This is a genomic window from Enterococcus salsurae (assembly GCF_054784955.1).
The window spans coordinates 691,276-748,946 of sequence record NZ_BAAHWY010000002.1; the positions used below are offsets into that span (position 1 = coordinate 691,276).

Here is a 57,671-nt window from a genome sequence, read left to right on the forward strand (position 1 = left end):
TTAAGATACGAATATTCACCATAGTACACCAACACAAAACGGAAACTCAATTTGATTTAGATGAAGTCTTTCACATTAATTTTTATTTTTTACTACGGTTCAACGCATTGACCAATGTATGAAACTGTCCTTTGAAAGACATCACTTGATCAAAGACATCTTCACCATCATTTAACATTTTGACTGTGACCCATCCCAATGCCTCAGTAATGCCAGTAGCGACCGTTGCATTGACAGCGGCGCCAGCGACAGTGCCGACAGCCGGTACAAACTTCAATACATTGCCGACAACACTTCGACCAAAAGTAACAACGACCAATTCTTTAGAAAAGCTTTTGGTCAACCCTTCTGTCCACGAACGGCCAAATAGTCGATATAAACGTGCCATCATCGTTAATTGTACCGGAACCAGCAAAAAGGCGTCTGAAAAAGGAATAGGCGAACAGCCAATGATCGCCGCCGTCAATGATGCCGCATGGATCGTGCGATGGGCTTTCTTTTGCGTGGCGTCATCGACACCCAATAAAAATTCATCAAACACACGGTCTGACTGGGCCTTTCCTTTTGCCATTACTTTTTCTGCTTGCTCTTTCGAACGTCCGTAGTTTTTGCGGATAATCGCTGCGGTTCTTTTCGGCATCTTTTCAAGAGCGGCGTTAAAAAAAGAAGCAAACTCTGCATCTTCATCACTGAATGGTTGATTGTCAAGAATCTGATTTTCTTCTTGATGATTTATCTGGTTCTCTGGTTCTTGTTTTTTTCTCCAACTTTTCACAAAAAAAACCTCCTATGTAGTTAAGATCCTCATGTATGAGCTACTATATATTCATTCTATCGTAGTATGCTTGTGAAATCTAAAGATACAACTTACTGATTCGCCGAATCATGACAATCATAAAAATATGTAAAAAAAAGACCTCGAATAATCGAGGTCTTACTTTTGATACGAGATTACATCATGCCGCCCATGCCCATAGATGGATCCATGGCTGGTGCTGCTGGCGCTGCTGGTTCTGGTTTGTCCGCAACAACCGCTTCTGTCGTTAGCAACAACGCTGCAACAGATGCTGCGTTTTGCAATGCTGAGCGGGTCACTTTAGTTGGGTCAACGATACCTGCTTCAAGCATGTTTACCCATTCGCCAGTCGCAGCGTTGAAACCAACACCTAGATCAGCATGTTTTAATTTATCGATGATCACTGAACCTTCGTAGCCGGCATTTTCAGCGATTTGGCGTACTGGTTCTTCTAATGCACGTAGAACGATTCTGACACCTGTAGCTGCATCGCCATCTGTTTCGATCGCTGCCACTTTGCTGATGACATTCACTAAGGCAGTTCCCCCACCAGAGACCATGCCTTCTTCAACAGCAGCACGAGTAGCGTTCAATGCGTCTTCGATACGTAATTTCAATTCTTTTAATTCTGTTTCTGTTGGCGCACCCACTTTGATCACTGCAACACCGCCAGCTAATTTAGCCAAACGTTCTTGTAATTTTTCACGGTCAAAGTCGGAAGTTGTATCTGCGATTTGGTTTTTGATCAATTGCACACGTGCGTCGATGCCGCCTTTATCGCCAGCACCTTCAACGATTGTCGTGTTGTCTTTATCAACAACGACTTTGCTTGCTTGACCTAAGTTGTCGATCGTCGCATCTTTTAGTTCAAGACCTAGATCTTCGGTGATGACTGTACCACCAGTTAAAACAGCAATATCTTCTAACATTGCTTTACGACGGTCACCAAATCCTGGTGCTTTCACAGCTACGACATTGAATGTACCACGGATTTTGTTCAAGACAAGTGTTGGTAAAGCTTCGCCATCTACATCGTCAGCGATGATCAACAATGGTTTAGATTGTTGTAAGATTTGTTCTAACAATGGCAAGATATCTTGGATGTTAGAAATTTTCTTGTCAGTGATCAAGATATATGGATTTTCTAAAGCTGCTTCCATTTTGTCATTGTCAGTGACCATGTATTGTGACAAGTAACCACGGTCGAATTGCATACCTTCAACAACATCCAATTCTGTTTCGATTCCTTTTGATTCTTCAATCGTGATCACACCATCATTGCCGACTTTTTCCATTGCATCAGCAATATATTGACCGACTTTCTCGCTGCCTGAAGAAACTGCACCGACTTGTGCGATGGCTTCTTTTGAATCAACGATCGATGAAATGCTGTGTAATTCTTCAACGGCTGCTTTTGTTGCCATTTCGATCCCGCGACGAATGCCTAAAGGATTTGCTCCTGCAGTCACGTTCTTCAACCCTTCACGGACGATGGCTTGTGTCAATAATGTAGCAGTGGTTGTACCATCACCAGCGATATCGTTGGTTTTTGATGCAACTTCTGCGACTAGTTTTGCGCCCATGTTTTCAAAATGATCTTCTAATTCGATTTCTTTTGCGATCGTTACGCCATCATTTGTGATCAATGGTGAGCCATAAGATTTTTCTAAAACAACGTTACGGCCTTTTGGTCCTAAGGTAACTTTCACTGTATCTGCTAATTTGTCTACACCGCGTAACATCGCTGCGCGTGCGTCTTCTGCAAATTTAATCTCTTTTGCCATGATTGATTCACCTCAAATTATTTTTTTATTATTCTACGACTGCGATAATATCTTTAGCAGCCACGATCAAATATTCTGTTCCTTCAAATTTCACTTCTGTGCCAGCGTATTTTTCGAACATGACTTGTTCGCCTACATTGACAGCAACAGGAGCTTGTTCACCGTTTTCAAGTGTGCGGCCTTCGCCAACTGCAATCACGGTACCTGTTTGTGGTTTTTCTTTTGCTGCTGAAGCAAGAACGATTCCGCCTATAGTTTTTTCTTCTTCTTTTGCGACTTCGATAATCACGCGATCACCTAATGGTCTTAACACGATAAATCCCTCCAATAAGTTATAGTCAATTTTTCGATTAGCACTCTCATCCAACGAGTGCTAACTCACAGTTTTAATATTACTCATTTTCCTTTGCTTTTGCAAGCCTTTTGATTATTTTTTTCGTTTTCTTTTTGAACATTCAGGCTTTATTTCTCTTGCTTCACTAGTTTATAATAAACCAAAGGAGTGTGATCCCTAGATCATGTCATTATCAAAATATTCATTTGCCACCATATTTACATACGGCATTGTGTTTTTCTTGCCTAGCGCTTTTGTTCACGCGGGCTTGGCCGTTCCTGCGACCACAATTGGCTACTTAGCTGGCGCCATGATCATGTTTGGTCTCTATTTTTTCCAGAGAGAACCTTTGGCTTTCGAACACAAACGCAGTAAACCATCCGCAATCGTTATTTATGGGTTATCGGGTATTATATTGGCTATCTTGTTGCAGAATGTTGCCGTCTATATTGAGTCCTTGTTTGGTGAAGTGACTGCTTCAGAAAATACCGCGAACATTATCCAAATCATTTTACAACAACCTTTATTTGCTTTGGCTGCGATGGTTGGAGGACCCATCATGGAAGAATTCGTTTTCCGACGTGCATTGGTGGGTATCATTGGCAAATACACCCATGTGTGGATTGGTGTTGTCGTGAGTGCCTTTGCTTTTGCTCTTGCCCATAATGATGGCCATATCCTGGTTTATCTTTTCTTAGGTTTATTTTTCTCAGGTCTTTATGCGTATACAGGTAGTATTTGGACCTCAATGATCACCCATGTTGGTATGAATACCTTAGTGATCATCATACAAGTCCTTGTCCAAAGCGGATATATTCAAGTCCCATAACCTGAAAAAAGAGAGAAGTGCGTAATCCATGCGCACTTCTCTCTTTTGATTAAAGAATCTCTCCATTACTTGTAATGACGTTTTGGTACCATGCGAAAGAATCTTTTTTGCTTCGTGCCAGTGTTCCCTGACCTTCATTGTCTTTATCCACATAAATCACACCATATCGCTTTTTCATCTCACCAGTGCCTGCCGATACAAGATCAATGATGCCCCAAGGGGTATAGCCTATTAGATCGACACCATCATAGAGGACAGCTTCTTTCATCGTTTCAATATGGTCCTTTAAGTAATCGATCCGATACCGGTCATGAATCTGTCCGTCTTCTAACTGGTCAACTGCACCAAAGCCGTTTTCAACAATAAATAGCGGCAGCTCATAGCGTTCATTGAACCAATTCATCGCATAGCGCAAGCCCATTGGATCAATTTGCCAGCCCCATTCTGAAGCATCGACGTACGGATTAGTCACTAAATCTTGACTTTCATCATAGTCGTACGTATGATCGTTTTCTTTCCCTTTCACTGCAAAAGACATATAGTAGCTAAAGCCAATATAATCGACGCAGCCTTCAGCCAAATCTTCTTTGTCCGCTTCAGTGATATCAAGATCAAACGCTTTTCGATCAAAGTATCGCAGTAAATATTTCGGATAATGGCCACGCACATGAACATCTGAGAACCAATATCGTCTTTGCATTGCCACTGTAGCCGCCATCATGTCTTTAGGGTCACAGGAGTATGGATAGATCGGACACATCGCAATCATCGATCCAATTTGAAAATCTGGATTGATTTGGTGACCAAGTTTTACAGCTTTAGCACTAGCAACCAATTCATAATGCGCTGCTTGATACATCACTTGTTCTCGGTCTTCGCCTTCAGAAAAACGCAAACCTGAGTTTGTGAATGGGGCAAAATCCTCTTTGAAGTTTGCTTGATTGTTGATTTCGTTGAACGTCATCCAATATTTCACTTTATCTTTATAGCGATGAAAACAGACTTCCGCAAAGCGAACAAACAACGCAATCAATTGGCGGTTTCGCCAGCCGCCGTATGCTGTCACCAGATGATACGGCATCTCAAAATGAGACAAGGTGATCACTGGTTCTATGCCATACTTCAAACATTCATCGAACAAATCATCATAGAATTGCAAACCGTCTTCATTTGGTTGGGCTTCATCCCCTTTTGGAAAAATCCGCGTCCAAGCGATCGACGTGCGAAAACACTTAAGGCCTAGGTCAGCAAACAATTTGATATCCTCTGGATAATGATGATAAAAATCGATGGCTTCATGATTCGGGTAGATTTCTCCTTCTACGATCCCATCTGTGATACGTCGTGGAATCCCATTGGCTCCCACCGTCATGACATCCGCCACACTGATACCTTTGCCGCCTTCTCGATAACCGCCTTCCAATTGATGCGCAGCTACAGCGCCGCCCCAAAGAAAATCTTCCCGTAATGTATTCATAGCACACATGCCTACCTTCTTGTTTAATTGACTGTTTCTGTCTCTTGTTTAAAGTTCAAACTATCAACTTTACGTACAAATGGATAATAGATAAAGAAGCCAATCGCTAAAACAACAAATTGTAGAATGGCTGTTCTAACACCGCCGACTAAAAATCCAGAAATGATTGGTGGTGTTGTCCATGGTACTTGTACCGCAGTAAAGAGTGGCACGAGACCTGTATACAATGAGAAGTACGTGATAATACCAGAAACCACTGGCGTTAGGATAAATGGAATCACCATGATTGGATTCATGACGATTGGTGTAGCAAAAATAATAGGTTCGTTAATATTAAAGAATGCAGGGATCATCGATAAGCGACCCAACTGTTTGAATTGCGCTGACTTGGCAAAAGCAACCATGTAAAGCACGATACCAATGGTCATCCCTGCACCGGTCACAGTCATGAATTGATCTAAAAACTGTTGTGTCACGATATGTCCGCCATTTGCGATCGTCAATTCTTTTCCTGATTCAAGAATCGCTGTATTGGCTAAAGAATTGGCTTGTAAAATGGGCCCCATGATCCCGCCAACGATCGTTGACCCGTGAACACCAAAGAACCACAGAAACGGTACAAGGAATCCTAACATCAACGCACCGCCAAGAGAGTCTGTTACCCCTTGCATTGGACTTTGAATCACTTCATAGATCCATTCAACGACTGTTGTATTGAATACTTTATCAAAGAATACATAAATCACTAGTGCAACAGTTGTTAAAACAGCTGCTGGTATAAGTGCAGTAAATGAATTTGCAACGTTCGTTGGTACTTGTTCTGGAAGTTTGATTCGGATGTCCCGTTTTAGGAACCACGTGTAGCCCCAACCAACAAATAAACCGACCAAAATAGCGCTGATCATTCCTTGGCCACCTGTCCAAGTCTTATCAATAATATTAGTGATCGTGACACCTGAATCAGCATCCGTCACACTTGATTCCATCGTCAATAAAAAGATAACCAATCCAATCATTCCCGCTGGAAGACCTTCGAATCCTTCTGCTTTTACATAGGAATAGGCAATCCCCATAACAGCAAAGAAAGCCATGATTGCGAATGAAGCTCCATACGCTTGATTGAAATAATCGCCTAATCCACTATTCGTGACCCAATCTGCAACCGATTGAACGGGGAAATTTGCCAATAGTAGGAAAATCGATCCTACGATTGAAAACGGCATGGTATAGAGCATACCATTACGTAATGCAGTAATTGCTTTTGTGTTTACAAATTTTAAAACAGGAGGTAAAACTTTATCATTAATCCATTCATTCATCAAAATCACTCCTATAAAATTAATATGCGCATCGGCCGATGAATTCGCTTACATATATAGCATAGCGTAACTTGCAAGACTTTGATACTAGCTAGCCGCTCTTAGAAACAAATTCCAACAAAAAAAACAGCCGCAGCTGTTTTTTGTCATGATGTTTGCAAAATTTGATACGCCTGATGGGCCAAAAGTTCAATCAATGCAATAACAGGTACTTGCGTAGTCAAATTCAAATACTCTTCTTCAGCCCCATTGACTACCGGCATATAGTAAGACAAATTATAATCAGCAATTTGCGCAATAGTAGATTGCTCATCATTCGTAATACTCAATACTTTGGCACCAAACCGTTTAAATTCTTCCGCTTGTTTGATCATTTGCGTCGTTTCTCCCGATACTGATAGGAGGATCGCTAAGGTATTTTCCATGCCTCGCGGCGGTACCGGTAAGAAAGGATCGACAATACTGTACGCATTGATCCCTACATTTGCAAAATACCGACTGCCGTAAGCCCCAAGCATCCCACTCGTACCTATACCTGAAAATGCCACATGTCTCGCTGCAACGATCAACGCTACAGCTGGTTCAATAAAGTCGCGATAGTTTTCGTTATTGACTTTTTTTAGAAACATATCAACTTGGATCGTTGCATCATAAAACAAATCTAAGTCATTTGTTTCGTGCTGTTTCTTCTGACGAATAGCATATTTGAGTTCTGAATATCCATCATAGCCAAGCTTGTTGATACATCTTAAAATAGTGGAAGTAGAAACATGACAGCCTTGTGACAAGCCGCGAATGGTTAAATAAGCAACTTCATCGAAATGCTGCACAATGTAGTTATACACACGCATCTCTAGTTCATTTAATGTTTTGACTTTCTCTGCATCAAACATGTATGGCTCCTCCAAAGTATCAACGGGCATAAAAACAGTTATATACCAAACAATTCCGTTGCAGTATCTGGATCTGTGTCATAGACTTCGAATGCTTCCCCGACACCTAGATCATGTTCTTTCATCGTGTTGACCATCGTTAAATGCGCCAACTCTTTCAAATTGTTTTCTTTACTTAAGTGGCCAAGATAGACCCGTTTTGTATTATCCGTCAAAATATCGGTCATCACCAAGGCACCATCTTCATTTGATAAATGGCCTCGATCACCTAAGATCCGTTGTTTCAAACTCCATGGGTACGCACCCATCCGCAACATTTCTAAGTCATGATTGCTTTCGACAAGATAGGCATCCGCACCTTTGATGATCCCACGTACATGGTCACTGCAATACCCTGTATCTGTCAACATCACAAAAGATTTGCCATCTTTGTAGAAGCGATAAAATTGAGGCGCAGCAGCATCATGAGAGACGCCAAAACTTTCAATGTCAAGATCCCCCATTGTCAGGACTTTGCCCATCTCAAAAATATGCTTTTGCTCAACTGCAACATTGCCAATCATCGGATCCATTGCTTGCCAGGTCTTCGTATTGGCATACACATCCAACTTATATTTTCTAGCAAGGACACCCACACCATGAATATGATCACGATGTTCGTGTGTCACAAGAATCGCATCTAAATCTTCCGGTTTGCGCCCAACTTCACCTAATAATGAAGTGATTTTTTTGCCACTCAAACCTGCGTCTACCAGAATACGCTTTTTACCGGTTTCGATATAAAGTGAATTACCTGAGCTTCCGCTGGCAAGAATACTCACTTGAAAGGCACTTTCTTCCTTCATCATGGATTACTTTACTTCCTCTCTGCTTGTTTCAACGTGTTTCATTATACCGATTTTTTTAAGGATTTTCTACTTTTTGTACTGCATTATTTGTAATGATCCGATTACTGAACGCATTAACGGTTTCTATTTGGACTGTATCATCATTGTCAGATTTGAAGGCTACGAACCAAGCCGGAATATAAACATTTTTGTCCCTGACTTTCAAAATCATCGTATACGCCAACTCAGTCCATAAAATCGTTGAATGGCTAGGTAATTTATTATTCAGATATAAAGTATTGACCGCTTCTTTTTCTGAGTATACCGTCATTCTTTCTCTTAATGGCGTAATCGATGAAATATGTGTTTGACTATATTTGGTGATTTGCAGTAAATCATCCGTATTCTCTAAGGTAATATCCATACGACTGGAACTATCATTGAATGGAATTCCTTCATAAGACTGTGCGGCAACGACTGTTGGATGGTCGCCCTCAAGTGAGGATAGATTACTGATGTATTGATACTCATTGCCATATAATACCTGATCTGCTCGTTCTAAATAACCATTGACCGTTTCTTCTGCTTGGGCATCATCACTAATATAAAACCCGCTAGATGACACGTGCGTCAATTGCTGTCCTTTAACGGTCGCTTCGCCGTTCAAGTTATCAGCCGCTTGGGCTTCTTTCAAAGCTGCTGCCATATCTGTCTGCTCGCCACTCAAATAATAGCCGCTCAACGATTCATCTGACAGTTCCCCTGAAAAACGAATGTCTTCTGTGTCTAAACGTTGCTCGATTGGAATCGTCTGATTAGATTGTGACACATTTTGCTGCTCACTGCGGGCTTCACTGTAAATGTTGAACAAAAATACATTCAAGCCTAAAAAAGCGAGGAAAAAAATCCATTCGATTCGTTTGAAATCCAATTAATTCTCCTCCCTTTCTGTCAGTTTATCCATCAAATTATCATAGCTGATCCACTGCGCATCATAATTGATATACCATTCAGGTGTCAAATTGACCAACGGTGCATCTTTGATTTCTCCCCACTGATAGCCGACAATGATTTGTCCTAACTGATCAGGCTCTGCACCAGCAGCCAATAGATTTTGCTTGATCGTCAAACTGGAAGGCAATTCAACTTCAGTTTCTGAAGGAATGGGTACTTGGATCGCATTTAGACTGGCAGAAATAGCCATTTCGCGACTCCCAGTTTGCCCACTATCAGAAAAAGTCACATTGATGACCCCTTGAGAGCCACTGCTGAACACTGGATAACCTTCAACAAAAACACGGTATTCCAAATGTTTGTCCTGCTGATCGAAATAACGGATCGTCCCGAAATTATTGCCTAGTCGCTTAATATAGTCCGCACTGAGCATCGCTAAATCCACGTCTTCCGACTCTGAAATCGTCGTTTCGAATTTGACCAACTGCTGATCTTGTAAGACCGTCATATTCTGACCGCCTTGATAATAATAGGTATCGACACTATCATCATTGATTTTGACATCTTTAGGAGAATTGAAGAAAGCTTCTCGAAATAGGCTCTGCGATTGTGTCGAAGAATAGTAACTATATTTCTTCAATTTGATTGTGTCTTTTGTATAAAACTGATTGCTGTTTTCGGTGTCATCTTGCTGCATTTCTGTCCATTCGCGGGGATTATCCGCCAACAAACTTTTCACTTGCGCTTCATCCCAATCAATCGACCCTTCAATAACCTGGTTCTTCTCTAAATCGATAAACTGGATCGTATGCGCATTTAAATCGAATTGGATTCGGCGAAAGGGCAAATGATCCTCTTCTCCTTTATCATTAAAAGATAAATCTAAGTCATAGGTTTCCTCGTAGTCTTCAAGATAAAAGGACGTATAATAGCTCAGTGAGATGCCTTGCGTCAATGCAGTTGCTTTAGCAAAATCTGCTTCATCTTCATAAGCCTTGACCGTCAAGTCACTGATTGAACTTTGATTGATCTCTTCCTGGATCGCACGGACCACCGTTTCAGAATTGGTTTCTTTGATCTCCCCATCCTCTTGCCATGAAAGATAAAGAGGCAAAAACAAATCACTCTTTTGTTTATATGTCTGTACAGAAGGATTAACTGTTGTATCTGTGTCCTCACTGCCACTGCTGTTGCCTGTGGGATTAAGCCAGATCATATAGGAGAAATAAAAACTCAAAGCAATCATCAAAATCAGGCCAACCCGGATGACTTTTTCCGAGATTCTCATACCCACCAATCCTCCTCATACGGTTCATATGGCAACATGATGTAGAAGGTCGATCCGCGATGCTCACGACTTTCAGCCCAAATCGCCCCACCGTGTGATTTGATGACTTCGCGAGAAATCGCCAACCCAAGCCCCGTTCCCCCTTGCTGCCTAGCCCGCGCCTTGTCTACACGGTAGAAACGATCAAAAATTTTGGTCAGATCTTTTTTCGGAATACCGAGTCCTTGGTCATTGATACTCAACACGATATTGTTGTGGGTTTCCATCAGTTTGACCGTAATAATTCCGCCATCAGGAGAATACTTGATCGCATTGTTCATAATATTATCGATCACTTGGATCATTTTATCGGTATCAACTTCGACCCACAACTCTCGTTTCGTAAATTCGCGGCGGATCAAATATTTCTTGCTTTCATTGGTGACCATCATATCAAAACGGTCCAACACAAAATTGACCAACTCATTGAAATTGATGTACTCAGATTGTAATTGTGCATTGCCACTGTCCATTCTGGAAAGACTAAGCAAGTCGTTGATCATGCGGATCATCCGATCGGTTTCGTCCAATGTCACTTTTAAGAAGTTCGGTGCAATTTCGGGATCTTTCCAAGCACCTTCACTTAATGCTTCAATGTAGCTGCGCATACTCGTTAAAGGTGTCCGTAATTCATGGGATACATTGGATACAAACTCGCGACGTTCCTGCTCATTTTGTTCTTGTTCCGTCACGTCGTGCATCACAGCTACCAATCCAGATATAAACCCAGATTCGCGGCGAATCATCGAAAAATCGATCCGCAATATCAAGTTGGCACCAGTTGCGTCGTTGCTCGGTCGCTCGATCAGCATTTCTTCCGGACTTTCCAATAGTTTGCGCAAGGTGTATTCTTCATCGATCTGCAACAAAGACAAAATCGATTGGCCGACTGCTTCTTCGGTTGTGACATTTAACAAAGACATCGCCATCTCGTTGATGGTGATGACTTTGCCTCGTCGGTCTGTCGCAACGACCCCATCGGTCATGTGAGACAACACGCTATCCAAACGATTGCGTTCCGATTCCATTGCTTCTTGGGTTTCTTCGATTCGTTCCCCTAGTTGGTTGAAGGTCTCAGCCAGTTGGCCCAATTCATCTTTCCCGTGGACCGCCACTTTACGGCTGTAATCTCCTTTGGCGATGCGAATCGCTTGCTCCCGCATTTCACCGATAGGTTGCGTGATCGAGCGAGAAACCAACAATGCCACGACGATGGAAATCACCGCAGCGATCAAAGAAGCCGTCACAAATATCAAGGCTGTCGTACTCACTTCACTATATTTGGCTTCTAAATTGCTACGTAAATAGAGCGTGCCTAAAACTGCATCGCCTGTTGGTGATTGGATCGATTCCACAATATTGAAGACCCGTTGACCACTTGACTCATCATAGAGGACTTCACTGCGGTTTGTATCATAATCCCGATAATCATTTTTTTCGCCAACCGACCCGCGGTCATTGATATTGGTCGTTGCCCGAATGATGCCTTGTTCATCCACTACCCGCATCTCTAAGATTTCTGAGGAATTCGTGCTCGTCAAGATCCGATTCAACGATGTATTCATCGTATCCCAATCTAGACCGTTTTCTGAGTCCATGCGGCTCAATTCAGAACCTAGTGTAACGACCAGCGTACTCGCTCGTGCCTCCATGTCGCGTTTGAAGGCATCGACGGTTGTCTTTTCTAGTTCACGAATAAAATACGCCCCGATAATCTGGATCGCAATCAAGAGGATCAAGATAAATGTCAGGGCGATTTTGAAGTTCACTGATTGAAAAAAGCGAACCTTATTTTTCATCTCTTATTCCTGTTCTGGATTTCGCAAATAATAGCCTACTCCGCGACGAGTCACTAAGTAATTTGGATGACTTGGGCTATCTTCGATTTTTTCCCGCAAACGACGGACCGTCACATCGACTGTACGGACATCACCGAAATAATCATAACCCCATACGGTTTGCAGCAAATGTTCTCGGGTCATGACTTGACCTAGATGTTTGGCTAAGTAATGCATCAACTCAAATTCCCGATGGGTCAATTCAATGGCACCGCCATTTTTGGTCACCATATATGCTTCTGGATGGATCGTTAAATCACCAATCGTTAATTCGGCATTTGGAGCATCTTCGACTTCTTTTGCAGAAGATGAACCGCGACGCAGATTGGCTTTTACCCGTGCAACCAATTCTCGGTTCGAGAATGGTTTTGTCACGTAATCATCAGCCCCTAATTCAAGGCCTAATACTTTGTCGATTTCAGAGTCCTTGGCTGTTACCATGATGATTGGCATATCGTGGGTCTTGCGAACTTCCCGCGCCACTTCTAAGCCATCCATTTTTGGCAGCATCAAATCTAAAATGATCAAATCTGGCTCGACTTCAGCAACTTGTTCCAGTGCTTCTTCGCCATCATACGCTGTATATACTTCATATCCTTCTTTAGTTAAGTTAAACTTGACGATATCTGAGATTGGTTTCTCATCGTCTACGACTAGGATCTTTTTCAAAAAATGTCACCTCAATTTTTTTTGGTTTCTTTTCTATTATACATGATTTGCTTATGCTTTTCATCTTTCCACAAATGTAACGGCTGTTTCTTAAGGAAAGCAAAATAAAAGAGAAAGACGAGGCCGTCCTTCTCTTTTCACTCATTCTTAGTCTTCTAATAGCTGAATCCCTATGCCTAACAACCCTGGTCCCGTATGCACGACCAGTGCAGGTGATATTTGGCCAAATAAAATTTCTTTGACTTTGGGAAATTCTTTCTCTAAGCGGACTTTCATTTCTTTGGCTTCTTGTAACGCATCCCCTTGCGCAACAGCTAAACGTACGTTGGGATGATCCCCAACGAATTGTTTGATCAAGTCAACCGTTTTGTCCAAACTCTTTTTTCGCCCGCGAGATTTGGCTACTGTATGATAAACGCCTTCTTCATTACAGGAAATGATTGGATTCAACTTCAAGGCATTCCCCAAGATCGAAGCAACCAAACCTATTCTGCCGCCTTTTTGCAAGTATTCTAACGTTGCGACATTAAATAAGACTTTGTTCTTTGGTACCTCATTGGTCAGCTGGTTTTTCAATTGCGGCCAATCTGTACCATTGCTTAGCAACTCGGCAGCCCGTATCGCTTGAAGACCCGCACCGATACCGATATTTTTCGTGTCTAGCACAAATACTTCCAAATCTGTTCTTTGCTCGCCGAGAAGGCGAACCACATTAAAGGTGCCACTTAGTCCGCTGGAAATCGTCACGGCAAAGACCTTTTCAAAGCCGTCAGCTTTGATTTGATCAAAAATCTTACCAATGGCTTCACCATCGGGCAAAGATGTGCTAGGAATTTCTTGCGGCAATCGGGCATAGATTTCTTCTGCTGTGATATCGATTTTGTCTGTATAGGTACGGTCTTTATAGATAATTTGTAATGGCAGCATATACATCCCATACTGTTCCATGATATCTGCGGGTACATCTGTTCCTGAGTCAACTAATAGGGCAACTTTATCTTTATTCATGCGCGTCTCCTTTGTGGGTTTCTAAATAGATTTGTTCTAAGGCAATCATTTTTTCTGCCAATAATTTATTTGCAAAAGACCGTGAAGCCCCTTTGATAGCAATCAACTCGATAGCAATCGGCCGGGTTTCTGTTTGTTCTGGCATTCCTGCTGCTTCTTGTCCGACGATGCGAATGGCTTTTTCTTGCTCTTCACAGAACAAATTATATGCATTGCGAATCCCGACTACTTTGCCTTGGAACAAGATCCCTGTTTTGATTTCCGGAATCGTTAATACTTGTTTCAACATCGTGATAGCGATCAAAAAAGCCAAATGCTTTTGATTGTAGCGTTTTTTCTCAGGCGCTGGAATCATCCCTTTTTTGACATAATTATTGACCATTGATGAGGTCAATAACGGATGCTTCTCCACTTGGATGACAGGTGAAAGATATTGATCGATCAAGGTAATCACTTGATCCATATATAATTCGAGGGTAGGTAGTTCATCCCAGCGCGGGAGGTGGAATGTTGCGATTGCTTCGCCCCATTTCTTGATCTCTAATTCTACATTTTCCATTGGTTCCTCCATCTTAAACAACAGAACTTAAAATCATCATAAACCAATCATCTAGTTTCGATAACTAGATTCAGTTTAGCATGGAATGATCGACATTAAAAGAGATTTAACTATGAATGTGCCATCTTTATCTCTTTTTTAACTGTTGTTATTCCCTATGGCTCATCATGTCTCATCAAAAAAACTACCCAGAAAAAATTGGGTAGTAATTAATGAATATCTTTCAGCAGCTTACAAATAGATAGGTTTGGGCTAGTTGCTCTAAAGCAGCTTTCCGATTGGTTGCGGATTGAACCGATCAAAAACAACCTATATTTTCTGTTGCCAAGCTATCGAAATAGTGATACTATATCAAAGTAATAATTTGGGCCGTTAGCTCAGTTGGTAGAGCAGCTGACTCTTAATCAGCGGGTCGCGGGTTCGAGCCCCTCACGGCCCATTGGGTGCCAAACCCACGCCACATCAATGCTTTTGGCGTCTTCGGACGTTTCGAAAAAGGCATTGGATGTGGCATTTTTTATGCCGCGGGTAGGATTTGTGGGTATATATTTAACGCAGCTGTTGCAATTTTGGCAGAATGAGAACAATTATTTGATAAACGTAAAAAAGCCGTCTTAATCGAATCTGAATAAGACGGTTTTTGCTATTTCTCAGTTAGGACTGATTCAATTAAATTTTTAAAAAAGCCATTATTCTATTAAAAAAATATTTATACTCACTTTCGTTTTCAAGAATATGTTCTAAAAGTCCCATTACTAAAAGACTAAAACCTTCGAATACCAAAATAAGCAAAAAAATGAGACTAAATAAAATACTATTCGAATCCAAGTCTAATTTTGAAAATTCGCTAATAATATTCTGTTTGATTTCAGTTTCAATAACTATATTCATAGCAGATATTATTGGCACAACAAAACTAAGTAAGCTAACTGGGAACATAGTAACTTTAATGAACTGTCTATGCGCTCTTATAGTTTTTTTTATCTGTTTTTTTTTCATTGGAAAAGGAAAAGACAGTATAAACACTTATCCAAAATACTACTATCAACAAAGCGAACGTGACAAAAACAACGTTATCTTCAAGCCGAAAATTATTGAGTAAGTAATCATTTATAAACGAGGAAACAAGAAGTGCTAAAAATGGTAATGAAAAATAAAATAATAGTGGGGTCCTAAACAAACTATAGTATCTCTCTATCCTAATTTTTTGGGGGTTTCTGCTGACTAAAAATTGAAAAAAGGATACTCTACAGAGTAATCTGCCCATTATGATCAGAATCAATCGAACATAGTACCACACTAAACAAACCAAAAACCACAACGACCAAATGATCGTTGTGGTAAAAATTACATATAATAGTGCTAACCAAATTAAGCTCATATTTTCACACTTCTTTATAAAAGGACAGCTCAATCCTTCCTGAAGACAGATTGCTGAATCCTTTTTTTTAATTTTTTTTACTTTTAGTCTTCAATTGACTCTTGTCCTTCTTGAGCTATCGAAACAGTTATTCTTGTTCTTGATCATCAATCACGGATTGGTTAAAGACTGCATGCCTCGGCACATGAGACGATGAAGCTTTTTTACATTTCATACTAAAATTAGCTAGTATGGTGTTCTTTCAAAATTTTTCATTCCAACTCAATTCTCTAATCTTTGATACTCCATATCATCAATCATAATCTTTTTATCAGATAATTGATGGAGTTGTCTTTGCAAATCATCAAATAGATGTGTTACGTTTACTTTAGTCTCTTCCACTTCGAACAAGACTTCCCTTGCTTTGTCTTGTATGGCTTCAATTCGTATATCAGTAGACCGAATAACACGTTCTGCTTCCATTTTTGCTTCCTCGACCGTTCTCTTTGCCTTTCTCCTTGCAAAGACCAATACTTCACCGATTTCTGACTGAAACTCATCATTTTCTTTTTTTAATGCTTCATTTTCTGCTTGTAAAGCAGAACAGCGTTTTTCCAAATCATTTTCTTTTTGCGTTTGGTCTAAGTATGTTCCCTTATCACTTTGTTTTAGTTGTTTCATTGATTTTTTTAATTGATCATTTTCTTTTGTTTGCATCATAATTTCTTGTGTCAAATGAGTAATTTGATTTTTCAATTCTTTGATCATTATATTCTGACTTTCAATCACTTTTTGTTGCTTCTCCGCACTTACTGGTCCATCAAAATCAAGAATCACTTGACCTTGTTCTGACGAAATTTCTCCTTCTATCTCTTTTTCGATTTTTTTCATCACTTGATCAACTACATCCGATCTCGAATCATCAGAAACGATTTTTTTTCCATTCTCTGCATCAATTACGCATTGTTCTAGTACTGTTTGTTCTTCAGAATCTTTCTCGATTTCACTCACATTCTCTCCACCTTTTTGTTTTTCTACTTCTTTTAATTGAATCTATTGAGAACCTATCAATGACAGCGCTCCAGATTCTTCTTTTATATATGTCTGATTAAACAGATATTGATTCGTATCGATATCTAGGATTTGGATAGAAACTTGTCCTAGTTCTTCAATTTCAGAAAGTTCTTTGGCTAATTGCGCGCTATTAATTTCAAGTAAATCATTCGCCTCCATCGCAGCAATTTCTGTATGAATTGCAAGACTTAAATTGTTTTGTGATACATTATTCGAAATAATTACAGTAGCTCTTCCCAAAATAGGTGTCAATGATCGCGCTATTTCCACTTCCGTTTCAAATCGCTTTTCGTAATTTTCCTCAGTGACAAAAAAAGGCCAATCAATTGAGGTCAATCCCAGACCCAATTCTGGGTATTGAAATATTGGTAGAGATAAAAGATCAGATTGCCTTTTCACGACTATATGAAGTGTCTCTTCTACTTCTTCTAAAGCAAATTGGGTTTTAATTTGTACATTTCGTTGATAAAAAAGCATCCCTGTCAAACTGAGGAGTATTAATACGATGCTCCCCGTAATCCACAGAATTGTATGAACATTAATGAATAGGTCTTTATGTTTAATGACCATAATTTTATGAAAAAAAGTTTGATTACTATTAACCTGCTTCTCAATTTTGTTGATTTGAATGATTCTAAACAGACGCCGTATATTCAGTATAAGTATGAATACCGAGAATAAAGCTATACTAATCGTAAATATAATCATTTTCATACCTTTCTAAAAGAATAATATTAATGGCAAAAATCAGCTTTAACTTTTTCACATTCTTTTCAAAAAATGACTATCGTTAGCAGTCCATAGATTTCATTTTCTGATACCAGTCCGATATACCGACTATCATTAGAATTTGTAACATTATCACCCATCACAAAATAATATCCCGATGGAATTTGTTCAAATTTATTTAGCATATTTGCCACTTCGGAAGTAACTTCTAGTGTGTATGTAACATTGAAATTAGATTCTGCAATTTCTACCATGATTCGATTGTCACTTTTAATAACACGATCTCCCGGCATGCCAATTATTCTCTTAATCAAGAGTTGATCGTCTTTCTCAAATGTTACAATATCATACCTATTTGGTAATTTTTGTTTATTAATGAGCACTAGTTGACGATTTTCTAGAGCTGGAAACATAGATTCTCCCTTAATAAAAGATAGTTGAAACCTAAAAGATAGGATAGAAAAAGTTATGACGAATAGGATAATACTCAATACACGCCCATTATATTTAAGAATACGATGAATGCTATTTTTTACGAGCGCTTTCAGACTATTGACAATACGCATTTTCACCTGTACCCTTCTATGCCTATCTTTGATTGCTGATTTAATTTTTACGCTTGGCTTTATCTTATTTTGGCGTGATATAAGAAACTGTTAGAGACTTGGCTAAATCATTGTTGATGACCCGATAAGAAATCGTGTCTTTGCCGTATACATTCCCCTCCGAAATCAAGATACCATTTGGTCCGACCGCTTCAACAAAGGCAACATGTCCATATCTAGGATCGGATCCGGCAACCCCATGGGAAAAAGAAATCACGGTTCCTACTCTAGGTGTTTGCGTCACGTGATACCCTAAACGTCTGCCGGTCGCACCCCAATCTCCGCCATTCCCCATATAGTCATCGACACGACCGCCTAATTGAGCAACTCTATTAAACACATACCATGTACATTGGCCTATTGGATATGAGCCAGATAGATTGTAGTCACGGCCATCGTAAACTGGAAGTGACATTAATTGACGATATTCACTTGGAACTTTATCAAGGTTTTCAATAAATAGTCCTAATTCGGAAACCGGTGCCTGATCATAACGAGTCAAATCATAAGCTGCAATAAGAGAATTTAATTTTTTATGATAATCTACATCGGTGGCATAGGAGCCTGTAAGTTCTTCTGTTGCACGGATATAATTTTTGGCATTCGAACGCCAAACGCCTTCATAATATTCAGGATCCCAAGTTAATCCTCCGCGAATTAATTGAACATAATCAGCTAAAGAATCATTGTAAGAAGGATAGCTTCGAAACGCTGCTGGAATCTGGTATAATTCGCCATTTCCCCTATCTTCATTTGTATTCATGACCACTGACTGGTTACCATAACTTCCCTTGATTCCAAATAAGTTGTAGTAAGGTGCTCTTGATAGTCCACTTGTTCCGCTTCCACTCTCTAAAATTGCCTGAGCTATCGTAACAGAAGCAAACACATCGTATGTTAGGCCTATTTCCTGTGCATCTTCTGCGATAATATCGATAAATGCTTGGGTTTCTTCATTGGGTTGAAATTCAAATGGCGCAGGATACTGTGTATAGAGATTTTCCCCAACTTCAGTTAATTCTTTTGCATCCACTCTTTTTACAAAAAATGATTCTTGTTCTTGTTCAGCTATCGTTGAAAGATAGGTAAGCACTACGCCAAATTCAGGTTCATCTTCACTTTCTTCGACATGATCGAGTTCCATGATTGTTACACTGTGTTCATCGCTTAATTGAATGGCTAGTGGTTTCCAGCTAACGCCTGTATCTTGATAAATGATATCTCCCGGTTGCAAATCAGTATAATCCTTTTTAATAAGTTCAATTTCATCAATGTTAGTTTCCGTCACTTCTTCAAAAATTTCATTTATCCAATTTTCAATTGGTTCGGTCTCGTCTACCACTAAACCTACTTGTTGAATAATCTTATAAACAAGTGCCGCTTGCCATGTTTTTTCAAAACTGCTTCGCAAAGGCAATGTATAGCCAGCCAAATTAGATGGCATGATCCCTGCTGTTTCGAATTCTTCAGGAATAGATACAGAATCATTGCTAAAAATAGATTTGCTCCAGGTTTCCGTTAGTGATTGGCTAATTGCATCTTTAGGAGATGAAGGGTTGACTTGTTGCGCAGGTTTCGCAGGTTTTTTATTTCCCGTTTCAAGTTCATTATTAGCCACTTCTTCTTGTTCAGGTGTCTCTTCTTTTATTTCTGGTTCTTTTATTTCTGGAGCAGGTGGGGCTTCCTCATATGATTCGTCTTCCTTATCTGAAACTATTGGCTCACTCTCAGTTATATCAGCATCTTCAGCTTCATCATCTTGAGTATCATCGTTCGTACTTTCCTTATCTTTTTCATGCGCTTCGATGTCGAGATCATTCGATCCTTCAAAATCTGCTGATGCAGGAATTTCGTTGCGTTCATCTGTTATTTCATCCTGAATAACTGATTCCTGAGGTAAGGAATCTACAGTAAGATCCAGATTTTCGGTATCAACAACTAGCTGATTAGCCATTCGACTACCAGATTCCTTTGTACCTTCTATTTCGATTTCATCTTCATAATCAATGGTATCTGAGGTAATTGATTTAGGTTCCTCAATTGACGCTTGTATTTCCTCTATCTCTGTAACTTCATTATTTTCAGTATATTGTGTCACCATTTTATTATTTTCTTGTGCCATTAATGCCGGGGCATTTAGTGCAGAGAGCAATAATACACCCGCACTCATACGTACAATTCCTTTTCTTTTCACATAAAAGCTCCTTCCGTCATTTCTCACTTAAATAGATCATACTCCATGTAATTGATGCGTTTTTCCTTTGACCGGTCATCTCACGATAAAAACACGTGCTATCTTCTTCTACCATTTGAATCAATTCTTTCTCACTTAACTCCATGTCCGAACTTTCTATATGTTCAATCATCATCAGCAAAATTTGAAATTTTGCCTCAATCAAAAACACTTCCTTCAATCGAACAAAAAATGGATCATCAGATTCGCTGATTTCTAAAAATTCGTGATGCAACCGTTGGTAATATTCTAATAACTCAGGATACTCGTTAATGTGCAGTTTATTAAGCTTTTGGGTAAAATACACTAAGTAGTCGGTTGCAGAAGCTACACTGTTCAATTTCATCTTTTCCCCTCCAATATTTCTTATTTACTCTATATAAATAAGCAATTTTTGTTTATATCACCTTTAACACGAAAGAAATCAAACCGTTTATGCTTGTATCAGTGTATTACTTTCATTTTTCTTATTATTAAGGTACATGAAAAATATGTTAGAATAAAATCATTATCTTCACCTATGTATGAACTAGTTGATTATTTCTCTATTCATCAGCTAGTTTCAGAAAAACATCTATATCCTTAGAAAAGAACACAAGTAATCACTCATGCTCTTCTTTACTATCAAGGAATCTAGTTTAGTCGCCATCTTCAATAGCGGCGAGCTCCCTTTTCTTTTTTACTATTAAACCTACTACTACAATCATTAATAAGACAATTGCAACAATGGATGATATCATCCACCAATTGATTGATGTATCAATAGTTACATCAGATCGGTTCAAAGCCCGTGCGCGCTCCGTATCTACAGTAAATTCCATTTCCCATGACCATTCATCATTTTCTGACTGAGCCATTAGGTTTAGAATATATGAACCACTGCGAAAACGGTCCCCTTCCAATGAAATAGGAAAATTGAAATGAGAATTAGGCGCCATCTGCATATCTGATTGATTGGCTTCATACAAAACTTCTGATGATCCAACTTCACGAATCGTTGCTTCGACGGTCAATTTGTTGACAAATGTTGATGCAAAATTTTGAATTGTAGCACTAAAGACGTTGCGGTAATTTAGTTGATCTGCAAAAACATCTAACAATTCTAAATCTGGATCCTGAGAAGTTCGGTTATTACTAATGACAACACCAATGACATAGGAAAAAGCATTCGTAATCGCCACACCGTCATTTTCACTTTCAGATTCACTTGGTGTACGAACCTCTTCCATACGAATACCACCAGCTAGCACACCTTCAAACTTTTCCTCAGGCATATGTACAGGAATCTCTATAATACGCTTCTCATTGGCTTCTAACCTGACTGCTCCTGGCGCTTTTAACACTGAATCTACTGAAGCCGGTAATGTAGCATCTGGTTGCTCTGCATCTTTACCATATTCGACAATTCCATTGACATTCGTGAATGCCGTATGAACTGTCGTTTCGACGATAATTTCTTTGTTCGAGCTATTTACAACCTGTAATTGAAGGACATCTGTCTTTCCAGGTGCCAAGTTCAAATCAAAATAATTACTTGCACCCGTTTCAAGTTGACTCTCTGGAAGTATTGGTTGAATATAAAAATTTAATTCTGATTCCTCTGCATGCACTTTTTGCATTGGAAATACAAAATTTAAAAGCATAAAAGTTAAGACTATAAGCATGTTCAGTCGATATGTTTCTTTTTTTTCCATGTAATAGCTCCTTTAAAATAGGCAGAGCATGATGGCTCTGCCTAACTAATTCTTTATTAACTAATCCATACTCACTTACTCTCCGACTGTCTCACCATTATCAGATACAATGGATGATAATGTCCATGTAAGCTGCGCTTGATATGCTCTAGCTGATTGACTTGTTGTGCCAGGAACATGCAGTCGAATGTTTTCATTCATCCCAGTTTCCGCAAGATCCTCATCACCCCAAAACACACTTGTACGTCCTGCTCCTTGACCATCTTCTGCAGATAAAATCATACGCGTATCGCCACCTGCGTTTACCATAACACCTCCTGCTGGTGTACTTGGTGTACTATTAGGCAAGTTACTTTCATAATCCACTTCCCCATTGATGAATTCAATGGCTGCACCTGTTAAAGTATCTTGATCTGATTGGAAATCTGATAAATCAACAGACAGAGTCCACCCTTCATGGCTTCCTCGTGTATCAACAACCTGTGCAAAAGAATCATGAGGAATGACACCTTGACCTTCGTTTACCGAATACAGTTCCGCTACCATTGCGTAAGAACGATCAGAAACAGAGATTGTTTGCGTATCAAAATCAAATGTTTGAGGTACGTATAAAAGTCTCAGTGGTCCTGATCCCCCCTGATCTGGATCAATTGGATCAATTGGATCGATTGGCTCTGGCGCTTCTGGTCCAGGAACGATTATATCGATATCTTCGTCTCCATCTTCATCTGCAATAAAACTAACCGTATTGTCTGTAGTACCACGTCCAACTTCTTCTGCAAAAGCTTGGACACCTCCAGTTAAAATTGTAGCAGTCAATGCTGCAACAGTTGCTAAACGAATCATTTTCATCTTTACTTTTCCTACTTTCTGATTGACTTTCCAAGAATTTCTTCGTGCTGAAAAGATTAAACAATCTATTTGGTTTACATATTTTCTCCGATAGAACCTGGCGTTTGTATTAATTCCCATGAAAGGGAAGCTTTATATTCAACTGCATCTTTTGCTGTTGAACCTGGTATGTGTAATCTGATTGCCTCATTTCGAATGATTGCATCTTCACTTTCATCGATAGCTGCTTGATCGCCCCAGATGACGCTAGATGTTCCACTCCCTTTTGATTGATCGGCTGAAATCAAAGAAACCGCAGATCCACCAGCCATAATTTTCAAGCCATCTTGATGGATAACTGGTTCATTTCCTTCATTTCCAACATATGCTAACCGTGGTGCTAATAATTCTATTTCAACGCCATGAAGCGTATTATTCTGGGCACTTTCGTTTACAAATTCAGATAATGTCACCCGTAAATCCCAGCCTTCATTCGTTCCTCGAGTATCTTGCACCTGTGCAAAAGAAATGTATGGGACTTCCTCGCCTGTCTCACGTAGTGGTTGAGTTTCGGCAATCATCGCATATTCTTCATCTTGGTTAGAAATAAGCTGCTTTCCAAAATCCATCGTTGGTACATAAGCAATTGTCAATGGTCCTGTATTTGGTTCTCCATCTGGTCCAGGAAGTGGTTCGATTTCAACATCTGGTCCCTCTTCTGGATTGATCACTTCAGTATCAACCCCATTTCCATCCTCATCAACAGCAGAGAAAATAACATTTGCATCCGTGTCATTCCTTTGAATGCCACCTACTTCTTGTGCCATCACAGTTGTTCCACTTGATAAAACAGTCACTGATAGAGCTGTAACTGTCGCTAACCTTAAAAATTTCATTGTTGTCTCTCCTTTTCATTTTTTCAAATCAATTCTCGTACTATCGGACACATAACCATAGAGGGCAATTCCTTGTTTGATAGTCACTTTAAATAAGTTTTTGTCGACACTTTTCTTTCCTGTTAATAAAATAACATTCCGACTTATCTCCTCCTATTTCCTTCTTTCAACTCACATACTTATCTGTTCATCAACAACTGTCTTATCACAAGCAAAAGATAGTGAATGCTATATACGGTATTATTAAAATAAAGTGAGTGATTATCTGTGAAAAAGTAACAAATATTCCTCTTTCCTCTATAAATTAACAGAATTTAAGAAAATATAGAATTCAATATTTTCACCAATAAGTGAAGCCATCTTTCATGCACATCTTATCAACTTTTTAGCTATGATTTTTTATCTAATCACATCGGCTTCAACGATTGCATGTTGGTCTTTGCAAAATAAAAAAGAACCATAAATCGGTTCTTTTAAAAACAATATATATCTAACTGCGCTCTTTTTATTTCGCTTTTTCCAGAATCCGTTGCCAGTCTTCTTTGTCTGGAACCGAATTGATCAAAAGATAGTCTGTTGACAAAATATAGTCAGAAATATAAGGGGGGTAATTCGTTACAATCAAATCAACTTGTTTTTCATTTAACATTTCTGTAGTCAGATTTTGAAGAGGGATAAAAATCAGGTGATGTTTTTGCCCTAGTAATTGCTCAGCATTGAACCTGATATTTTGACAGATAAAATGATCTCCTTCTAGCAAAAATATAATTTTCTTCATAGGTGTGTAATAAGCAAGTAAACTATCATAAAATAGGGTTAAACTCACAGCAATGTCTTCCAAATGATTCTTCGAAAAAGCAAGGAATGTTTGATTTTCCAATAAGAACCGATAATTGTGCTTATATGATTCTAAGTGATTGGTCTTAATATACAAAGTAATCTCTGACATTAATTTATTTAATGCAGGTGAAACGCTATCATTTATTTTTCGCGAAAGAAAAAAAGAGTTTAAGAACGCTCGTTTTGCTCTACCTTCGGTTTCATTTTCTCCTTGCTCCTGTATATAAAGTAGCGATAATGTTGAAATATTCGGCCACAAATTAAATCGCTCAAAGAATAAAAGTTCATGTCTGATGGGACTAATTGGTCGTTTACATATGGTAACTAAGTAAATCCAAGCATATTCTTCATCAGTCATTTGGACACCAAAGTATTTCTTGATTGCATCAGTTAAGTACGTCAATAGTAGATAGTCTTTTTCATGATAAATGATTTCCCGAAGGTTTTTTGGTAAGCTTATCTTATTTCCTTGACGGGAACGCTCAATTGCAATATAAAGCGTATAATAAAACGATGCTGGTGTTGTTCCCGTACTGATCTCATAATTGCCCATTTTTCCTGAAAGAGTGGTAAGCACTAATTCATGCAATTCTTTAGGTGGTGTCAGTGTATGGGGAATTTGTTCACCTTCATAATAGAAATCTTTAAAAAATTTGCGTAAATTCCCCTCATCACCAGTGAAGTTCACAGGGTTAAGTACCAACTCCAAATCGTATTCAGCAAGTACAGGTTTAATTTGCACTAATAATCGTCTCAACGTGCTCTCAGAATAATTATATAAAAAAGCTAACTCTTCGATCGTTTCTAACTCACCATAGAAGATATTGCCAACAATCTCAAATAAAACTTCATTACTTAATAACTGTTTCTTTTGTTCTTTATATATTTCTGGATTCGTTTCTTTGAACTGATATCCCCTTCTACCAGATGAAAACTCAGCACTACCTTGAAAATAATCCTTTAAATAATTTAGGTCTTTAATAATCGTACGTTGGGTTACATTTGTGAGCGCTGTTAAACTACCAACTGTAAAGGTGCGTTCTCTTTCAATATAGTTTAATAGCTGGAATAAGCGGATCAAAGATGGGTCACCAATAAACTTTAGTTGCAATTCCCGCATAAAAATCTCCCTTCTTATCAAGCACCAGTATTTATAACTATCATAGTACATTTACGGAAAAAAACCTATTAACTACTTTAATGAAGCGACCACAAAAAGTTAGACTAAAAATCTAACTTTTTGTGGTCGCTGCTTTTCTGACAAAATACAGTTTTGAATGCAAAAGGATCTTCCTTCATTTTGATTAATAAAAATGGTTCTTATTGATTGAACACTATAAAACCAAGGTCTATCATGTGCTTTTAATCATGCTTAAGCAACTTATCGTTATAGAACCGATGTCAAATCTAGTCGTTCAATGGAACGGCACTTAACTCCCATGTAAGGGTTGATGAATAGTTTGTTGCTTTAGGATTTGCACCTTTGGGTACCTCTAAATGTACACTTGTACTCGCACTATCTTGATCACCAAAACGATAGATCCAAGTCTCTTGTCCTTCTGTACCCGTCTTCGCTATTAACAATTGCTTCGCACCTGGCACAATCGTTATAGGGTCTAAATGTCGCAGCGAATCGGCTGCGTTTCTTTTGATCAATTGTTGATTCGTCAAAGCAAGCCGCGCTCCATTCAACTCTTGCTTATTCTCGTCAGCAAACTGTTTTTTCTGTGTGACAGATAGTTGCCAACTATTGGTCTTGCTTTCAGGACGACGATCACTGATCTGTATATAATTGGGTCTACTTTGCGTGTCGATAACGTTCCCTGCTTCATTCAGCAGCCTTTGCGGTTGGGCATAGTACACTGTATCGTTGATAGAGATCCTCTGTGTGCCAAATTGAAATTGAGAAACAAAGTCAATACTCAATATCCCTTGCTCCTCTAAATCTGGCTTATTTTCTGGATCGACTGTCGCATCTGGATCTAAAGGGTCTACTGGCAAAACTGGCCCAACCACCTTGATAATTGGTGCAGCTGGAAAGGTCGTATCACGAAACGTCAACTGTGTCGCAGGATTGATATTCCCTTGTTTATTATTGGTTGCTGGTGGATTGCTGACATTTGCTTCTTGTGCCGAACCGTTATTGTCTTGTAAAAATACTTGGATTTCATCGTCCTCCGCAAGTGATAGGTGACTAAGATCAATGGTAAAACGACCGTCAGGATCAATCTCAACGTCTTTCATGTCAAGCCATTCTCCATTGATGGTAGCTAAGACAGCAACATCTTTATTTTCACTCACTCCTTCGAGTGTTTGGCTATGATTGAGAATGAATGCTGACGCAAATTCAGCTGGTATTGGCGGTACGATAGGAAAAGTCTCCACCGTATCGGTCAAAATTTGATGATCATATCCTTCCGTCAACGCACCGTTTGTCAATTCTACTCTGGTAATACGGACAGTGTCTCCTGCTTGCAGGTGCTGCTTCAGATTGATTTCAAATAAGCCGCCTCGGGGTTCTTCGCCGTAAATACTGATTCCTGGTGAGCCTTCTGTATGCCCAACACTCTTAGCAACGTGCGTTTCCATCTCACCGGTTATCCGCTTGACTTCCACTTCGACTTCGACTTCGTTATCTCTAGCAGATCGCGTACTATCTAGTCCGTTGGGTACACTTAAGTGACCGTAAATTTTTTTATCAGCATCCGTTGGCACATACAATTCATCTGCAATACCCCAATCAGTATTATCTATCACAATGCGAGAATAATTACCCAAAGATCCAACCAGACTGCTATTCAATTTTTCTTCGTCACTTGTGTACGTCAAATTCATAGTTAATCCGGATACGGAATTCGTCGTACTTGAAAAAGCAAAGTCTAATTTTTCAATCTCCAGCCAAGGATCTGCCTGATGATCGTCTCTGATTCGCCATAAAGTCAGTGGACTATTGATGCCAGAAAAAACAGTACTACCATCTGCAAATAAAAAATGAAAAACCGGATTTCGACCATTGTTGTTCGTCAACTCTATATATAACGGATTGTTCACATGAAAATCGACACCTCCTGCATAAACGACACCTGAGCCTGCAGTTACTGGGTTCGCAATAGCCTTAAAAGAAGCAAGATTCTCTACTACAATCTGCCCATAATGTCTAATTAAGTTGTTATTTGCCATATTAACAGCAGGTCCAAATGGCGTTTCAATTTCAACAGATGCCCAATCTTTAATAAAAAGATTATTATTATCTGTAGTGTTAGTTGAAGCAGTAAAAAATTTTATCCCAAAATTGGCAAAGGCATTTGCTGATGAACTTCCCTCCGCTTTGATTTTTAAAGAAGCTGAATTTTGAACTTTAATTGTCGAATTGCCTTCCATCATACTAAGTCCACCGATTCGCGTACCTGTTGCCTCAAGGATGTTCACCGTTGCATTATCTATCAAAAAAATACTTTCTTCTCCTGCTGACCTTCGGAAAGTGAATACACCAGCATCATTACTAGTATTCACTACAAAATTGGTATTGGCATCTACAACAAATGTGGCCTTATCGGTAACAGAAAAATAATTTCCTCGAAAATAAACCCCGTTGTTGATATATATATCAGCATGATTTTTTATCTCAGCTTCTGCTCTTATACCTTCCATATATATACCGGTTGCTTGATTAATCAGTAGTGTCAGTTGACTGTTATCTACATGAAATAGAGCTTCCATACCACTAAAATAAATACCTCGCCTTCTTCCCGAACTTACAGTCATATTTAGCTCAGAATCCCCGGTCAATTCAATAACAGGAAAATCGCCTCGAACATTTAATACATTATTATTTGAAATACTTGGATCTGCTTGTGAACTAGCTGTATTTACATCAATCATTGAATTTTTGGTGATTCTGAGCTTCGGACGCGGATGGTTGTTTCCAATAATCATATTTTGATTTGCACCTGTTCCTTCGGATTTGATCTCAAATAAACTTTCTTCTTCGAGCAATAGCAACGCATCAGCCCCGTCTAAAGTTACGGCATTTGACGCACCATCATCATTGACCTGCAAGATACTCTTTGTCATGCTCATCTCTGGTTGCATGCCTTGCACCAAAATACCTTGCCCAATGGTTCCTTCTAGTGTGACAGACTGCGCATCTTGCAATTGTAAAACAGCCAGATCACCGATCAAACCGATACGTCGGCCAGTTGTTGATATGACAGACAATTCGGTTTGCTCAATCTTCAACTGCGGTGCAGTACCCGATAAAGTCAGCGTGTCACCACTTGTTGAACGCAGTGAAGCACTGGCATTGCGCAATGCAAGCACAGGATTGTCTCCTGCTAATAATGTGTTGCTATTTGATACAGATGATGTGGTATACGTAGACTGATCAATAGTGATTTCTGGGTTTCTGCCATTTAAATAAATAGCACGCTTGGCATTGGCCAACACGTCAACTTGTAAGAGCGACTGATTTGACACTGTAAGTGTCGGATGCGTCCCACTCATGATCAAAGCATTATTGGTGGTGTCCGTAGGTGCTGTTGTTGAACCACCAGTTTGGATTTTAAGCGAAGCACCGTCAGCAATCTGAACTTGCCCATCGTTCCCACGCAGATCGATTGTATTGGCATTTCCGTTCGCAGTGGCGATCGACACTTCGGCTCCTTCATGAATCATCATTGTTGGCGAAACACTCTCGGCTGATGCCAACAAAATTGTCGCATCTCCACGTTCAATGTTTAGCACCGATTGTCCTCTCACTTCGAAATCTTTTACTTGGAACAAAGTCCGATCATTGCGTTGATCCAGCGTATTCGTCCCACCTGTAAAAATGACCTTTCCGTGTGCTAATGTGATGATACCTGATTGGTTGTCTGACCATTCTTGGATATTTTCCATTTCTACTGACCATTGGGCGCTTACATCTGGTGTTGCGTAAACGAGTGCATCATGTGCGTTCGCAGATCCGAGTACAATATTTTCAAGTCTTAACGTACTAGCATGTTCAACAGTGCCCAAATCAAATCGATCTGGACCTGTATTTAATTGATAGCCATGTCCAACAATCGTTACAGCACGATCGAACATCGCTAACGAAGCAGCTGTCGTATGAATGATGTTTGTTCCCAAATGGATTCGCGCAATAGCTGGATCTGATGCGGCTTGGCAGAATGCCTCCCACGACTGTACAGTTGTTTCAGCAGAAGAAACTGCTGCTTCACTCGAGGTTTCGACTGAATCATCGAAAATCACCTCGGATTTCTCTATTTCTTCAACTATTCCGTCTAATTGTTCTGGAATGGTTTCTTCAATGATCGGCATTTCTGATTCTGCCTGCGGATATTTTTCCTTGTCTATGATTGCCTCTACTTGATAATTATCTTCATCGCTCAATGATTCAATGGGCGGGTCTATGGGCTGTTCTTTTTGAAAAGAGATTGGCTGACTTGATAATACATCCGCTTCGCTAAAGTTAACTATTTCATTGGCGTTATTAACAACCAACGCATTGATTGTTTCCGTATGTCCAATAGGTATTGACAATAACAATTGTAATCCTATATTGTACAGAACTATGCGATGAATGATATGTTTCAGGAACATACATACTCATCCCCTTTATTTTATTTTTCTCTTTTAAACAATTTTTATATTACAAGAGAAGCAAAAGAACAGAAAATCATAAATTTCACTAATAAGTGAAGTCTATAAACAGGAGAAAACAATTTTGAGAAAAGTGTAAACAAAAAATCCGGATCAGAATGAGGTCATTTTGATCCAGATTTGATTTTTCAACACTCATCAATCCCTGTGGAATAAGAGCAAGAAATATTTTAATAGCAAAACAGAAATTTACTAAATCCCATTATTCACATCTTCAAAGAATATCTTCTTATCTGACAATTGATTTATTTGATCATTTAAACCATCAAATAAATCATCTACATTCCCTCTCACTTCCTTTAATTCGGAAACGATTTGCTTGGCCCGCTCTTGGATGGTTTCAATGCGTGCTTCCGCTGCACGTAATATACGTTCAGACTCGATCTTAGCTCCTTCAAGGGTTCGATTTGCTTTCCTTCTAGCGAAAATCAATACTTCACTGATTTCTTCTTGTAACTCAGCATTTTCTTTACGCAAATCCGAGATGATAGCAAGCAAATCATGCTGTTCCTCTGTGGATTCTCTTGGCTGCGGATCGTTCTGATCCAATTGACTCGTTTGGTCCAATAAGGATTTCTTTAGCGCATCTATTTCCAAGTTATTCTTTTTCAATTGTTCTTGTTGCTCTGCTTGATATTGCTGGGACTCTCGTCTTTCATGAATCCACGCTTCTTCTTTTTGCTGATGAATTTGGGTTGATTCTTTAATTTTAGACGCCAATGTTTGAATCGTTTGTTGCGCAATCTCTAAAACAGATTGAATTTCATTTAAATCATTCTGATTTTCAGCTATAGTTACTTGATTTTCTTCAAAAAAGAGTTTGTACGCCAATAATTTTTCGTTTTCATCAATCAAGCTTTTCATCGCCATGGTCAGTTTTTGTAATGACGCTTCTTGCGCCTTATTTTCTTCGTTCTTCGTCTCATATAAACTATTTTCTACTTCTCTTTCACGCGCTAGTTTGATTGGTTTTTTTACGATTTCTATCTCTTTTTCTTCTGAAAAGGAATCATTTATTCCCTCAACACCTATATTTACTGACTCATTATTGTCAATTATTTCATTAGTCAATTCGACTTGTTCTTCCTTTTCTGTTTGACTTGGAAGAATGTCATCTACTAGTATGCTTTCTGCCATGCGATGACCTTCCATGGACTCATAGTTTTGCAGGTCTTCTATAGAGACATTGTTAATTTCATCGATTAGATTTTCTGATGAAAGCCAGTGTTTCTTTTTTTTCATTTATTCTTCCACTTCCTCAATTGATTTCACTTTCCCTGTACTATTATCTATCCAAAAATTCCCAATTATCATTCCAGTACGCGCGTACTAACTGGTTGTTTCTATCTCGGTACTCAATTGAAATTTTATTTCGAATTTCATTCACTGGTATATCTAGTACAATTGATTCAACAGTTGGTCTATTAGCTACTGAATACGTTTCATAGATCTCTCCATCTATATAGATCGTGAAATTGTTGACATTTGCATAATAAATGTTCAACCGACTATTGACGACATTCAAATAAATATCCCCAGTTGGGTTATTATTTCGTTCATATTCAAAAGTAACTGTTTGTTTCTCTTCTGTGATGGTCCCTGTTATATTTTCAGGGATATCTTTCAATAGCCACCCAATGATCTCTCTTTGTCTTGCCGTATAAGAATCACCATAATTCCCTTTGATCACTTCACTAGGCAATAAATGGTTTTTATCTTTATCTATATAGATTACAGTTACCTCTGCTGGCTCAAGTTTACGATATTTAGCCTGAAGCATAATATCCCCGGATGTATCATTGTGAATCAGACCTGCAACTAATTGTGCATGGGGATTTTTCAAATCATTCACATCGATTTCGGCATAGTTTCCTCCTTCAACCAATACCCATTCCACGAATTCATAGCCAGGATTGACATCAGCATCTAACTGAATCACAGTTTTATCATCAAAAGACGATTGGGTCGCTTTCGGATTTCCAGCTTCTTTGGGCTCTGCAGACACTGACAACTGATAACTTTTACGTTCATACACAGCCTCAATGATTTCATCTCCTGTCCCCATTTTGACTGTAGTGGTTGGATTTGTTCGATCATTGATTTGTGCACCATTATGTGAAGCAACACTCGTACGTCCAAAAAATGATTGCGTATAATTAAAAGTATCAGAGGATACATCCATTTCTTCACTTGAAAAAATAGTTGCTATCGTATTTGTCTGCAAAGTATCGCGAAGAGAAACAAAGTCCCAACGAAGGAATGTATACCAACTATTTGGTCTAGCTTGAATCGTTGCAATTTCACCCTCCGCTAATTTTGTTTGGCTTGCAGTTGGGGCTCCTCCGATATTGGGGTTTCCTTGCAACCTTAATGTATGGATAACTGGTGGTGGCGGTTCTTCTTCAAAGACTGCACGTACAACCGCATCACTTGATCCCATAGTAAATGTAGTTTCCTGTACCATTGCATTGGCAATACTGCTTCCAGAGCCGGAAACAATTTCCCATTTGACGAACTGGTATCCCTTATTTGGCCTGGCGGTAATGGTCGCTTTACCGCCGGTCTCAAGCTTCTCTCTATTTGTTGTTGGCTGACCACCTGCTTCGGGAAACGCTACTATTTTCAAGGAATACTCTATAGCTGATGGAACAAATCCTTCAGCCGCTGTTGCTTCAGTATGCAATGACTGATAGCCTGCTAACCTATGATTTGCTAAATATCGACTACCAAAATCATCTGGAGAACTTATTGCTGTAATCATTTCTTCATTAAATATTTGTGCATCAACATGATTCCAAGATTGATTAAAATTACTCAATGGCCTAAATGTATAATTTCCTCCACTCATCAAGACATTGCCAGCACCTGCCATCATCACATTGTTCGCTTTGATAATAACCCTTGCATCATAATTTACTGCCCCAAACCTAGTGCTATTTGCGCCATTTGATATGATTGATCCTTTACTTTCCATTATAATACGCGAAGTTCGATCTACTGCCACAGCATTCCCATTTGTGGAAATAATTCTTCTTGGCTTATCCCCTTTACCAAAGTCCAAGGTAGAGGAGCCATTCAAACTAACTGCTGTTGCAGTGAGACTTGGCATAATATGCCCCCCATCTTCTAGAATCACAGTTGACCCTGTGGCGTCTATAAACACCCCACTATAAACACCTACACCTGGATAGACGTTACTAGTTAGTGTGACATTTATTCTAAATGTTACTCCATCCAATAAGACAAAGTTGTGCGGGCCTGTACTGACTGAAAGATTGGGTGATTCAGAGGTGAGATACACGGAAGATCTTCGTTGATTTAACGAATCACCCAAAATACTTGGTGAATATGTGATTGAATTATAGCCAATATTGATTACACTCACTGAACTATTCCATGCACTTCTAAACTGACGCCAATTTGTGATCGAGGAGGTGGATCTTGATGCATCTAAAGTTTGATCGAGGATGCGTGCTTCTTCAATGGTAATCAACTCTTCTGGAATCTCTAAGTCACTGTCTTCTTTCACCTCTATTGGCAGATTCGTTCTATCCACACGTTCAGTGATTTCAAAATACATATGATTGCTGTCGTCATCCACGGAGATAAAATATTCGCCTGTCTTGGTAAAAATTACAGGTAATAAAATCATTTCCTTCTCAGCATTTGTATAGAGACGCCAATACTCCCCATCTTCATGCTCGATCGTAAAATCGTTCTCAAGGTGATTCTTATCAACTTCAGCTTCTTCAGGTAATCTGATCGTAAAAGAATCTACAGGCTTAGATTTTTGAATCTCCAAGAACATGGTCTGATCGGTTTGTCCTTTATACGTATCTGTACTGAAAGTGATCTCTTGGAAGTCATCATCTTTTTCGTCTATGACCGCGGTGCCTTCTTTGGCAAATGCACCTTGCGTGTTTACCGCCAACAAATCTTTTATATTGCTTGTATTATTCTGATTTTCCATTAATGATTGGGCCTGTCCAGGATTCATCGTTATCACCTGAATAGGCAATATAATTATTGCAAGCAGGACTTTGATTATTTTTTTCACCAAATGATGTTTCATTGCAACCGCCCCTTTTCTTGATTGATTTTGTTTTAAGCTGTTGTTCTTCAACCGGGTGTCATTCAATCGGTTTTCCTGTTTCAAATGTGGACACGTATGGCATTTCTATCGTAATCGTGGCCGAATATGAATAATCAGACGTATTTCGTAGTGTATTTGCTCGGTAACTGTATTCTCTCACCTTCGCAAAACGCGAAGATTCTTCGATACGTTGGACAAACGCCAACAAGTCTTCGGCTGTGTCACCAACATAATCTATACTCAACAACGCCTTGCGAACTTGTCTTTCAGCACTCATCATTTCTGGATAAAGTTGTTGAAATTCATATTGGATAGAGACAAACTCAATAGCCAGTGTTTGATCGATCGTTTTCAATTCTTGAAAATATTCTTCAAAATCAACACCATTAGCAATTTGCGGTATTTCTGTTATCACACCAGATTCAAGCAGCGTATCATTCTCCTTCAAAACGGCTATTTCATTTTGCAATCCCTTGACGATCACTTGAGAACGTTCTAAGTCTGCTTGTGCCTCTTGTACTTTATTTAAATTGGGTTGAACTGCAAAAGTCCAAGCAAAAAAAATAATCAACAAACAAAAAACACTTACCGTTCCCGCGAAAATCATGTGTTTTTTTGTAAATACTAGCTGGTTCAACTTTCATCACTCATCTCATATTCTAACTTTCTTAATCTGATCAAAAATTCAGATTCAACACCATCCGTGTTGACAACATTTTTTACTGGATGCACATCATAAACCAGAGCCATTTTTTCTAATTCTGTTTTGAAGCGTGGCATACTATCAAAAAGATCACCTTGAACGACCATCGAAATAGGCGTATACAAAAGCTCTCCCGTCTGACTAACCATACTAAGATCTTGTTGATCAGCAATCATTACCTGATAACTGTTGATCGTTAAATCCAAAAGATTTGCTGTTTCTTCAAAAGATGTGATAATTGGATGGACCAGAACATTTTCTTCTTTGTAATCAATCAAATAGGATTGAATATCTGCTGATTGTTCTAACTCTAATTCCATCACCTGATTACGTAAAATCGTTTCTTCCATCTGTATCTGTTGATTTGCAAAACTTAATTGTGTCAATTGTCGATTTGACAAAAAGATCATACCAGCCAATAAAGCTGCCATCAGCATCAAACTGCCACCAGCAACCAAAACGATCAAAGATGTTGCTTGATTGATGTAAAACTTCTGTGGGAGCAAATTAATATTCATTTTTTACTCTCCTTTCAGTGCGAGACTAGCAGCTAATAAGTAATGATGCGGCATTCTTGTGTCCGCATCTTGCAAAAATGGGACTTGCGGCACGCTTGTAGGTAAGTCAGTTTGCACGAGAATCATCGCATATACATCTTCAATAAGTTTTGGATGGCTGCCTACTACATAGACATGTGCAACTTTGCTCTTTTTTGATACTTCAGTTTCAAAGTATGTAATCACATTTTTGATAAGTACACCAAACTCTTTCAGCGCTGATTGCTCATCTAAAGACCCAATTTCAATTTCTCCGTCCACTTCTTTAAAATGCCAGTTACCAGGATTGTATACTTCATACTGCATATAGACTGGGACAAGCGCTTCAAAAATGGTAATTGTTGCTTCGCCGTAATTGACTTCGACTAAAACAAAGCATTCTCCTAGGTTGATGCCATGATGTAATACTTTTGTATAAGCCAATGCACTAAAATCAACTCCCGTAAGATGTCCCCCACTTATGTTTACTGATTCACCGACTTGCTCTAATAATTTTTCTGATGTAACGATGATCGGAACATTTCCATTGACAGCAAAGCGATTGCGCTCAATCGTCCGTATATTTTTAGTGGGTGCGGAACTCGTCTTTCCTTTTGCCCGCTTATTTTTTACTTTGCTCTTTTTCGGCGGATTCAAAATCAACAAGTCAAAAATAGGGTCTTCAAATGGCAGAGGGATCGAAGCGCCTAACTCAAAGAAAAGAAATTCTCGGATCTCTTTTTCTGTTTCCATCTCCTTTAGTGGGACTTGACGGATCAATAACTTTGAATTTAGTGCCGCTAAAACCACTCTAGGATTTTTCACTTGTAATTCTTGAAAAATATCAAATAATAGTTCTTCTAAGGCTCTTTTGTTCACCAATTGATTTTCTCTTAAAAAGGTTGTCTTTGTGAGCTTTTCCCCAAACAACCAGCGACCATTGCGCACCATACAATAACGCAAAATATTTTTTTGAATATCTATGCCTATTTGTTCTTTTTTTCGTAACATTCATTCTCTCCCTCTTCAGTCATACCAACAATTAGCCAAAGTGTTTCTTCCTACTTTAGTTAATTCTTGGTGTTTACCCATTGATCAAATATGTCATAAATGCCCATTGCCCAGATGTAATGAAATAAACGATATAAGAACCAATTGCTATAAATGGACCAAAGGCAATATACTTGTCCTTATTCTTCTTGAGGAAGTACATCGATACATACCAAATTAATGCAAGACAAGAAGCGAGTACGATCGACATCAATAATCCGATCGGTCCAACAAATAAACCAATCACTGCGAATAATTTGATGTCCCCACCTCCAATCGCATCATTTCTGATCATTCGAATCATAAATAGCGGTACAAAGCCCAATAAAAGCCCTGCTACCGGATACCACCAATAAGTAGTTTGCGGAATAAAGACCCGTTCGATCATGCCAATGATCAGGAAACATACAAGGACCTTATTCGGTATAATACGATATAGCGCATCCGAAATACTGATCGTAAACAAGAGACTGACTAAAGTGAGCCCAACAATTGTCTCTGTTGACAGTTGTAAAAAAAAGGCTGTACTGCAAAATAATATGCCCATCAAACATTCTAAGATTGGGTGGACCCACCCAATCTTAGCGTGACAATAATAGCACTTACCTTTTAGAAAAAGAAAGGAAATCACCGGTATTAATTGCCATCCTCGCAATCTTTCACCACAATGGTTGCAACAAGAATTTCCCATCAATGTTTCTTTCTTAGGCACTCGATAACCTACAACTTGAAAAAAAGACCCCATACACGTTCCTAATAGGAAGAAAAAAATATAACCAATACTTTTGTAGTCTTGCAACTGACTGATTTCCATCATAAAACTCCTTTTTTCTGTAAGTAATCATCTATTTAATACTAAAAGTGCCTAATCATTCCATAGTGCGTCGCGGTCTAAATCAAGAACTTGTTGTTGGTCACCTGAGAATGGTTTGTTGTCTTTTGCTCCTGCGGTCAAAGATCCAGCCGGAACAGTGACAATTAACCCACCATTAGATTGTGCTTCAAATGTGACAGTATCTAAATCTTTCCACGTGTTTGAAGCTGTACTTAAATAACCTTGACCTACAACTGTACCTAAATTGAACGTTCCGCTGTCCCCACCACTGGTTTCAGTTGATGCATATAACTGAGCAGCGTTCATCGCTTGTTGAATATCAGCGATCCCAGCATCTTCACGGGCATTTTGAATCACTTGTCCGATCGCTACTACACTGATTGCCGAAATGATCGCCAAGATCACAACTGCTGCTAATAATTCGACCAATGTAAAGCCACTCTCATCTTGTAAAAACTCTTTCATTTTGCTTTCCTTTTGCAATACCAATTCGTTCATAACTTACTCCTTTGTTTTCATCATTTTATTTTTTATATTAAATCGTCTGTAGGGGTAGACGATATAATAACACTAGAAAAAGTTGCTAATGACTGTCTTGTCTCATCTTCAATTTATGAAATGAACGCATGCCTCACACACGGTTAAAGCAGTCATTGGTACCTATTATTTGGTGAGGATTTAGAATGTAACAAACCTATTTACTATCCTTGGATCGATGTATATACGGACAACATTGGCAGCATGATCGCTGCCACAATGAACCCAACGATAACGGCAATGATAACCATTACCAATGGTTCCATCACAGTTTTTACTCGCTTTGATACCTCATCGACTTCACGTTCGAAAATAATGCTGAGTTTTGATAACATACTGTCTAAAGCACCTGTTCTCTCCCCTATTTGGACCATCTGAGAGAGAATCGGCGGTGTCACATGAGATGCTAGGAAAACTTGACTTAACTTCCCGCCTTGAGCGATTTCAAGTTCACACTTTGCGATCACTTCTTTAATATACAAATTACTAACACTTTCTTTACTCATTTTGAGTGCTTGTACCATCGGCACCGAACTACTCAATAAAGTAGACAAAGTCATCAAAAATACTGAAAAATCATTTTTTTGAATCAATTCTCCAACAAAAGGCAGTTTTAGTTTGTATGTATCTGCTTTAAAAGCCAATCCTGGATGGTACTTGATTGAAAATGAACCAATAACACATGCAAGTACAATCCCAATAATAAGGATATATTGGTTTTTCAAAAAATCACTAATTGCAATCGTGACGATCGTAATTGGCGGCAGTGGTGCATCGAAGCTTTTAAACATCTGTATAAACATCGGTACGATCGAAACCATTAAGAAAATCGCTACACCTACAGAAGCAACCAACATCAATATGGGGTAAACCATGGCAGTGATCAAGCTGCTGCGATTGACCAAGCGTTTTTCATAATAACCAGCGATTTGCTGAAGATTGATCTCCAACGAACCCGACATTTCTGCTACTGCAATGACGTTCACCAACAGTCCTGGAAAAGCATTGGGATGTTTCTTATAACATGCTGACAGCTGTTCCCCATTCTCCAAATCCTTACGTACTTCAGTCAACACTTTATGGAATAGTTTTTCCTTGACTTGATTTTCTAACATCGTGGATGCATCTAATACACTGATACCTGCATTGATCAACGTCGACATTTGCTGCAAATAAAAAGACAACTGTTTTAATGGGACACGATCAAAGAGTTTGATTTCCTTTGTTGCTAAATTTTCTTCTCTGCGAAGGATGACCTTTGCTTTGATTTTCTTCTTGCGTAGTTGGTTATAGACGTCGCTTTCTATGGTTGCATGAATATTCCCTTGCACCTTTTCTCCAGTAACAGTCATTCCTTCGTAACGAAACATAGCCATTACTGATCACTCCCTTCTTCCAGATAGAGAGATGCGATTTCTGGGCTTACACGGTGTTCTCGCACCAATCGTTCGATACTACTTTGCATAGTATGCATCCCCTCTCCACGGGACATTTGCAGCATATTCGCAATTTGATGGGTTTTCCCCGAACGTATGATATTGGCGATCCCTTTTGAATTGACCATCATTTCGGTAGCTACTACGCGCCCATTGCCATCTGCTGTGGGCAACAAACATTGCGCCAACACACCAATCAATGAGCTAGCCAATTGAGAACGGATTTGGCTTTGCTGAATACCTGGAAAGACATCCACTACCCTTTCGATAGTGGCAGGGGCACTGGAGGTATGCAACGTACCAAAAACAATATGACCTGTTTCTGCTGCCGTGAGTGCAATCTGAATCGTTTCGAAATCACGCATTTCTCCGACTAGGATCACATCTGGATCTTGCCTCAAAGCGGCTTTCAATGCATTAGCAAATGAGTCCGTATCACGACCGATTTCTCGTTGAGATATAATTGATTTCTTATGGCGATGGACGAACTCAACTGGGTCTTCCAAAGTTAAGATATGACACCGCTTGTTTTCGTTCAAGAAGTTGATCATGGCAGCCAATGTCGTAGATTTACCAGAGCCTGTTGGGCCAGTCACCAAGAATAATCCTTGTTTGCGATAGGTGAGATTTTTCAATATTTCAGGGACACCCAAACTAGACAATTCGGGAATATCTGTGGGAATCAAACGAAAAGCAATCGATGTGGTTTTCATTTGCCGAAAGATGTTGACGCGAAAACGGCCAACTTGGTCAATCATATACGCACAATCCACTTCACCATTTGCCAAATATTTTTGCCATTGTTTTTCTGTACAAATAAATTGTGCCATCTCAGTTATTTGTGCGTCGCTCATTTTTTCTTCTTCTGGAATTGGCAATAAATCTCCATGGATACGATAGATTGGTGGTGAATTCTCAATTAAATGAAGATCGGATGCATCATTGCTGTTCATATTGCTTAACCACTGATTTAGAAGAATATGCCCATTCTTTTTAGATACTAATTGAGACTTTCTTTCTACTAAGGGGACTTGTTTGCTCTTATTGGAAAATTCTACTGATTTTTCTTCAGGAATAGCGATGAATTCGTTTGCCTCACTTTGCTGTTTCAGCCAATTTTGAAACGAATCATTATCGACAAGTTCCTTCTGTTCTTTTTCCATCACTCGTTTACTAAGCTCCCTTCTGTTGCAATGATTTTCATTCCTTCCTCAATGGTTGTAAACCCTGCAATTACTTTGTCGATTGCATCATCTGCCAAGAAGGGCATCCCTTTTTGTTTTAAGTACCGGATCATTTCATCGCTGTTCACATTTTCTGTAATCATTTTGCGCATGGCAGCTGTGACGATCAGTAACTCTTGTATCGCAATTCGCCCTGCATAACCTGTATAGGCGCACTTCACACACCCTTGTCCTCTATAGAGCTGTTCGCTTGTTCGTCCATATCTATTGAGAATCACTTTTTCTTCCTCAGAAATTGGATAGGCTGTTTTGCAATTTTGGCACACTGTGCGGACCAATCGCTGTGATAAGATGCCCGTCAATGAATTTGCTACGAGGAAAGGCGGGATCTCCATGTCAATAAGACGACTAATGGTAGTCACAGAATTATTGGTGTGAATCGTTGATAATACCAAATGGCCAGTCATGGAAGCGCGAATAGCAATTTCTGCCGTCTCACTATCTCGTATCTCTCCAACCATGATGATGTCAGGATCCTGACGCAACATAGCGCGCAATGTACTGGAAAATGTCATTCCGATACTCGCATTGACGGCAACTTGATTGATTCCTCCTAGTTGATATTCAACAGGGTCCTCAACAGTGATCAAATTCCTTTTGGGGTCATTCAATTCATTCAGAGCTGCATACAATGTAGAAGACTTGCCTGATCCAGTTGGCCCCGTAACCAAAATAATGCCATGGGGTTGTGCCAACAATTGACGAAAGAGAACCAATCTTTCGTTTTTGAAATTGAAATCTTCGAGATTTCGAATACCGATGGATCGATCCATGATACGGATAACAACTTTTTCTCCATGAATCGTTGGCAATATAGATAGTCTAAGATCGATGATTCTCTTACCAGTTTTCATTTGCGCACTGCCATCTTGAGGAACCCGGTTCTCTGTAATATCTAAATCGGATATGATTTTCAGCCTTGAATTCACAGATGGTTGAATATTCTTAGGAAGTTTCTCTATTTCCCTTAAAACGCCATCAACGCGCATCCGCACCGAAACAAATTTTTCATGTGGATCAAAATGAATATCGCTGGCTTGGTGATTGATTGCTTCCTGAATCAAACTATTGACTAATTTGATAATCGGCGTATCTTCTTGTTCTTCATTTGTCTCTGCCTCTATTTCTCCATCACCAAATTCATTTATATTGATCTCAGAAGGATACTCTCTGATAATCGCTTGATGGATGTCTGCTTCATTGGCTTTTTGAGGGATAATCAACATGCCGGTTTTCAGGCGCAGGTCATTCAACGCCGAAAAATTGAAAGGATTATTGATCGCCACGTGCAGCTGATTATTACTGTCTCGTCTGATTGGGATGACAGTATGTTCTAAAGCAAATGATCTCGGAATCAAGTCAAGCAATTCTTTTGCTATTTTCTCATTGAGCCATTCGTTTGGTTGACGGTCGTTTTCCACTACTTTCACTCCTATAAAGTTTCCTCTTATCATTGATATTTTCATAACTCGAGATATGAAAAAGTTCTTGATATCACTTGTGTAGCTGTTGTATTGATATTAGAATGTCCTACTATGATCGTTACCTCACCATTTGATGCACTTCCTACCGTCTCTTTCACACTATTAGGAATACTCATCTCATCGAATATGGCTTTCAAATGATTCATATCTGCTTGGCTATTTACCTCGACAACAACTTTTCCTTCTAAGGTTCCTTGTACCAAAGCTGTTGTGAGGAATGTCGGATCAAAAAATATCAAATTTGGCAGTAAATTGAATTTAAATAAGCTATCTTGTTCAAGTGATAGATGAAATGGTTCAATTCCCGTATACCCCATAACCATCGATGCGCCATTTTTCAATTCAATACGATTCCAATATTCTGAATCGTTGTACAAAACCGACTGCTGAAGCGCTGCATCTTCGAATGGTGATGCTTGTCGATTGACTTTTGGTGCATCTATGAAGCTAACACCTTTGATCTGCATATTTGTATTGGGGCCATCTAGTATAATAGAAGCAGCTGGGTATGGCGTTAGTGTATGTTCATCTTGACCTTGGAAATAGGAAAACCCTCCAACATTATCTTGCCAACTAGCATTTGTTAAAAGAAAATTACCGTCAATATCAATGGTTCGTACTTCCTGTTGCCCATTAGTTGCTTCACCTGATATTGTCGATGGTCCCGCATAAAGCTCAGAACTAGAGATCAACAGCGATCCTTTAATAAATTCTCGCCAAGACCAGTCTTGTGGAGAGCGATTGGTTGCTTCACTTGTATAACTTCCAAATGAAAAAGTTTTTGCGCTCTCTATGGTATCGATCGTCAGCCCACCACTGTTCAGTATTAATCCAGCTTTCTGATCATATTGACTCGTTTGCGTATTCGTCAAAAGAAGTCCACTAGTATGAAAATCCGTTTGCCCGCTCATCGATAATGATGCATCATTGTGCGCGAAATTGATGTAGGCGCCATTCCCTGCTTCAATCGTCAAATCTCTAATAAAGTGCTCCTTGTGCCCCCCATCTTTGATTGCAAGCAAGTTTTCTACCACCAAGGCAGCGTTTGTACCACCACCTGCTAACTGCACACCCTGTTCAAAGAAAAATGAACCATCAAAACGGAGCAGATTTCTTAACGTCTTTGCTCCTGAAAAATCAAGTCGTACGCCGTCTGTATAGTCTATGAGTCGACCTCTTTGATACCCTTGCGTAGTCACGGTGAAGGGATCAAATCCTGCAAAGTCAAAAGTTGTCAAACTTTTACTAAATTGATAATTATCAACCATCTTCTTGCCCCACTCATCTGCGGATAGATAGCTTGCGCCGTTTGGTAGATAATGAGAATATCCAATATTGCGCCATACATCCAACTCGATGCCATCGATTGACGCATCGATATCATTCCACTGAACCTCAAAGATATACGTGCTCGATGCTGACTCTTTTTTTACTTCAGTAGGTGTTTTTTCTTCGACTGATGCTTGAATAGAGAAATTAAGCGCAACATTGGTCGCATTTGTTTGGTCGACTGTTGAAGTGTCTTCTACCCATCCGAATCGCCCATCGTCCATACCCAAAATATATGGGTTAATCTGATTCGCATGGATTGATTCAATTTCTACTTCAAAAGAATATTGTCCCTTGCTGCCGATATTATTTTCTGTTACCAAGAAATCACTGAATAATTTTTCTATTTCTTGACTGAGTTTATTTGAATCATTACCGAAGCTAATCGTTGATAATCCTCGAAGGTACTCATCGATTTGTTTTTGGATCTGTGTGGCTCCTTCTTGAATAGCATATTCTTGAATATCTTGGATTCGTTTGTACGTTTCAACTTTCGTTATTTGGGCATATACGATCCGCGATACAGCAAAAATCCCACCAATCATTGCCGCACATAAAATCAATAATCCAAGAGAAAAAATCAAAATACTTCCAGATTCATTTTTACCACTTGCCACTACCTGGAACATCCCCTCTCGCTTTCGAGTTATCTCGATATGTAAACGTTGTTTTTCTCGCATATAAGACATTTTCTAAAGTACTTAGATCATTGAAATTCCAAAGACCTGTATGTGTATTGTAGTATTGACTAAACGCAATTTGACCTTGATAAAATATAATTAATGCTGTCGTTTGTATTGAAAAAGAGTCACGGTAATTAGGTAAGGAATAAATTGTTTTTGTAACGTCATGCTCATTCTTATTTTGAAAAATTTTTATTTTTATTGTGTCATCTTTTATGCCAAAATACGTTATCGTTTGGTTCAAATTATCATTGATATGTGTAAGTCCAATTTGATGCGCACCTTCAGCCATCTTATCAATTTCTTCTAACTCACTAGCTGTATTTAAAACCTTGATAATATGCGCGTCATTCCAAGGAACCCCTACATACTTCCCTAGATAACCAGCCTGTTCATACAATCCATCTATTTGACTGATTTTTTCCATCTCAAGAACAATATTATTACTGATTTGTTGAAATTCGATTTTTTTACTTTGGAGTGTCGAAATACTCATGATTTGTAAACAAATACCTATAATCCCTCCACCCAGAATCCCTAAAATCACTAAAGCACTTAATGTTTCGACCAAAGTGAATCCATTCTCATTTTTGTAGAGTTTACGCATGATTCCCCTCTTCCTAATACTCTGCTATCCAATTCAAAAAACCTTCACTCAACAATTGTCCATTTTTTTTACTATAAATTTTTATGTTTAATTCGACTCCATCTTTTCTTGGTTCATATTCATCTAGATTTTTCTGTCTCACAACAACTTCTACTAACAATTTGGCGTCCTGTTTCGAATTGTCAACATACTCACCTATATAATACTTATTGTAATCATCCGACTTTAATGGTTCTGGTAAATGGTCACCTGAAAAATCATATAGAACTTTGACAAACGATTCTCCACGATCCACTGTCTTATCTTGCGGGATCTCACCATAAATATTCTCTCCATAAACTGTTTTTTGAATGCCAGATTCATCAAGAATAAAGTGATTACGCCTTCTTTTTTCTGCTTCAGTCAATGAGGGATTCATTTGATGCTCCTTGACGAGAGTAAATTGATTCAAGTTTGCTATATCTTGATTTGTTGCCCGATATGTTAGCCACTCTTTGATATCCTCTTGTGCAAATAAAGAAGCTTCTTTTAATTGATTTATTTGAATACTTGAATAATTTTGGTTCATTAGGACAGCCATACTCAATAATGTAAGACCTAAAATGATGATCGAAGCCAGAATTTCAACAAGCGTTCCCCCTGTTTCTTCTTGATATATTCTTTTTAGGCATTTCATAGCTGCGTATCTACTCCCTCTGCCTTATCCTGCAAAAATCGTGTTAAACCTATTTATTAGAACTAAAGAAACTCAATCTCATTCAAGCTACGTACTGAAACCTTCTCTTATGGAGACAAGAAGATCTTGCGCTTGTTTTTTCACCTTAGCCATATTTTCACTTAGTTCATTTAAGCTATTGGCTTCCTGATTGAATATCACATCAGTCAAGTGTCCATGCACCGGTTCATTTGATATCTGTTTTTTTGCCATTAGCATGGTTAGGACATCTTGATGTTGTTTTTGTTCCTCTTTCATTAAGGTACACTCTTGTTGCAAAACACTTATCTGGTTTTCTTGTTTGCTAATATCTGTATGAAGCTGATTCTTTTCTATAACCAATTGGTTATTCACTTCCTTTATCAAGGAGAGTTCAGATTCCAAGTCTTCTATTGCAGATTTATACTGTTCTAATTCCTGTTTTGCTTTTTTCAGTTCACGCTCATCGCCATAAACATTTTGAAGAAAAGCTTGTTTTGCTTTCTCATCAAATTTTTCTTGTTCAATATTTACTTCTTCATAATCATAGGCATAAAGCATGTCTTTTTTCTTTTTGTCTTTTTTTCCAATCAATCTCTATCAACCTTTCTTTCAGTAAACTGCTTATATGTTTTTGCTTGAACGATGTCTAATTTTTCTGTTGTGCTAGGTTCCGATGATGCATGCTAAACCTTCAACAAAGCAAAAACTTTCTCCGTCTTTGTTTATACTTAAAAACAGCGAAACTTTTGTCATATTTGATTATTACATTAATTAATTTCAAAGAAAATTCTAAAAATTCACCTCTTCGTGAATAATCTGAAAATAAATAAAAAATGATTTTAGACAGAACAATTTGGTCTATCAAAAACCATTTCAACGAAAAAAGCGTCTATATCCAACCCTATTCACACTATCGAAGTTTCTAAAACTATATAGCGCGCATTTCTCACACTGAACAGGCTATCTTTTGAATAAAAACAAAACCAGTTAAACAGTACGCCTAGCTGGTTTTGTCTCCATTCCTAATTGTTTTTTTCTAAAGAACACTGTATTTTGATTCAAAAATTTTCTTGTACTTTTTGATACCGTTTATTGATTTTCTTTCACGATTACCGATTTTCTACAGGGACAGCCGGAACCATACTCAGTTCCCAAACAAGTGTTGATGCATAGGTGGTTGCTTTAGGCATAGTTTTGGCTGGGATCACTAGTCTTACACTGTTTTCTGCCGTATCCTCATCTCCAAACCGATATATCCAAGTTCCTTTTCCTTGTCCTTTTTGTGCAGAAACTAACGTTTGCTTCACACCTGGAACCAGTTCGAGATCTTCTTCTTCAAGAATTGTTGGCGCAAGGTTGTTTGTCGCAGTATCCAACTGTTGATTACTTAGAATCAAACGAGCCCCTAACAATTCTTGTCCGTAAACGTTTTGAAATTGCTCCTTTTGGACCACCGAAAGTGACCAACCAACATCTGAATCGTCTTGAACTCGACGATCACTGATTTGAACATAGTTTGGCCGAATCTCTTCTCTTATATTTCCATCCTCATTTAATAATTTTTGAGAATGTGCATAATAAATCGCATCATCAACTGAGATTTTTTGTTCACTAAAGCGAAATTGTGATACGAAATCTATACTTAGTAAGCCTTGGTTTTCTGTAATTATTGGTTTATCGTTAGGATCGACTTCTTCCTCTGGTTTAACTGGATCAACTGGCGTTACTTTCTCTGTATCATAGATATAATTAACTGTCTGATTGTTTTCTGTGAATATGCCATTGGCATTTTCGGGGGTTTCGACTAGTAAATAACCTTCGATATCCTTTGGTTCAGTTTCATAGTTATCTCCTAAGGCACCTGTCAGAATTACGCTACTGGCTATCGTATTTTGATCAAGATCAATATAGTTCACTTCCACTTCTGCTGCAGAAATTTTTTCATAATGAACATGCATAATTACATCACTCAAATCAAATACGATTATAGGCATATCATCATAAGGATCCCACCACATAGAAGTACTTCCCTCTATCAATTCATATTTTACAAATCTATAACCTTCACTTGGCGCTGCATCAAAATAAATCATATGATTCGTCTGATTAAAGACTTCTCGACTTGCACTGGGGCTTCCACCATCGGAAGGAACCGGCACGACTGTCACACTATACGTGTTTTGCGTATACACTGCTCGTATCGTCGTATGGCTCGTCCCCATCTTAAAGGTCGTATTCGCTGAATTCACATTTGCTATACTGCTGCCGGTCCCTGACACGATCTCCCAACGACTGAAGGTGTAGCCTGCCACTGGATTTGCCTGAATTTCTGTCGTTGATCCTTGTGCAACTGTCCCGCTGCCTACAGTCGGATTCCCTCCTGCTGCTGGGCTTGTTTGCACGGTCAGACTATACATGTTTTGCGTATACACTGCTCGGATCGTCGTATTGCTAGTTCCCATCGTTAAGGTCGTATTCGCTGAATTCACATTCGCTATACTGCTGCCGGTCCCCGACACGAACTCCCAACGACTAAAGGTGTAGCCTGTTGCTGGATTTGCTCGGATTTCTATCGTTGATCCTTGTGCAACTGTACCGCTGCCTACAGTCGGATTCCCTCCTGCTGCTGGGCTTGCCTGCACGGTCAGACTATACCTAGGATTTTCAATCAAAACCGCACGAAGCTGAACATCTGACGTTCCCATCGTAAATGTCGTATGACTAGTATGAATGTTAGCAATGATAGCATTGGAACCTGAAATGATTTCCCAGTGAGAAAATATAAAACTACCAGATACTTGCTGTACTCTGATTTCTCTTGTTTCACCATATGCTAAAGTTCCACTAGCAGCCCATCCAGTTATTCCGGTTTCTCGGTTAGCTATTAGCGCGTTTATCTCTCCAGGAAAATTTGAAATTAGACTCACACTATATATGTTTTGCGTATACACTGCTCGGATCGTCGTATTACTCGTACCCATCGTTAAGGTCGTATTCGCTGAATTCACATTCGCTATACTGCTGCCGGTCCCCGACACGATCTCCCAACGACTAAAGGTGTAGCCTGTTGCTGGATTTGCTCGGATTTCTGTCGTTGATCCCTGTGCAACTGTACCGCTGACTGCAGTCGGATTTCCTCCTGCTGCTGGGTTTGCTTGCATAGTTAGACTATACGTGTTTTGTGTATACACTGCTCGTATCGTCGTATTACTGCTTCCCATCGTTAAAGTCGTATTTGCTGAATTCACATTCGCTATACTACTTCCTGTTCCCGACACGATCTCCCAACGGCTAAATGTATAACCTGTTGCTGGATTTGCCCGAATTTCTGTCGTTGATCCTTGCCATAGAGCATCTGTGTCAGCGATTGGATTTCCTCCTATTGCTGGACTAGCCTCTATATTAATATCGTAAAGTGGAAATAGATCGTCACTTGGCCAACCGAACAGTGCTAGACCAAAATTTGAGCTAGTTATAGCTGATGAAAAAGAAAATTTGAATTCCACATCACTATCTACAATAAAATTAGCCGTTTTATTTGGGTCCAGAATAAAGCTTGTCCCGGTTCCCATGTTAAACTCAAAATCACTATCGATAGATCTGACTGTAATATCACCATCGTAAGTATCTAAAAGTAGTACACCATGAAGCCCTGATTGTTCTACTCGAAAGATACTCCGATGTAGATAGTATTGCAGTATACCCTGGATTACTGGGCTACTAATAACCTCTTTTGTTTCCATTGTCCGAACAGTTTGATTCATACTTAGAGTTGTATCTTCCTGACTACTGATTCTTGCAACCTGTAATTGAATATTATCTCCGAACTGATGAAATCTCACGAATGAAATCAGACCGTTACCGTCAAAGTTATCAAATATGACTTCTACTGACTCTCCTCTATAATTACCTAAGTTAGTTATTCGAACTTCAGCACTCCCGAGTTGAGCTTCTCCTCGTATCTCAAAAGATTCTGACTGAAGCTGACCATTGTAATAAACTTCAGTCTTATCTGAAATTCGCAACGGAACAGTTCCTATGGGAACCAGGTGAAAATCATCCTCATTATCGATAATCCCTGTTAATTCGAAATCACGGATTCCCACATAATTCCTTAGCTGATCACTTCTAGTATGGTCCTCATGTTCAGAGTCTGCTTTCTGACCATCTGTTACTTCTACTTCATTCTCCTTTATCGGACTCTTTTCATCCTGTGGCTCTTCTCCAGAAATCTTTAATGTGACTTCAGCTTGATTCGCAACGACTATCGAGTATGAACCAGGTTTGTCCACCAATAAAGGAATCGTAAACTGCTTTTGTTTTTTTGATGTCGAAAGAAGCCATTCTTGATCTGTACCCCGGCTATAAATTGCCATGTTAGCGTCAAGATCATTTTCGTTGATCTTGACTGCTTTTGGGATTCTGAGGGATATATCCCCAACAGTTTGATCAGAATAGAATGTCAGTAGAAGAATTTCATCAACCTCTCCCCGAAGAACCTCTTTTTCAAATGAGAAGATTGGCTCTTGTTTCTCTACATCAGTCATATCTGGTAAAATCAATTGTTCATTCGACTGTTTCAATTCTTCTGCGGTGGTAAATTCTTCTTCGGTAATTTCAACTGGTTGTGCATCTAGAATCGCAATCGGTTGGTACCAAATTGGAAAATTAACTAACGCAAGCATTAAATGAACAACACACTTATTAAACCACCTATTCATTCTCCTCCCCCTTATATTTTTTTAAATATTTTCTATTCTTTCGTCGTTTATAATATAACAATCCTAGACTTCCTGCACCGCATATACAGATGATGACCGTCATTTCCCAGGTTAATGATATGGCCGTTTTGATCGATACATCTTTTGCATTAAAGCTATGTGCTTCTTGTCCATCAATGGTGAATTCCCGCTCCCAAACCCATTGCTCCTCACCCAAGAAAGCCGATAATTTCATAATGAAGGTCCCCGGTTCAAAGTGTTCCCCATCAAGATAAATCGGAAACGGAATATGAGAGTTAGGCGCGAGTTGCATATTGTCTTTCTTGGCTTGGTAAAGTAACTCTTCGCTATCTTGATGATATACTTCAGCAGTGACAGACAGTTTGTCGATAAATATTGGCTTTGGATTTTGAATGTCGACAGTAATCACATTGCGGTAATTTACTTGATTTGGATAAATATCTTGTATTTGCAGTGGATTACTAGACTCCAACGTGCCTAGATCCACTTCTTTATTGCTTGCTAATACAGCTATAACATACGCAAAGCTATTTTGTAGCGCTAAAGCTGTATCCTCTTTTAATAAGTCCTCCTCAAATACTTCCTCAACGCGAATACCCCCAGCGAGTATTCCTTCCACTTCTTTGGTCGGCATCGTCAAAGTAATAATCACTTCTTTGGTTTCCATTGGGGCTAATTCTATATCCCCTGGTACTGAAAGCATTTGATTTATTGGCTCCAATAAACTTGCATCAGGATTTTCCGCATCGCTGCCATATTCAATCACTCCGTGTAAATTGGTATACGCAGTATGCGCAGATATGCTCAAAAAAATGGATTCATTGCTATTATTGTGAAGCACAAATCCTATTTTTTCCTTTGCTCCTGGTTCGAGACATACATAAAAAAAACTTTGTTCGTCTTCTTTTTGATTTTCCGAAAATATTGGTGTAACATCAAAACGCAAACCATTTTCCTGTGCATGGACATTCACAGAAGTAAAGGCAAACCATGCGCTAATGCTTATGAGCAGCCACCACCAACATTGTTTTGCTCTATGCTGTTCCTGTGTGTACATAGCTATCCGCCTTTCCTACTCATAAAAATAGCTCTTCCGCGATCGGTTCAAAAAAAACTACAAAGACATGCTTACGATATAAGTTCCTTTTTAGTTTCTCTTTTTTTCAGATCGAGTTAACTTTTCGATGGGTATCACGACCGTTTGATTTTGTCATTCCCCCTACATTCAGTTTATTTTTCATTACAGTTATGTTGATCGTAATTAGTAGTATACCGAACCAAAATAAGGCAATATTCCGCTGTTCATTGGTCTTTGGAAGTGCCCCTGTGATTGAATCTTTGTCTTCAGATGGTTTTTCAATTCCATCTGGTGGCGTTGGATCAGGCGTACCAATGGGAACATATATTCCTGTAAAACTAAGGGTTGACTCTGTCTCTGCAGATTGAATTTGTGCTGCATTTGCTAATCTTGGTATCCATACAATAGCTAAAGCAAGCATCAAATATAGATATTTAAGATAGAACTTCTTGGTTTTCTTCATTCTCCCTCCTCCTAATAATAAGTGATTAGACAAGTTGATAAATATCTAGCATATCCAATATCAGAAGATCTATGCGCTTGTCACAAGAACATACCCTCTCTACCCTTTAGCATATCCTGGCTAGAAAAAAAGGAACAATCATAATTTTCACCTATGCCTGAACTGTAGTTGGATAGAGAGGCTAATTAAATGACTAAAAAAGAATTTTTTTCATTGATGGGTTGACTTTCTCTATGACTCGTTCCCAATCTTTCTTGTTCATAATTGAATTGACAAGTATGTATTCTGCTTCGATATTAAAATCAGTGATAAATTGTGCGTAATTGGTCACAACTAAATCGAGTTGTGCATCCTCTATATTTTTTTCTGTTAATTTACTCAAAGGTAGAAATACTATGTTGTTTTGATAACCCAAAAGATACTGTGCTGCGATCCTTGTACTTTGACATATCAGATGATCACCTTCCAACAAAAAGAGGATTTTTTTAGGTTGTTGATGAAATTCAAGCAACATTTCGATATACATGGTTAGGCTGACACAAATATCTTCAAGAAAGCATTGGGAAAATGTCAGTATATCTTGGTGCGCGATCAAGAACCGAAAGTTAGCTTCAAATGAGCAGGCATAATTTTTTTTAACCGCTCTTGTTACTTCGTTCATCACTTTATTTTCAGCTGGACTAAACATATTATTGATCTTTTTAGATAGAAAAAAGGAATGTATATATGCCTCGATATCGATTTGATTCCGTACACTGATCGCACGTTCTCTTATATATGCTACTGTTACATCAGAAATAGCTGGCCATAAAGGAAACTTTTCGCAGAAATTTTTTTCTTGATCCGCACAATCGATTGTACGTTTTCCGATCGTGACTAAATAAATCCAGCTAAATTCTTCCATCGGCAGCAACGATTCGATGTCTGGCTCAATTTTTTCATAAATATCGTACAACAAAAGAAAATTTTCATCCTTGTATAAAATTTCTTTCAGCTTTGAAGGAACAGTGACTGTATGACCGTTCTTAAAGCGTTCAGTGGCGATAAAAAAACTATAATAAAACGCAGCTGGCGTCATCCCAGTTCGAACCTCGTGGCTTTCTACATAAGGGATAAGCTGATTGATTAATTTATGCAAATGTTCCGGAGGAAATAGAGTATGAGGAGTCTGTTCACCTATGTAATAGAAATCCTTAAAAAACTTGCGCAATGCCTCTTCAGGCCCTACAATATCAATAGGGTACAAATTTAATTTTAAACCATATGTTTCTAATGTGGGCTGTATCTGTAACAGCAAACGTCGTACAGTACTCTCAGAACTGTTATAGTACTCAGCCACTTCTTCAATTGTCTCTTTTTCGTCATAAAAAATATTCCCAACTATTTCGAATAGCAACTCACTTTGAATCAGTTTTCGCTTTTGTTTTTTATAATGAATTAAGTCAATCTCCTCAAATCGATAGCCATTTACACCTGATACAAACGATACACTTTCTTTAAAAAAGTCTTTCAAGTAATTGATGTCTTTAATGATTGTACGTTGTGAGACACCCGTCCGTTCTGCCAAACTCTTAATGGTAAAAAAACGCTCATCTTCAACCAGATTGAGGATTTGAAACCAACGCGCATTACTATGACTACCAATAAACTTCATTTGTAAATCTCTCAAATTCAGTTTCCCCCTATCTAAATATGTCTACCTCTATCATGCATCACGACGGTCGCTCTCTTTAATAGTGATTTCTTCCATTCCTGCTTTTTATACCTTAGCAACAATAAAAAAGATTGTTAATTCATTATTTTCACTTATTAGTGAAGCTTGATTTTTTTAACCGATAACATTTAATTCAAACTGATTCTATAATGCAATAGAGAAATAAATGCTTTCTATTTACATATCGATAAAATTAGATATAATAAAACATATGGAAAATATAGATATGTTTAAAGCGCTAGCGAATGAGCATCGCCTCCAGATTCTAACCTGGTTAAAAAATCCCACGGACTATTTTGTCCATGAAACAAATGTTGATATGGAAGAAGTCGGTGTTTGTGTGGGGGAAATCCAAAGAAGGCTTGGATTAACGCAATCCACCACTTCACACTATTTATCGATTTTACAAAAAGCCGATTTATTGACGGCTACTAGAATCGGCAAATGGACCTACTATCGACGGAATGAAGCAACACTTGCTGCATTGAGTGCCTTCATTCAGTCAGAATTATGATTGTCGCAGGGCAGCATTCTTGCCCATGCGGCATCATCACGTATAGGAAGTCCTTCTTCTACTCCCACATATCGATAAAATCAGATATGTAGTTTTGACCAATCTGCTTTTTTGTTTGCCGTTCTTAAAATCTGTCTATTTTCAGCAGCATTATTCTATGACGAATAAAGGAGTTCACACAAAGATGACCAAACAGTTAACTGATTCAATCAAATTAAGACATGGCGCGGTATTAAACAATCGCATCGTCATGTCCCCTATGCAAACCCATTCTGGTCTACGAGATGGCTTTGCCTCTGAAGATACCATTGCGTATTACGCTGCCCGCTCAAAAGCAGCTGGCATGCTGATCACTGAATTTCATTATGTGAGTGAAAATGGCGGTCCTTCTTATGTACCAGGCTATCCTGAGCAACTTGCTGCTTATTCAGATGACCACATCAGCGGCCTGACTAAAGTAGCCAGTGCATTGAAAAAAGACGGCAATAAAGCGATCCTGCAGATTCATCACGGTGGCAGAGCTGCCATTGGACAAGCCGTCAGTGGTCAGGATGTCGTTGCGCCTAGTGCCCTTGATTTTCCTTTTTTGGATTATCCAGTTCGGGCATTGACTGATCAAGAAATCCATGCAATCATTGCTGACTTTGGCCAAGCAACCAGACGCGCGATTGCAGCTGGTTTTGATGGTGTGGAGATCCATGGTGCCAATCACTATTTGCTGCAACAGTTCTTTTCTGCATGGTCAAATCAGAGAACCGATGACTGGGGCGGCGATTTGAAACGGCGAATGGCCTTTCCTTTAGCGGTTGTCCAGGAAGTCAAGCGTGTGATCGCTGAAGAACCGGCCGCGGATTTTATTGTCGGGTATCGTATCAGTCCAGATGAGATCCATGGTGACAATGTCGGCTATACGTATAAAGAGTCTGTTCAACTGGTTGCTGAGATTGCCAAACACGAACTCGACTATATTCATCTTTCCTTATGGGGCGGGTACGGTTCAAGACCAAGTGGTGTAGATGCTTCTTATGCCTCATTATTTAAAGAGGTGCTAGATGATCAAACACAACTGATCATTGTTGGAGGTGTATTTGATGCCCAAAGTGCCGCTGACGCTGTTGCCAATTATTCAGACTTGATCGCAATTGGTCGTGGTACCCTTGTTGATCCTCAATTTGCCAATAAGATCGTTACGGGGAATGACGCTGATATTTTCCATGAAGTCTCGCCAGAAACCATGGCATATGTACAATGGACACCAGGTTTGAAAGAAGCTTTTACCCGTAAAGATGCCTTGGGATTGCCACCTTTACCTGGTGGGGAAACGATTCAGTCGTTGCATACTGGTCGTTTTGATATGTATCGCAAAGCATAAATGCTATTCACTTAAATACGACTATGTAAATGACAAAAAACAGGTTGCCAACCATTCATTCGTTGGCAACCTGTTTTTATTGAGATAGTGACTTATTGATTGATTTTACGATATTTTTTGTCAAAATAGCGACCTTCACGGATGTCGGCAGGCATGCCACCATAAGGTTCTTCGCTAATCACATCTTCGTTATCGATACCGGCATCTCCCATATAAGTAATTGAAGCAAATTCAGGAACGACCAATTTAGGATATGTTTCATATTTTCCCGTGCGGCTTCCATTTCTGCAATATGTTCATTTTGGAAAGTTACCGTGATCTCTGGATGTTCTTCCACCCATTTAGGAAAGAAGATCGTGCCATGTAATTTCTTTTCATTCGGCATAAAGTCTAATGCGACATCAGTACCGGTAGGTTCCGTCCAAGTAATTTTGAAGACGCCATCTGTTAATTTGACCATATCAACAGCTTGATCTTTGACCCAACGGCCTTTGACCATCCCTCCATGGATACGGTAATCAACGGTATGGTCATTTTTTGCATACCATTCTTATTCCCAACCGTTATCATACGTATAAATAAAATGTGTGCCAATAAAATCTGCTAATTCTTTGAATTCTTTCATGCCGAAGCATCTCCTTTGATTAACATGTAATAATTTACATGTTTTCGATTACGTGTTTACGATATAATGGTTTCAGACATTTGTCAAGGAGGAAATATCATGGCACGAAAAAATACCCTACGTTACATATTATTAGGTTTATTAAGTAAAAAAAGGATGTCCGGCTACGATTTGCGTCAATCATTCCAAAATGAGATTGGGGAGTTTTGGCAAGCACAACATAGTCAAATCTATCCAGAGTTAGCAAAGATGGAAGACAATGGATTGATCACCCATGCCATCAAAATTTCCGGAGAAAAACTGGAAAAAAAAATCTATCAATTAACCCCTGATGGCGAAAACGCATTAAAAGAATGGATCCATACTGCAACCGATGAACTGCCCGTTAATCGGGATGAGTTTGTCTTGAAGCTGTTTTTTATCAGCGATATTCATGATCCAGCTTTAATTGATATCGTCCAACAGCACTATGATCTCCATGAAGCCAAGCGTCATCATTTGGTCGCGCGAGAACGGGCCTTGTTTCCGACTGTGTCGGACCAAGAAGCCAACTACGGGCATTATTTGATCCTGGCCCATGCCATCAATCGTGAAACAGAGTATACTGGATGGTTGCAGCAGGTGTTAGCAAAGATTCAAGTGAATTGATCGTCTATTTATTCTATACGTGCTAAGTTACAGAAGGACATGGCAAAGAAAGGTATACAAGAACCTCTTATCTTAGATATGGTTCTCATATACCTTTTTTTATTCAGTTAAAACTTACGACTATTTCTGGCACCAATGAGACATCGCCTAAATTTTCTATATTATCTGGTAATGAAATTTTCCCTTTAATGATTGTTTGTTCAGACAGCTGACTTTCTTCAATATCCCACGTAACGCTGACCTTTTGTGTGTTATCTGGCAAACCCTTAGATGTAACAATGCCTATTTCAGAAGGCAAGGGCCATTTTTCAGGAGCCAATTCTTTCTTTACGCGCACATCCTGTAAGTCTTCTGGTGCAAAGCAAATAAAGTTTTCTACATCTTTTGCGCCTGAAGGTATTGGTTGGGGTGTTACAGTGGGTCCATGGACTTCTAAAATAGTTTCTCCTATATCATTTTTTGTAAATCTCATTCGATCGATAGCAAACTCTCTTGGATCAGTATTCCAAATAGATTCATGACGATGATAAATCATAAACATCTCTTTTTGGTCAGGTGACATCGCCACCGCATGATGCCCTGCTCCTGGTACAAGAAGATTAGATTGCATAATTGGATTATGCTCATATTTTTTGAATGGACCAAGAGGAGAGTCACTTGTTGCATAACCAGCTCCATACATCGGGCTTTCGAAATGAGAACCAGAATACGTTAAATAATAGATACCTTCTTTTTTTAACATAT

At 39.0% G+C, this 57,671-nt stretch carries 46 protein-coding genes, 1 tRNA gene and 1 pseudogene (1 of these 48 running past the window's edge); 5 read left to right on the forward strand and 43 right to left on the reverse strand.

Annotation, left to right across the window (positions count from 1 at the left end):
- Positions 1–82: 82 nt before the first annotated feature.
- The 3 genes from ACYVRS_RS07565 to groES form a co-directional block, all read right to left on the reverse strand.
- Positions 83–640, reverse strand: a complete 558-nt coding sequence (locus tag ACYVRS_RS07565; RefSeq protein WP_152911933.1) for a YcjF family protein — start codon at positions 638–640, stop codon at positions 83–85.
- A 311-nt stretch (positions 641–951) separates the two neighbouring features.
- Entirely contained in the window at positions 952–2,580 is a 1,629-nt protein-coding gene (groL, locus tag ACYVRS_RS07570) for a chaperonin GroEL (protein WP_054117103.1), read from the reverse strand.
- Positions 2,581–2,608: 28 nt separating this feature from the next.
- Positions 2,609–2,893: a co-chaperone GroES gene (gene groES / locus ACYVRS_RS07575; protein WP_313536963.1), complete on the reverse strand. Its 285-nt coding sequence runs from the start codon at positions 2,891–2,893 to the stop codon at positions 2,609–2,611.
- Positions 2,894–3,098: 205 nt separating this feature from the next.
- Here groES and ACYVRS_RS07580 point away from each other — a divergent pair, with 205 nt between their 5' ends.
- Positions 3,099–3,743, forward strand: coding sequence for a CPBP family intramembrane glutamic endopeptidase (locus ACYVRS_RS07580; RefSeq protein WP_054117105.1), 645 nt, complete (start codon positions 3,099–3,101; stop codon positions 3,741–3,743).
- A gap of 49 nt (positions 3,744–3,792) precedes the next feature.
- Here the strand turns inward: ACYVRS_RS07580 and ACYVRS_RS07585 are convergent, their stop codons facing one another.
- The 10 genes from ACYVRS_RS07585 to ACYVRS_RS07630 form a co-directional block, all read right to left on the reverse strand.
- On the reverse strand, positions 3,793–5,220 hold the full coding sequence (locus ACYVRS_RS07585; protein ID WP_461203075.1) for a 6-phospho-beta-glucosidase: 1,428 nt from the start codon (positions 5,218–5,220) through the stop codon (positions 3,793–3,795).
- A gap of 23 nt (positions 5,221–5,243) precedes the next feature.
- Positions 5,244–6,539: a PTS sugar transporter subunit IIC gene (locus ACYVRS_RS07590; protein ID WP_461203076.1), complete on the reverse strand. Its 1,296-nt coding sequence runs from the start codon at positions 6,537–6,539 to the stop codon at positions 5,244–5,246.
- A 146-nt stretch (positions 6,540–6,685) separates the two neighbouring features.
- The gene (locus tag ACYVRS_RS07595) at positions 6,686–7,432 is read right to left on the reverse strand and encodes a MurR/RpiR family transcriptional regulator (protein ID WP_461203077.1); all 747 of its coding nucleotides are present in this window, start codon (positions 7,430–7,432) and stop codon (positions 6,686–6,688) included.
- Between the two features lie 38 nt (positions 7,433–7,470).
- The gene (locus ACYVRS_RS07600) at positions 7,471–8,277 is read right to left on the reverse strand and encodes an MBL fold metallo-hydrolase (RefSeq protein ID WP_054117201.1); all 807 of its coding nucleotides are present in this window, start codon (positions 8,275–8,277) and stop codon (positions 7,471–7,473) included.
- 58 nt (positions 8,278–8,335) lie between these two features.
- Positions 8,336–9,190 carry a two-component system regulatory protein YycI gene (locus ACYVRS_RS07605; protein ID WP_313536969.1) on the reverse strand — a complete coding sequence of 285 codons (855 nt, stop codon included), beginning with the start codon at positions 9,188–9,190 and terminating at the stop codon, positions 8,336–8,338.
- The gene (locus ACYVRS_RS07610; RefSeq protein ID WP_461203078.1) at positions 9,191–10,501 is read right to left on the reverse strand and encodes a YycH family regulatory protein; all 1,311 of its coding nucleotides are present in this window, start codon (positions 10,499–10,501) and stop codon (positions 9,191–9,193) included.
- The gene (walK, locus tag ACYVRS_RS07615; RefSeq protein WP_054117111.1) at positions 10,498–12,339 is read right to left on the reverse strand and encodes a cell wall metabolism sensor histidine kinase WalK; all 1,842 of its coding nucleotides are present in this window, start codon (positions 12,337–12,339) and stop codon (positions 10,498–10,500) included. The genes ACYVRS_RS07610 and walK overlap by 4 nt, the downstream gene beginning before the upstream one ends.
- Positions 12,340–12,342: 3 nt before the next feature.
- Entirely contained in the window at positions 12,343–13,047 is a 705-nt protein-coding gene (gene yycF / locus ACYVRS_RS07620; protein WP_054117112.1) for a response regulator YycF, read from the reverse strand.
- A 147-nt stretch (positions 13,048–13,194) separates the two neighbouring features.
- Positions 13,195–14,055: a DegV family protein gene (locus ACYVRS_RS07625; protein WP_461203079.1), complete on the reverse strand. Its 861-nt coding sequence runs from the start codon at positions 14,053–14,055 to the stop codon at positions 13,195–13,197.
- Positions 14,048–14,614, reverse strand: coding sequence for a DUF1836 domain-containing protein (locus tag ACYVRS_RS07630; protein WP_312497861.1), 567 nt, complete (start codon positions 14,612–14,614; stop codon positions 14,048–14,050). Before ACYVRS_RS07630 ends, ACYVRS_RS07625 begins: the two co-directional genes overlap by 8 nt.
- A gap of 366 nt (positions 14,615–14,980) precedes the next feature.
- On the opposite strand from ACYVRS_RS07630, the gene ACYVRS_RS07635 reads away from it, so the two are divergent.
- Positions 14,981–15,053: transfer RNA gene (locus ACYVRS_RS07635), tRNA-Lys, on the forward strand.
- A gap of 1,203 nt (positions 15,054–16,256) precedes the next feature.
- On the opposite strand, the gene ACYVRS_RS07640 is transcribed toward ACYVRS_RS07635, so the two are convergent.
- From ACYVRS_RS07640 to ACYVRS_RS07775, 28 genes are all read right to left on the reverse strand, one after another.
- The gene (locus tag ACYVRS_RS07640) at positions 16,257–16,985 is read right to left on the reverse strand and encodes a hypothetical protein (RefSeq protein WP_461203080.1); all 729 of its coding nucleotides are present in this window, start codon (positions 16,983–16,985) and stop codon (positions 16,257–16,259) included.
- A 42-nt stretch (positions 16,986–17,027) separates the two neighbouring features.
- A complete protein-coding gene (locus ACYVRS_RS07645; protein WP_461203081.1) occupies positions 17,028–17,756 on the reverse strand; it encodes a hypothetical protein in 729 nt (242 codons plus the stop codon).
- 65 nt (positions 17,757–17,821) lie between these two features.
- Positions 17,822–18,343 carry a signal peptidase I gene (lepB, locus tag ACYVRS_RS07650; protein WP_313537070.1) on the reverse strand — a complete coding sequence of 174 codons (522 nt, stop codon included), beginning with the start codon at positions 18,341–18,343 and terminating at the stop codon, positions 17,822–17,824.
- 64 nt (positions 18,344–18,407) lie between these two features.
- Positions 18,408–20,576, reverse strand: a complete 2,169-nt coding sequence (locus tag ACYVRS_RS07655; protein WP_461197874.1) for a glucosaminidase domain-containing protein — start codon at positions 20,574–20,576, stop codon at positions 18,408–18,410.
- 16 nt (positions 20,577–20,592) lie between these two features.
- Positions 20,593–20,961, reverse strand: a complete 369-nt coding sequence (locus ACYVRS_RS07660) for a DUF7006 family protein (protein ID WP_313536983.1) — start codon at positions 20,959–20,961, stop codon at positions 20,593–20,595.
- 292 nt (positions 20,962–21,253) lie between these two features.
- Positions 21,254–22,309, reverse strand: coding sequence for a WxLIP family cell surface protein (locus ACYVRS_RS07665; protein ID WP_461197875.1), 1,056 nt, complete (start codon positions 22,307–22,309; stop codon positions 21,254–21,256).
- A 75-nt stretch (positions 22,310–22,384) separates the two neighbouring features.
- Positions 22,385–23,161 (reverse strand): WxL domain-containing protein, encoded by a 777-nt coding sequence (locus tag ACYVRS_RS07670; protein WP_313536987.1) that lies wholly within the window; start codon positions 23,159–23,161, stop codon positions 22,385–22,387.
- Between the two features lie 74 nt (positions 23,162–23,235).
- On the reverse strand, positions 23,236–24,036 hold the full coding sequence (locus tag ACYVRS_RS07675) for a WxL domain-containing protein (protein WP_313536989.1): 801 nt from the start codon (positions 24,034–24,036) through the stop codon (positions 23,236–23,238).
- Positions 24,037–24,541: 505 nt separating this feature from the next.
- Positions 24,542–25,996 (reverse strand): AcpB/EbpR/MafR family transcriptional regulator, encoded by a 1,455-nt coding sequence (locus ACYVRS_RS07680; protein WP_313536991.1) that lies wholly within the window; start codon positions 25,994–25,996, stop codon positions 24,542–24,544.
- A 287-nt stretch (positions 25,997–26,283) separates the two neighbouring features.
- Positions 26,284–30,477 carry a WxL domain-containing protein gene (locus ACYVRS_RS07685; RefSeq protein WP_461203082.1) on the reverse strand — a complete coding sequence of 1,398 codons (4,194 nt, stop codon included), beginning with the start codon at positions 30,475–30,477 and terminating at the stop codon, positions 26,284–26,286.
- Between the two features lie 252 nt (positions 30,478–30,729).
- A complete protein-coding gene (locus tag ACYVRS_RS07690; RefSeq protein WP_313536995.1) occupies positions 30,730–31,779 on the reverse strand; it encodes a coiled-coil domain-containing protein in 1,050 nt (349 codons plus the stop codon).
- 43 nt (positions 31,780–31,822) lie between these two features.
- Positions 31,823–34,675 carry an InlB B-repeat-containing protein gene (locus tag ACYVRS_RS07695; protein ID WP_461203083.1) on the reverse strand — a complete coding sequence of 951 codons (2,853 nt, stop codon included), beginning with the start codon at positions 34,673–34,675 and terminating at the stop codon, positions 31,823–31,825.
- The gene (locus ACYVRS_RS07700) at positions 34,668–35,204 is read right to left on the reverse strand and encodes a hypothetical protein (protein ID WP_461197879.1); all 537 of its coding nucleotides are present in this window, start codon (positions 35,202–35,204) and stop codon (positions 34,668–34,670) included. The genes ACYVRS_RS07695 and ACYVRS_RS07700 overlap by 8 nt, the downstream gene beginning before the upstream one ends.
- Positions 35,205–35,263: 59 nt before the next feature.
- Complete coding sequence (locus ACYVRS_RS07705; RefSeq protein ID WP_461197880.1) at positions 35,264–35,851, reverse strand: hypothetical protein; 588 nt, start codon at positions 35,849–35,851, stop codon at positions 35,264–35,266.
- A 3-nt stretch (positions 35,852–35,854) separates the two neighbouring features.
- Positions 35,855–36,880 (reverse strand): type IV pilus biogenesis protein PilM, encoded by a 1,026-nt coding sequence (gene pilM, locus ACYVRS_RS07710; RefSeq protein ID WP_461203084.1) that lies wholly within the window; start codon positions 36,878–36,880, stop codon positions 35,855–35,857.
- 73 nt (positions 36,881–36,953) lie between these two features.
- Positions 36,954–37,736, reverse strand: coding sequence for a prepilin peptidase (locus tag ACYVRS_RS07715; RefSeq protein ID WP_313537003.1), 783 nt, complete (start codon positions 37,734–37,736; stop codon positions 36,954–36,956).
- 48 nt (positions 37,737–37,784) lie between these two features.
- The gene (locus ACYVRS_RS07720) at positions 37,785–38,252 is read right to left on the reverse strand and encodes a type II secretion system protein (RefSeq protein WP_313537005.1); all 468 of its coding nucleotides are present in this window, start codon (positions 38,250–38,252) and stop codon (positions 37,785–37,787) included.
- 203 nt (positions 38,253–38,455) lie between these two features.
- The gene (locus ACYVRS_RS07725; RefSeq protein ID WP_461203085.1) at positions 38,456–39,667 is read right to left on the reverse strand and encodes a type II secretion system F family protein; all 1,212 of its coding nucleotides are present in this window, start codon (positions 39,665–39,667) and stop codon (positions 38,456–38,458) included.
- A complete protein-coding gene (locus tag ACYVRS_RS07730) occupies positions 39,667–40,890 on the reverse strand; it encodes a type IV pilus twitching motility protein PilT (protein ID WP_312497898.1) in 1,224 nt (407 codons plus the stop codon). Before ACYVRS_RS07730 ends, ACYVRS_RS07725 begins: the two co-directional genes overlap by 1 nt.
- Positions 40,890–42,392, reverse strand: coding sequence for a GspE/PulE family protein (locus tag ACYVRS_RS07735; RefSeq protein ID WP_461203086.1), 1,503 nt, complete (start codon positions 42,390–42,392; stop codon positions 40,890–40,892). Before ACYVRS_RS07735 ends, ACYVRS_RS07730 begins: the two co-directional genes overlap by 1 nt.
- A gap of 41 nt (positions 42,393–42,433) precedes the next feature.
- Positions 42,434–44,401: a hypothetical protein gene (locus tag ACYVRS_RS07740; RefSeq protein WP_461203087.1), complete on the reverse strand. Its 1,968-nt coding sequence runs from the start codon at positions 44,399–44,401 to the stop codon at positions 42,434–42,436.
- On the reverse strand, positions 44,388–45,074 hold the full coding sequence (locus ACYVRS_RS07745) for a prepilin-type N-terminal cleavage/methylation domain-containing protein (protein ID WP_461197885.1): 687 nt from the start codon (positions 45,072–45,074) through the stop codon (positions 44,388–44,390). The genes ACYVRS_RS07740 and ACYVRS_RS07745 overlap by 14 nt, the downstream gene beginning before the upstream one ends.
- A gap of 13 nt (positions 45,075–45,087) precedes the next feature.
- On the reverse strand, positions 45,088–45,750 hold the full coding sequence (locus tag ACYVRS_RS07750; RefSeq protein WP_461197886.1) for a type IV pilus modification PilV family protein: 663 nt from the start codon (positions 45,748–45,750) through the stop codon (positions 45,088–45,090).
- An 87-nt stretch (positions 45,751–45,837) separates the two neighbouring features.
- Complete coding sequence (locus ACYVRS_RS07755) at positions 45,838–46,362, reverse strand: hypothetical protein (protein WP_461203088.1); 525 nt, start codon at positions 46,360–46,362, stop codon at positions 45,838–45,840.
- A gap of 518 nt (positions 46,363–46,880) precedes the next feature.
- The gene (locus tag ACYVRS_RS07760) at positions 46,881–50,492 is read right to left on the reverse strand and encodes an InlB B-repeat-containing protein (protein WP_461203089.1); all 3,612 of its coding nucleotides are present in this window, start codon (positions 50,490–50,492) and stop codon (positions 46,881–46,883) included.
- Entirely contained in the window at positions 50,485–51,570 is a 1,086-nt protein-coding gene (locus ACYVRS_RS07765; RefSeq protein WP_461203090.1) for a WxLIP family cell surface protein, read from the reverse strand. The genes ACYVRS_RS07760 and ACYVRS_RS07765 overlap by 8 nt, the downstream gene beginning before the upstream one ends.
- A gap of 106 nt (positions 51,571–51,676) precedes the next feature.
- Complete coding sequence (locus ACYVRS_RS07770; RefSeq protein WP_461197890.1) at positions 51,677–52,054, reverse strand: EF2685/EF0750 family sortase-dependent surface protein; 378 nt, start codon at positions 52,052–52,054, stop codon at positions 51,677–51,679.
- Between the two features lie 193 nt (positions 52,055–52,247).
- Entirely contained in the window at positions 52,248–53,723 is a 1,476-nt protein-coding gene (locus ACYVRS_RS07775; RefSeq protein WP_461203091.1) for an AcpB/EbpR/MafR family transcriptional regulator, read from the reverse strand.
- Between the two features lie 256 nt (positions 53,724–53,979).
- On the opposite strand from ACYVRS_RS07775, the gene ACYVRS_RS07780 reads away from it, so the two are divergent.
- Both ACYVRS_RS07780 and ACYVRS_RS07785 read left to right on the forward strand, forming a co-directional pair.
- On the forward strand, positions 53,980–54,282 hold the full coding sequence (locus ACYVRS_RS07780; RefSeq protein ID WP_312497888.1) for an ArsR/SmtB family transcription factor: 303 nt from the start codon (positions 53,980–53,982) through the stop codon (positions 54,280–54,282).
- 184 nt (positions 54,283–54,466) lie between these two features.
- Positions 54,467–55,654, forward strand: a complete 1,188-nt coding sequence (locus ACYVRS_RS07785; RefSeq protein WP_461203092.1) for an NADH-dependent flavin oxidoreductase — start codon at positions 54,467–54,469, stop codon at positions 55,652–55,654.
- 92 nt (positions 55,655–55,746) lie between these two features.
- Here the strand turns inward: ACYVRS_RS07785 and ACYVRS_RS07790 are convergent.
- Positions 55,747–56,279 (reverse strand): annotated as a pseudogene (locus tag ACYVRS_RS07790) (phenolic acid decarboxylase).
- Between the two features lie 99 nt (positions 56,280–56,378).
- Between ACYVRS_RS07790 and ACYVRS_RS07795 the strand changes: the two are divergent.
- Positions 56,379–56,927: a PadR family transcriptional regulator gene (locus ACYVRS_RS07795; protein WP_461203093.1), complete on the forward strand. Its 549-nt coding sequence runs from the start codon at positions 56,379–56,381 to the stop codon at positions 56,925–56,927.
- A 103-nt stretch (positions 56,928–57,030) separates the two neighbouring features.
- Here the strand turns inward: ACYVRS_RS07795 and ACYVRS_RS07800 are convergent, their stop codons facing one another.
- On the reverse strand, positions 57,031–57,671 hold the 3' portion of the coding sequence (locus tag ACYVRS_RS07800) for a family 43 glycosylhydrolase (RefSeq protein WP_461203094.1). It continues 1,198 nt past the right edge of the window; the window shows 641 of its 1,839 coding nt (coding positions 1,199–1,839); the start codon falls outside the window, past its right edge; the stop codon is at positions 57,031–57,033.

Bases quoted from the DNA above. Each gene is read 5' to 3' on its own strand.
- ACYVRS_RS07660 (WP_313536983.1), bottom strand. From the start codon at position 20,961: ATGAAATTGAACAGTGTAGCTTCTGCAACCGACTACTTAGTGTATTTT.
- ACYVRS_RS07730 (WP_312497898.1), bottom strand. From the start codon at position 40,890: ATGGAAAAAGAACAGAAGGAACTTGTCGATAATGATTCGTTTCAAAAT.
- ACYVRS_RS07715 (WP_313537003.1), bottom strand. From the start codon at position 37,736: ATGATGGAAATCAGTCAGTTGCAAGACTACAAAAGTATTGGTTATATT.
- ACYVRS_RS07690 (WP_313536995.1), bottom strand. From the start codon at position 31,779: ATGAAAAAAAAGAAACACTGGCTTTCATCAGAAAATCTAATCGATGAA.
- ACYVRS_RS07745 (WP_461197885.1), bottom strand. From the start codon at position 45,074: ATGCGTAAACTCTACAAAAATGAGAATGGATTCACTTTGGTCGAAACA.
- ACYVRS_RS07675 (WP_313536989.1), bottom strand. From the start codon at position 24,036: ATGAAATTTTTAAGGTTAGCGACAGTTACAGCTCTATCAGTGACTGTT.
- ACYVRS_RS07595 (WP_461203077.1), bottom strand. From the start codon at position 7,432: ATGTTTGATGCAGAGAAAGTCAAAACATTAAATGAACTAGAGATGCGT.
- ACYVRS_RS07590 (WP_461203076.1), bottom strand. From the start codon at position 6,539: ATGAATGAATGGATTAATGATAAAGTTTTACCTCCTGTTTTAAAATTT.
- ACYVRS_RS07665 (WP_461197875.1), bottom strand. From the start codon at position 22,309: ATGGAAAAAAAAGAAACATATCGACTGAACATGCTTATAGTCTTAACT.
- ACYVRS_RS07680 (WP_313536991.1), bottom strand. From the start codon at position 25,996: ATGCGGGAATTGCAACTAAAGTTTATTGGTGACCCATCTTTGATCCGC.
- ACYVRS_RS07720 (WP_313537005.1), bottom strand. From the start codon at position 38,252: ATGAACGAATTGGTATTGCAAAAGGAAAGCAAAATGAAAGAGTTTTTA.
- ACYVRS_RS07750 (WP_461197886.1), bottom strand. From the start codon at position 45,750: ATGAAATGCCTAAAAAGAATATATCAAGAAGAAACAGGGGGAACGCTT.
- ACYVRS_RS07625 (WP_461203079.1), bottom strand. From the start codon at position 14,055: ATGAATAAAGATAAAGTTGCCCTATTAGTTGACTCAGGAACAGATGTA.
- ACYVRS_RS07765 (WP_461203090.1), bottom strand. From the start codon at position 51,570: ATGTACACACAGGAACAGCATAGAGCAAAACAATGTTGGTGGTGGCTG.
- ACYVRS_RS07725 (WP_461203085.1), bottom strand. From the start codon at position 39,667: ATGGCTATGTTTCGTTACGAAGGAATGACTGTTACTGGAGAAAAGGTG.
- ACYVRS_RS07645 (WP_461203081.1), bottom strand. From the start codon at position 17,756: ATGATTATATTTACGATTAGTATAGCTTTATTCTCGGTATTCATACTT.
- ACYVRS_RS07785 (WP_461203092.1), top strand. From the start codon at position 54,467: ATGACCAAACAGTTAACTGATTCAATCAAATTAAGACATGGCGCGGTA.
- ACYVRS_RS07780 (WP_312497888.1), top strand. From the start codon at position 53,980: ATGGAAAATATAGATATGTTTAAAGCGCTAGCGAATGAGCATCGCCTC.
- ACYVRS_RS07795 (WP_461203093.1), top strand. From the start codon at position 56,379: ATGGCACGAAAAAATACCCTACGTTACATATTATTAGGTTTATTAAGT.
- ACYVRS_RS07670 (WP_313536987.1), bottom strand. From the start codon at position 23,161: ATGAAAATGATTCGTTTAGCAACTGTTGCAGCATTGACTGCTACAATT.
- ACYVRS_RS07705 (WP_461197880.1), bottom strand. From the start codon at position 35,851: ATGAATATTAATTTGCTCCCACAGAAGTTTTACATCAATCAAGCAACA.
- pilM (WP_461203084.1), bottom strand. From the start codon at position 36,880: ATGTTACGAAAAAAAGAACAAATAGGCATAGATATTCAAAAAAATATT.
- ACYVRS_RS07760 (WP_461203089.1), bottom strand. From the start codon at position 50,492: ATGAATAGGTGGTTTAATAAGTGTGTTGTTCATTTAATGCTTGCGTTA.
- ACYVRS_RS07770 (WP_461197890.1), bottom strand. From the start codon at position 52,054: ATGAAGAAAACCAAGAAGTTCTATCTTAAATATCTATATTTGATGCTT.
- ACYVRS_RS07610 (WP_461203078.1), bottom strand. From the start codon at position 10,501: ATGAGAATCTCGGAAAAAGTCATCCGGGTTGGCCTGATTTTGATGATT.
- walK (WP_054117111.1), bottom strand. From the start codon at position 12,339: ATGAAAAATAAGGTTCGCTTTTTTCAATCAGTGAACTTCAAAATCGCC.
- groL (WP_054117103.1), bottom strand. From the start codon at position 2,580: ATGGCAAAAGAGATTAAATTTGCAGAAGACGCACGCGCAGCGATGTTA.
- ACYVRS_RS07630 (WP_312497861.1), bottom strand. From the start codon at position 14,614: ATGGAAAATGTAGAATTAGAGATCAAGAAATGGGGCGAAGCAATCGCA.
- ACYVRS_RS07580 (WP_054117105.1), top strand. From the start codon at position 3,099: ATGTCATTATCAAAATATTCATTTGCCACCATATTTACATACGGCATT.
- ACYVRS_RS07585 (WP_461203075.1), bottom strand. From the start codon at position 5,220: ATGAATACATTACGGGAAGATTTTCTTTGGGGCGGCGCTGTAGCTGCG.
- ACYVRS_RS07600 (WP_054117201.1), bottom strand. From the start codon at position 8,277: ATGAAGGAAGAAAGTGCCTTTCAAGTGAGTATTCTTGCCAGCGGAAGC.
- lepB (WP_313537070.1), bottom strand. From the start codon at position 18,343: ATGCGTATTGTCAATAGTCTGAAAGCGCTCGTAAAAAATAGCATTCAT.
- ACYVRS_RS07565 (WP_152911933.1), bottom strand. From the start codon at position 640: ATGCCGAAAAGAACCGCAGCGATTATCCGCAAAAACTACGGACGTTCG.
- ACYVRS_RS07685 (WP_461203082.1), bottom strand. From the start codon at position 30,477: ATGTTCCTGAAACATATCATTCATCGCATAGTTCTGTACAATATAGGA.